This is a genomic window from Dactylosporangium aurantiacum (genome assembly GCF_000716715.1).
GTDB lineage: Bacteria > Actinomycetota > Actinomycetes > Mycobacteriales > Micromonosporaceae > Dactylosporangium > Dactylosporangium aurantiacum.
The window spans coordinates 1-56,190 of the sequence record NZ_JNYJ01000025.1 but is presented as its reverse complement, the minus strand read 5'-3'; the positions used below and the strand labels follow the sequence as shown (position 1 = coordinate 56,190).

The window sequence follows — 56,190 nt, the reverse complement described above, 5'->3', positions numbered from 1 at the left end:
GTCCAGCCGCTGGTGCGCCGGGTGCTCGAGCTGACCTCGGTGGACCGCCTCATCGACGTGCACGACACCGTCGCCGCGGCGCAGGCGAGCATGGCCGCCGACGAGACCCGCTGACCCGGCGCGGCCTGTCCCGGCCCCATCAGGAGGGCAGTGGCGCGCCGGCGTGCGCCGTCAGTCGGGCAGCGCCGCGCTGGCGCGGGCCGGGTCGGCGCCGCCGATGCTGCGCCTGGGCCGGCCGTGGCCGCCGTACCAGTCCACGATCAGCAGCGTCGCGTCGTCGGCCAGGGTCGGGCCGGCGACCCGCAGCACGGCGTCGGCCAGGGTGCGGGCCGCCTCCCGAGGGTGCAGCGCCGTGACCGCGCGAAGCTCCGCGTCGAGATCGAGCCGGGCCGCCCTACGCTCCCGCATGCCGTCGGTCAGGATCACCAGGCGGTCCCCGGGCACCAGCGTCACCGTCCCGGCGCTGAACGTCGCGCCGGCGACCATGCCGAGCGGGAAGTTGCGCGGCAACTGCACCGGGTGCACGGCGCCGTCGCGGACCAGTAGCGGCGGCAGGTGCCCGGCGTTGACCAGCTCGCAGGCCCCGGTGGGCAGGTCGAGCCGGCCGAGGACTGCGGTCACGAATGTGCTTTTGGTGCCGGCGTGCTCGGCCACCGCGGCGTTGGCGGCGTCGGCCTGCGCGATGAGGTCGTGCCCGCGGCGGCGGCTGTTGCGCAGGCTGCTCACCCCGAGCGTGGCGGTCAGTGCGCTCGCCACGCCGTGCCCCATCGCGTCGGTGACGCTGAAGTGCAGCAGGTGGCGGGCCAGGCTGTAGTCGAAGGTGTCACCGCCGATGCTCGCCGCGGGCTCCAGCCATCCCGACAGCGTGAACGCGCCGGCCTCGCAGGTGAACGCCGCCGGCAGCAGCCGGCGCTGGATCTCCGCGGACAGGTTGAACGGGGTGGTGCGCTGCCCCCACTCGAACAGGTCCGTGTGCCGCCGGTTGGCGATCACCACGAACCCCAGCACGTGCGCGATCCGGCTGATCTCCGCGAGATCCCGCCGGTCGGGCTCCTCCGGCAGGACCAGCTCCAGCAGCCCGACCGCCTCGCCGCGCTCCGTCACCGGCGCCCACACCGTCCACGTGCCGGCGTCCGCGCGCACCTTCACGGCCTGCATGCGCAGCGCCTGCTCCTGCGGGCCACCGTCGAACGGCACGAGCGTGGCCACATCGTCGCCGCGGCGCCGGCTCCCGGCACCGTCGTCGCCGTCGCGCGCCCCTCCGGCGCTGACGCCGGAGGGGTCGAACGGTATGTGCGCCAACCGGACGAGCGCGCGGCCGCCCAGGTCGGCGATGAGGAACGACACCGACCGCGCGTGCAGCGCCCGGCCGAGCTCCCTGGTGACCGCCTCCACCGCGTCGACCGGCGAGGCGTCCTCGGCCGCGGCGAGCATGGCCGTCAGTGTCGGCGCATCATTGTGACCCACGTCTGGAGCATACGAACCCGCCGTTGCCCGCACATACCGACCTCATCCACCCGGTGGGGTCAGCGCGGCCGCTCAGCCTCCGGTGCGCGGCGCAGGACCAGGCCCGGGGGAGCGGCGCGTCGCACCGGCCCGGCGCAGGGTCGCCCACACCACCTTGCCGTCGGCTACGACGACGCAGCCCCAGGCGGTCGCCACACCCTCCACGATGAGCAGCCCGCGACCGGACTCGAGGTCGACGTCGGCGGTCGTGCGCCGGGGCAGCAGGAAGCTGCCGTCACGCACCGAGATGTGCAGGTGGCGTTCCCGCAGCGACAGCGACAGCGACAGCGGGGTGCGGGCGTGCTGGATGCCGTTGGCGACCAGCTCGGTGACGACCAGCGCCGCGGTGTCCGCCAGCTCGGTGATCCGCCAGCGCCGGCACGCCTCGTCCACGAGCCGCCGCGCCTCGGCGGTGGCCGACGGGTGGGGCGGCAACGGCAGCGCGGCCCGCGACGGTCTGCGCAGGCGCTCGTACAGGGCCAGGGCCGAGGCCCGGGACGCGGCGACCGGCACAGACCGGGTGACGGCCATGGTCTGCAGCTGGTGCCGCAGGGTGGCGTCCGGGCCGGTGACGATCACCGCGATGCCGTCGGCGCCGGCGTGCCGGGCCAGCGCCGGCAGGGCCGTCAGCGCGAGGTCGTCCTCGGTCTCCAGACCCGCCACGTCGATCAGGATGAGGTCGGGTTGGTCGGTCAGCACCTTGTGCACCGCCCGGCGCAGCATCGGCGCCGAGGCGATGCTCAGCCTCCCGGTGGCGTGCACCACCGCGACCGGAAAGCCCCGCTCCAGGTCGCACAGCAGCGTACGGTCGGGATCGGGCACCAGATCAGGGGCCGTGGTCGGGTCGGCGGGCACCGCGATCACCCGCTGGTGCGGGTCGGTGGGCGGTGGCACGCGCCCGCCGCGGCGCTGACGATCCGCATGGCGTCACGCCGCCGAGCCGGGTTCGGCCATCTTGCGGTGCATCTCGGCCTTCGCCGTGTCCGGCACGACCTTGCCCGCGACCGCCTGGACCTTGTTCATGAGCGACCCCGCCACCACGTGGTCGTCGCCGCGCATCAGCGCCTTGAAGCCCTGCTCGGCGACCTCGGCCGGGTCGTCCTTCTTCCCGGCGCCGACCCTGGTGTCCTCCATGTCGGCGCGGCGGAAGAAGTCGGTGTCCGTCGGACCCGGCATCAGCGCCGTCACCGTGACGCCGGTGTCCTTGAGCTCGTTGCGCACGGCCTCGGAGAACGACTGCACGAACGCCTTCGACGCGTTGTACACCGCCTGGAACGAGCCTGGCATCGTCGAGGCGATCGAGGAGGTGAACAGCACCCGGCCGGCGCAGCGGCTGACCATGTCGGGCAGGACCCGCTTGGCGAGGTGCACCGTCGAGGTGACGTTCAGGTCAATGACGTTGAGCTCGTCGCGCAGGTCCGTACCCCGGGTGAAGTCGCCGCCGGCGCCGCGGCCGGCGTTGATCGCGACGGCGTCGACCGGCCGGCCGGTCGCGGCGATGTCCCGGCACAGCTGCTCGACGCCGTCGTAGGTGGCGAGGTCGACCTGCACGCCGGTCACGGTGGCGCCGGTCTCCTGGCGCAGCCGCGCCTCGGCCTGTGCGACGCCGGGGTCCTCGGCGGCGATGAGCAAGTCATAGCCGTGCCCGGCGAACTGCTTCGCCAGCTCGTAGCCGATGCCGCTGCTCGCGCCGGTGACGACGGCCAGGGGTCGTTCGGTGGTGGGTGCGCCCATGACGGTGAGGTCCTTTCTGGGGTCTCACCGCCCCCTACCCACCGCACCCACCGAAAAACGCCGATCCTTGGAGCACGCCGCCATGTGTCAGGACCGCCGCCCGGGGCAGGGTTCGGCGCGGCGCGCCTGGGGTACCCGTGCATCCGGCGCCGTTCATCTCCGGGACGCGGCACCGTGAGGAGCGCATGGTGACCGCAGCGGGTGTGCAGTGGCCGTGGCGGGACGCGCTGGCGGATCTGCTGCGGCGGTCCCGGCTGGCTCAGCCCGACGGCCTGGCCGCGGAGGTGAACGCGGCCCTGGCGCCGCTGGGGCTGGAGGCCCGCATCTACCTGGTCGACCAGGAGCAGCGCACCCTTCGCCCGGTGCCGCGCCCGGGTGGCCCGCCGCCGGGCGGGCTGGCCGTCGACTCGACCGTGCCCGGGCGGGTCTTCACGACCGTCGAGCCGGCGTCGCTGCCCGCGACGGACACGGACCCGGCCCGGCTGTGGCTGCCGTTGCTGGACGGCACCGAGCGGCTCGGGGTGCTGGAGGTGACCGTGCGCGGCGGCACCCCGCTGGACGACCCGGACCTGCTCGCCGGCTGTGACCTGTTCACGCAGCTCGTCGGGCACCTGATCGCCACGAAGCTGCCCTACGGTGACGCGCTGCTCAAGGTCCGCCGGACCCGGCGCATGTCGGAGGCGTCGGAGCTGCTGTGGCGGCTGCTGCCGCCGCTCACGTTCGCCTGCGACCGGGCGGTCGTCGCGGCGATCCTGGAGCCGTGCTACGAGGTGGGTGGCGACGGGTTCGACTACGCCGCCGACGGGTCCACCCTGTACTTCGCGATCTTCGACACGGCCGGGCACCACCTGCGGGCCGGGCTCGGCACCGCGGTGGTGATGTCGGCGATCCGCGCCGCCCGGCGCTCCGGCGACGGCCTCTACGCGATGGCCCGCGCCGCCGACCGGGCCCTGGAGGAGCACCTGCCGGAGCTGCGCTTCACCACCGCGGTCCTCGCGCAGCTCGACCTCCAGACCGGGCGGCTGCGGTACGTCAACGCCGGGCACCCGCGCCCGCTGCTGATCCGCGGTGGCAAGGTGGTGCGCAGCCTCGACGGCGGCCGGCGGATGCCGCTGGGCCTGGACGACCCGCGGACCGAGGTCGCCCACCTGACGCTGGAACGCGGCGACCGGCTGCTGCTGTTCAGCGACGGGATCACCGAGGCCCGGGACCGTGCCGGCGCGGCGTTCGGCATCGAACGGCTCACCGGCCTCGTCGAGCGCGGCACCGGCGACCTGCCGGCGCCCGAGGCGCTGCGCCGGCTGTGCCACGCCGCGCTGTCGCACTACGACGGGCCACCATCCGACGACGCCACGCTGGTTCTGGTGGAGTGGTCCGACGAGGCGGCCCGCGCGATGCTGCCGAGCAACGCGCAGACCTGACGGGTCACTGCTCCGTCAGGCGGCGGTGCAGGTAGTCCAGCGAGTGCCGCAGCAGCCGGGACACGTGCATCTGCGACAGCCCGACCTCCTGCGCGATCTCCGACTGGCTCCGGTTGCCGTAGAAGCGCAGCGACAGGATGCGCTGCTCCCGCTTCGGCAGGCGGGCGATGAGCGCCTGCAACGTCGTGCGGTCCTCGACCAGGTCCAGCTGCGGGTCCTCGGCACCGACGGTGTCGCCGAGCGTCGTCTCGTCCTCGGTGCCGGCGACCGGCAGGTCGAGCGAGAGCGGCCGCGACGTGCCGGTCGAGCCGATCATCTCGAGGATCTGCTCGGTGTCCACGTCCAGGTGGGCGGCGAGCTCCGGGGCCGTCGGGGTGTGCCCGAGCGTCTGGGTGAGGTCGTCGCGGGCCCGGTTCGCGGCCAGCCGCAGCTCCTGCAACCGGCGGGGAAGCCGGACACCGGCGTTGCGGTCACGGAAGTGGCGTTTGAGCTCCCCGGTGACGGTAGGCGTGGCGTAGGTGCCGAACTCGACGCCGCGGGTGGCGTCGAAGCCGTCGACGGCCTTGATGAGGCCCAGCGCGGCGACCTGCAGCAGGTCGTTGAGCGAGTCGGTGGTGCTGTGGAAGCGCCGGGCGAACCGGTAGGCGGCCGGCAGGCAGCGCTCGATGATGTCGTCGCGCAGCCGGGCGCGGTCAGGGTCGTCGGGGGCGAGCTGGTGCAGCCGGTTGAGCAGCTCGGTCGCCTCGACCGGCCACAGCCCGTGCGCGACCGGGGTGCCGTCCAGCCGTACGGCGCGCCGGTCGCGCTCGGCCACCGGCCAGTCCAGCTCGTCGTAGGCCCGCAGGGTCTTGGCGACCCCGGTGATCTCCAGGGCGGTCAGCACCGTGCCGGTCGCTCCCGCCGCGTGCAGCCCGCCGCCGAGCTGCTCGGCGCGGGTGTGCAGGTAGAGCAGTGCCCGGATGGCGCCCGCGTCGAGCAGGCTCAGCTGTGACACGTCGATGGTGACGTGGTGGTGGCCGTCGTCGAACAGCCCGAACACCACGTGGCGCAGATACGGCGCCGAGGCGAAGTCCAGCGCGCCGGTCAGCTCGACGAGGCCGGCGTCCTCGTGTGTCGACACCGTGACCGTGAGATCCATGCCTTGTCTCCTTCTGGCCTGGTCAGCGGCGGTGTACGGGATACATCACCCGGGCTTCACTCCACCGTGGTACCCCGCTGGGGCCCGGGTACTCGCCGCGTCGGCCCCGGACGTGACAGGCATGTCCGGAATGTCGGCTAACGTCGAGATGACCGGTTCGGCGGGCGGCGGTGCGGTCGGGTGCCGGTGCGGGTGCGGGACAGGTTCGTGCCTTTCGCGCGTCGTCCAATCGGCCGATGGCAGACCCGTGCGCCTTCTCGCTTCCCGAAACTACCGTTACTGGGCCGCCGCCGACCTGGTTTCCGTGACCGGCACCTGGATGCAGGTCCTGGGCGTGAACTGGTTCGTCCTGCGCGAGACCGGCTCGGCGACCCACATGGGGTTGACCGTCATGCTGCACGCGCTGCCGGTGCTGCTGCTCGGCCCCTACGGCGGTGCCCTCGCCGACCGGCTGCCCGTGCGACGGATGCTGCTGCTGACCCAGGCCGCGCACGCGGCGCTCGCCGTCGCGCTGACGGTCGTGGTGGCCACCGGCGCCCAGCTGGGCTGGATCTACGCCATCAGCGTGCTGGCCGGGGTGGTGTCCGCCGTCGACGGGCCCGCCCTGGGCCGCTTCGGCGGCATGGTGTCCGGCCCGCGGCTGCTCGGCAAGGCCCTCGCGAACGGCTCCCTGATCAGCTCCACCGGCCGCATCGCCGGCATGAGCGTCGGCGGCGTGGTCGTCGCCGCGGCCGGTCCCGCCGCGCTGTTCGCGGCGAACGCGGTCAGCTTCCTCGCCGTCATCGGCGCCCTGCTGGCCATCCGCGCCCGAGAGCTACACCCCCTCGCGGCCGCCCCGGCGGCGCCGGCCAAGGGCGCGGTGCGGGCCGGGTTCCGGTACCTGGCGACCCAGCCGGTCGTGCTCGTCACCCTCGCCGTCGCGTTCGTCCTCGGCAGCCTCGGCCGCAACTACCAGGTGACGATGGCCGCGATGAGCGACGGGCCCCTCGCCGCCGGCCCCGCCGGCTACGGCGCGCTGTCCACCGTCTTCGCCGCCGGCACCGTCGCCGGGGCCCTGCTCGCCGGCCGCCTCACCCTCGACCACCGGCTGCTCGTCGCCGCCGGCGTCACCGCCAGCGTGCTGCAGATGGTCGCCGGGGTCGCGCCGAGCCTGTGGACGTTCGCCGCCGCGCTCGTGCCGATCGCCGCCGCGGCCGTCATCGTCGACACCACCGTCTCGGCCCGCATCCAGCTCGACACCCGCGACGACATGCGCGGGCGGGCCCTGGCCGCGACCGCCGTCGTCGGTGCCCTCGCCGGGATCGCCGGCGCGCCGGTGCTCGGCTTGCTGTGCGAGACGATCGGCGCCCGCGGTGCGCTCCTGCTCGCCGGGGCGGTGGGCGTGCTCACCTGCACCGGCGCGGCCCTGTGGTTCAGGGCCACCGCTGAGGCCGCCGCACCGGCCGGCGCCGCCGCGTCCGCGGTCCCGGTGCCGGCCTGAGCGCGGTCACCAGCCGGTCGGCGGCGCCTCCAGGTGGACCACCTTCGTGGCGGTGAACTCGTCGAGCAGCTCCGGGCCGTAGCCGAAGCCCTGGCCGCTGCCCCGCCGCGGGTGCGCCGCGCCGCCCGGCGCGCCGCCGAACACCGCGTTGACCTTGACGGTGCCGACGCCCAGGGTCCGCCACGCGGCCTGGGCGTGGCTCATCGAGCCGGTCAGCACCGTCGCGGCCAGGCCGTAGCGGGAGCGGGCGGCCCGGTCGAGGGCCTCGTCGAACCCGTCGACGACCACGACCGGCGCGACCGGGCCGAACGTCTCCTCCGCCACGACGGCCATGTCGTCGGTGCAACCGGTCAGCACCGTCGGCGGGTACCAGGCGCCCGGGCCGGCCGGCACCTGCCCGCCGCAGCGGACCTCGGCACCGTCGCGCACGGCCGCGGTGACCTGCGCGTGGACCTGCTCCCGGTGGCGCACGTCGACCAGTGGCCCGAGCTGACCGGCCCACGTGCCGGCCTCGGCGACCAGCGCGTCCACGAACCGCTCCGCGACCGCCCGGTGCACGTACACGCGCTCGACCGCGACGCAGATCTGCCCTGAGTTCGCGAACGCGCCCAGCGCCGCCTGCTGCGCCGCCCAGACCGGGTCGACGTCGCCGTCGACGATGAGCGCGTCGCTGCCGCCGTTCTCCAGCAGCACCTTCGCGCCGGTCGCCGCGGCCGCGGCGGCGATGGACCGCCCGGCCGCGGTCGAGCCCACGTGCGCCACCACGTCAACGTCCGCGGCGGCGAGCGCGGCACCGGCCCGCCCGTCGCCGGTGACGAGCGACAGCACGGCATCCGGCAGCTGCGCGGTGAGGATGCGGGCCAGCTCCCAGCCGGTGGCCGGGGTGCGCTCGCTCGGCTTGTAGACCACGGTGTTGCCGGTGACCAGCGCGGCGCCCAGCAGACCACAGGACACGGCGACCGGGTCGTTCCACGGCGTGATCGCGGCGACGACGCCCCGCGGCTCGCACGCCATCAGGTCGATCGCACCGGGGTCCCCGGCGAGGGTACGGCCACCGTGCAGCTGCCCGAGCTCCGCGTACTGCCGCAGCGTGGCCACCCCGGCGCCGATCGAGTCGCGGGCACCGTCGACGGGCTTGCCCATCTCTGCGTGCATCACCCCGGCGAGCCGGTCGGCCGCGGCCTCCAGCGCGTCGGCCGCCGAGCGCAGCGCCGCGGCGCGCTCGGCGGGTGCGGTGCGGGCCCAGCCCGGCTGCGCGGCGCGGGCCGCCTTCACCGCCGCGGCCACGTCCTCCGGCGACGCCTGCGGCGCGGAACTGACCTCCGCGCCATTCGTTGGGTCGAATACGGTCAATGTGTCTGTACCGCTGCCCGCGGTCCACATACCGGCGATGCATTGCTCGATCCGCTGCACAGCACGCCGCTATACCCCGATCAGTGCAGGTCAAACGTTTCGTCTTCGCCGATGTTGTTGGTTCGAAGCGGTTCTGCGGGGTAGCGCAACGACACGTGAAGGTTCTCGGAATCAACGCGATATTCCACGACCCCGCCGCGGCGCTCATCGTCGACGGACAGGTGGTCGCCGCCGCTGAGGAGGAACGGTTCAGCCGCCGTAAGCACGGCAAGCGACCCGTGCCGTTCTCCGCATGGGAGCTGCCCGAGCTGTCGGCAGCCTGGTGCCTGCGCCACGCCGGGCTGCGCCCCGACGACCTGGACGCCGTGGCGTACTCGTTCGACCCGGCCCTGTGCGGCAACCTCGCCGACACCGGGCTGCGTGACCCGTCAGACCCGATGCGCGTCGACTACGCCAACCGGGCTCCGCAGTTCCTCGCCGAGGCGCTGCCGGGCCTCGACCCGCAGCAGGTCAGGTTCGTGCCGCACCACGTCGCGCACGCCGCGTCGGCCGCGCTCGCCGCGCCACCGGACGGAGGTGACACCGCCGTGCTGGTCCTCGACGGCCGCGGCGAGGCGGCCAGCCACCTCGCCGGCGTCTACCACGACGGCGAGCTGCGGCCCCTCGCCTCGCAGCGGCTGCCGCACTCGCTCGGCCTGCTGTACGAGGACCTGACCCGCCACCTGGGCTTCCTGCACTCCAGCGACGAGTACAAGGTGATGGCCCTGGCGTCCTACGGCCGGCCCAGGTTCCTGCCGCAGCTGCGCGAGCTGGTGCGGGCCACCGGCGACGGCGGGTTCCGGGTCGAACGCATCGACTGGACCGCCCTGACCAAGCCGCGCGCCGCGGACGCCGACATGACCGACGACCACGCCGACCTCGCGTCCAGCGTGCAGACCCGCCTCGAGGAGGTGTTGCTGGACCTGGCCCGGTGGACGTACGACGCCGCCGGCGGCCCGGCCACCCTCACCATGGCCGGCGGGGTGGCACTCAACTGCGTCGCCAACGCCCGCATCGCCGCCGAGGGCCCGTTCCAGCGGGTCTGGGTGCAGCCGGCCGCCGGTGACGCCGGCACCGCCCTCGGCGCCGCCCTGCACGTGGCCCGCGACGGCGGTCCGGTCACCGCGATGGCCGGCGCCGACCTCGGCCGCGGCTGGTCCGACGAGGAGCTGGAGGCCGAGCTGCGCCGCGCCGCGCTGCCCTACAGCCGGCCCGCGTCGATCGCCGCCGAGGCCGCCGAGGTGCTCGCCCGCAATGGGATCGTCGCCTGGTACCAGGGCCGCAGCGAATACGGCCCGCGCGCGCTCGGGCACCGCTCGCTGCTCGCGCACCCCGGCGACCGCGACACCACCGCCCGCATGAACGACGTGAAGGGCCGCGAGCAGTTCCGGCCGATCGCGCCGATGGTGCGCGCCGAGCGCTTCGCCGACGTGTTCGAGGGCGTCTACCCGAGCCCGTACATGCTGTTCGTGCACCGGGTCCGTCCGGAGTGGACGGAGCGCATCCCCGCGGTCGTGCACGTCGACGGCACGGCTCGCGTGCAGACCGTCCACCGCGAGCAGGAGCCGCTGGTGGCGCAGATGCTCGCCGAGTTCGAGCGGCGCACCGGCCTGCCCGTGGTGGTCAACACGTCACTGAACACGGCCGGCCGCCCGATGGTCGACACGCCCCGCGAGGCGATGGAGCTGTTCGGCTCCGCGCCGGTGGACCTGCTCGCCATGGGCCCGTTCGCGGTGCACCGCGCCGGCGCGTTCGCCTCCGGCGGTGCCGCGCACGGCGGCCCGGCCTCCGACGCCGCCGCCGGGGGCGGCCGGTGAGGCGCGCGCCGGCCGGGGTGAGCCTGGTCGTGCCGACGATCGGCCGGCCGAGCCTCGCCACGCTGGTGGCGTCGCTCGGTGACCTCGCCGCCGCCGGCGTCCCCGTCGAGCTGCTCACCGTGGACGGCCGCGGCCGCGGCCCGGCCGCCGCCCGCAACGCCGGGTGGCGCGCCGCCCGCCACGAGTGGGTCGCGTTCCTCGACGACGACGTCATCGCCGCGCCGGGCTGGCTGGACCGGCTCGTGGACGACCTCACCGTCGACGAGACGGTCGGCGGCGTGCAGGGCCGGGTCACCGTCCCGCTGCCCGCCGGGCGCCGCCCGACCGACTGGGAGCGGGTCACCGCCGGGCTCGCCGACGGCGCCTGGATCACCGCCGACATGGCGTACCGGCGCGCCGCCCTGCAGCAGGTCGGCGGCTTCGACGAGCGGTTCCCGCGGGCCTTCCGGGAGGACGCCGAGCTGGCGTTCCGGGTCCGCGAGGCCGGCTGGCGGCTGCTGCGCGGCGGCCGCACGATTGTGCACCCGGTCCGCCGCGAGGACCCCTGGGTCAGCGTCCGGACGCAGCGCGGCAACACCGACGACGCGCTGCTGCGGCACCTGTACGGCCCGCGCTGGCGCACCCTGCTGGACATCCCGCCGGGCCGGCGGCGCGCGCACGCGACGGTGACCGCGGCCGGGGTGGGCGCCCTGGCGCTGGCCGGCGCCGCCGCGGCGACCGGCCGCCGGGCCGTCGCCGCGGGCGCGCTCGCCGCCGGGCTCGGCTGGGCCGCCGGCACCGCACGGTTCGCCGCCGCCCGGATCCTGCCCGGCCCCCGCACCGCCCGGGAGGTGGCGGCGATGCTCGTGACGAGCGCGGCGATCCCGCCAGTGGCGGTCGCCGCATGGTGCCGAGGCTGGCTGCGCTGGCGCGGCGCCCGCCCGCTGACCGGATCACAGACCGGATCGCCGCCGGTGGGATCGCCGCCGCCCGCCGGGGGAGTGTCACAGTCCGATGTGGACACCGCGGCCAGGCACAGCGAGGTGCCGGCATGACCGTCCTCGCGCCCCGCCCCGCCGCCACGGTCCCCGACCGTGCCGGCACCGGGCTGTTCGACGCGGTCCTGTTCGACCGCGACGGCACGCTCGTGCACGACGTGCCGTACAACGGCGACCCGGCCCTCGTGCGCCCCGTCGACGGCGCCCGCGAGGCCCTGGACCGCCTGCGCGCCGCCGGCCTGCGCCTCGGCGTCGTGACCAACCAGTCGGGGCTGGCCCGCGGCCGGTTCACCGCCGAGGACCTCGCCGCCGTCCACGCCCGGATCGAGCAGCTGCTCGGCCCGTTCGACACCTGGCAGGTGTGCCCGCACGACGAGCAGGCCGGGTGCCGGTGCCGCAAGCCGGCGCCCGGGATGGTCCTGGACGCCGCCGCGGCCCTCGGCACGACCGCCGACCGGTGCGTGCTCATCGGCGACATCGGCCGCGACATCTGCGCCGCGGAGGCCGCCGGCGCGACGGCCGTCCTTGTGCCGACCGCCGAGACGCTACTCACCGAAGTCGCGTCAGCACCCAGCGTCGCGGATACGCTCAGCGGGGCGGTTGACCTCGTCCTGCACCGGCAGCGGTACCTGCTGCCGGCGGACGCGGCCACCGCCACCGCCGCGCCCCGCACCCGCCGGTGCGTGCTCGTGGTGCGGGCCGACTCGGCCGGCGACGTGCTGGTGACCGGTCCGGCCATCCGCGCCGTCGCGGCCGGCGCCGAACGGGTCGTCATGCTGTGCGGCCCGCGTGGCCGGTCCGCCGCGGAGCTGCTGCCCGGCGTCGACGAGCTGCTGCAGTGGCGGCTGCCGTGGATCGACCCGCGGCCCGACCCGGTCGAGCGGGCCGCCGTCGACGCGATGGTCGAGCGCATCGCCGCCACCGGCGCGGAGGAAGCGGTCATCTTCACCTCCTTCCACCAGTCGCCGCTGCCCACGGCGCTGCTGCTGCGGATGGCCGGCATCGGGCGGATCAGCGCGATCAGCGACGACTACCCCGGCGCACTGCTGGACGTCCGTCACCGGGTCCCGACCGGTGTCCCCGAGGCGGAACGGGCCCTGTCCCTCGCCGTCGCGGCCGGCTTCGCCCCACCCGCCGGCGACGACCTGCGGCTGCGGATCACCGCGCCGCGGCCCGAGCGGCGCGGCACGTACGTCGTGGTGCACCCCGGCGCGTCCGTCCCGGCCCGTGCCTGCCCGCCCGAGGTGTACGCGCGCGCCGTCGCGGGGCTCGCCGCCGCCGGGCACCGGGTCCTGGTCACCGGCGGCCCGGACGAGACCGCGCTGACCGCCGCCGTGGCCGCCGCCGGCGGCACCGACCTCGGCGGGCGCACCTCCATGCGGGAGCTGGCGACCCTCATCGCCGGTGCCGGCTGCCTGGTGGTGGGCAACACCGGCCCGGCCCACCTCGCCGCCGCCGTCGGCACGCCCGTCGTCAGCCTGTACGCGCCGACCGTCCCCTTCGGACAGTGGGCGCCGTTCCGGGTGCCGCTCGTGCGGCTCGGCGACGCCGCCGCGCCGTGCCGGGACAGCCGGGCGGCCGTCTGCCCGGTCCCCGGCCATCCCTGCCTGTCCAGCGTCGAGCCGCGCGCCGTGCTCGACGCCGTCCGGACCCTTGTCGAGGAGACCTCGTGAACATCTTGCTCTGGCACGTGCACGGGGCCTGGACGACCGCGTTCGTCCACGGCAAACACCGCTATCTGGTGCCGGTCGACGACGACCGCGGCCCCTATGGCCGTGGCCGCGCCCTGACCTACCCGTGGCCGGACACCGTCGAGGAGGTCACCGCGGACCAGCTGTCCATCGAGGACGTCGACGTGGTGGTCCTGCAGCGGCCCGAGGAGCTGCCGCTCGCCGAGCGGTGGCTCGGCCGCCGCCCCGGCACGCAGGTGCCCGCCGTGTATGTGGAGCACAACACCCCCAAGGGCGACGTGCCCGGGACCCGGCACCCGATGGCCGACCGCGACGACCTGCGCGTCGTGCACGTCACCCACTTCAACGACCTGTTCTGGGACTGCGGATCGACCCCGACCACCGTCGTGGAGCACGGCATCGTCGAGCCCGGCGCCCGCTACAGCGGCGAGCTGGCGCGGCTGGCCGTCGTCACCAACGAGCCGGTGCGCCGCGGCCGGGTGACCGGCACCGACCTCATGGCCCGCTTCGCCGCCGCCGCACCGCTGGACGTCTTCGGCATGGGCACCGCCGGACTGCCCGACGCGCTCGGACTCGGCGGCAACCGGCTGCAGGTGTACGACGACCCGCCGCAGGCCGACATGCACACCGCGCTCGCGCGGCGGCGGGTGTACCTGCATCTGTGCCGCTGGACGTCGCTCGGGCTGAGCCTGATCGAGGCGATGACGATCGGCATGCCGGTGCTCGCCCTGGCCACCACCGAGGCGGCCCGCGCCGTCCCGCCGGACGCCGGTGTGGTGTCCACCCGGGTCGAGGACCTGTTCGACGCCGCGCTGTGGCTCATCGAAGACCCCGACGAGGCCCGCCGCATGGGACAGCGGGCCCGCTCGGCCGCCCTGGCCCGGTACGGGCTCGATCGGTTCCTGGCCGACTGGGACCGCCTGCTGGAGGAGGAACTGTGCGCATCGCGATGATCTCAGAACACGCCAGTCCACTCGCCGCGCTCGGCGGCGCCGACGCCGGCGGGCAGAACACCCACGTCGCGGAGCTGTCCGCGGCCATGGCCGGGCTCGGCCACGACGTGCGGGTCTACACCCGCCGCGACGACACCGACCTGCCCGCCGAGGTCGGCACCGGCGACGGGGTGACCGTCGTGCACGTCCCCGCCGGCCCCGCCGAGGCGCTCACCAAGGACGAGCTGCTGCCGCACATGGGCGTCTTCGCCCGCTGGATGGCGGGGCAGTGGCTGGCCGGCGACTGGGCCCCGGACGTGGTGCACGCGCACTTCTGGATGAGCGGCCTCGCCGCCGTCGAGGCCGCCCGGCACGTCGACGCCCCGGTCGTGCAGACGTTCCACGCGCTCGGCAGCGTCAAGCGCCGCCACCAGGGCGCGCAGGACACCAGCCCGGCCGTGCGGGTCAGCGCCGAGCGCGCCATCTGCCGCTCCGTCGGCCGCGTCGTCGCCCAGTGCACCGACGAGGTCGCCGAGCTGGTCCGGCTGGGCGTGCGCCGCTCCAAGATCATCGTCGTGCCGTCCGGGGTGAACCAGCGCCGGTTCACCCCCGACGGCCCGGCCGTGGACCGTACCCCCGGCCTGCGCCGCCTGCTCACCGTCGGGCGGCTCGTACCCCGCAAGGGCTTCGAGGAGATCATCCACGCGCTGCGGTACGTCCCCGACGCCGAGTGCGTCATCGTCGGCGGCCCGCCGGCGGCCGAGCTCGCCGCGGACCCGTACGCGCGGCACCTCACCCGGCTGGCCGCCACCGCCGGCGTCGCCGACCGGGTCCGGCTCGCCGGCGCCGTGCCCGCCGCCGACATGGCCGCCTGGTACCGCTCCGCCGACGCGGTCGTCGCGGCGCCCTGGTACGAGCCGTTCGGCCTCACCCCCCTCGAGGCGATGGCGTGCGGGGTGCCGGTCGTCGCCACCGCCGTCGGCGGGCTCACCGACACCGTCGTGGACGGCGTCACCGGCGACCTCGTGCCGCCCCGCGACCCGCGCCGCCTCGGCGCCGCCATGCGCGGGCTGCTCGACGACGGGATGCGCCGCCTCGCCTACGGCGCCGCCGCGCTGGACCGCGCCCGGCAGTGCTACCACTGGTCGCGCACCGCGGCCCGGCTCGAGGCCGTCTACCGTGACCTGCGGCCGGCGACCCGCCCGAGCGAGGTGCTGGCCGGATGACCCGCGACGAACCGACGCTGCTGGACGCGCACCTCGACGGGCTGGCCGACGCGCTCGACCCGTTCCGCGCCGCCGCACCGCAACTGGAACGCTGGGGCAGCCGCCTCGCCGCCGTCCTCGGGCACGGCGGGCGGCTGCTGGTGGCCGGCAACGGCGGCAGCGCCGCCGAGGCCCAGCACCTCGCCGCCGAGCTGGTCGGCAAGCTGCGCGACGACCGCACGCCGCTGTCGGCGATCGCCCTGTGCGCCGACTCGTCCGCGGTGACCGCGATCAGCAACGACTACGGCTACGAGGAACTGTTCGCCCGCCAGGTGCGCGGCCACGGCCGGCCCGGCGACGTCCTCGTCGTGCTGTCCACCAGCGGCCGCAGCGCCAACCTCCTCGCCGCGGTCCACGCCGCCCGGGAGACCGGCATGCACACGTGGGCGTTCACCGGGCCGGCCCCGAACCCGCTCGCGGAGCTGTGCGACGAGGCGGTCACCTGCCCGTCGCCGGACAGCCAGGTCGTGCAGGAGCTGCACCTGGTGTCCGTGCACGTGCTGTGCGAGCACGTCGACCGGTGCCTGCCGGCGGTGCTGGAACGGCGCACCGCGCTGCGCGGCGCGCAGCGGCACCGCAGCCCGCTGCCGGACCTCGTGCTCGCGGCGATGCCCGCCGGCGCGGCGACCGGCAACGGGTATCACGGCAACGGCTACCACGGCAACGGACATGGGAGCGCGACATGAACGAACTGCTGGTCGTCGTCGGTGACACGCTGCTGGACCGCGACGTGGACGGCACCGTCGCCCGGGTGTGCCCGGACGCGCCCGCGCCGGTGCTCGACGAGCACACGGCGACCGAGCGGCCCGGCGGCGCGGGACTCGCCGCGCTGCTCGCCGCCCGGGCCGGCCACCGGGTCGCCCTGGTGACCGCGATCGCCGAGGACGCGGCCGGCGCCCGGCTCTGCGCGCTGCTCGCCGCCGCCGGCGTCACCGTGTACGCGATGGACCTGCCGGGCGCCACCCCGCAGAAGATGCGGCTGCGCGCGCACGGGCAGGTGCTGCTGCGGCTGGACCGCGGCGGGCCGCAGCAGGACCCGGGCGAGCCGCCGGCCGCCACCCTCGCCGTGCTCGCGGACGCGGCGGCGATCCTCGTCAGCGACTACGGCCGCGGCGTGACCCGGCAGCCGGCGGTCCGCGCCGCCCTGGCCGCCGCGGCCGCCCCGATCGTGTGGGACCCCCACCCCAACGGCGCCGCCCCCGTCCACGGCGCCCGCCTCACCACCCCGAACCTGGCCGAGGTCCGGGCGCTGTCCGGCGATGCCGGCAACGGCACCCGCCTGTCCACGGCGGTGCGCGGCGGCCGGGCGCTGCGCGACCGGTGGCGCAGCGCGGCGATCGCGGTGACGATGGGCGCCGACGGCGCGGTGCTGTGCCAGTCCGGCCCGACCCCGCTCGTGGTGCCGCCGCCGGCCGCGGCCGGCGGCGACACGTGCGGCGCCGGGGACCGCTTCGCCGCCACCGCCGCGCTCGCCCTGGCCCGCGGCGCCCTGGTGTCCGAGGCAGTGCAGGAGGCCGTCGCGGAGGCCACCGCCTACGTCGCGGCCGGCGGCGTGACCACCGCCCTCGCCGCACCCGCCGCCACCCCGGCGGGTGACCCCGCCGGGGTGGCGGCGCAGCCCTCGGCGTCGGCAGTGCCGGTCGGCCCGCGGGAGGCCGGCCGGATCATCGCCGACGTACGCGCCCGCGGCGGCACCGTCGTCGCCACCGGCGGCTGCTTCGACCTGCTGCACGCCGGGCACGTCGCCACCCTCGAGGCGGCCCGCCGGCTCGGCGACTGCCTCGTCGTGTGCCTCAACTCCGACGCCGGGGTCCGGGCGCTCAAAGGCCCCGACCGGCCGCTCAACCCGCAGGACGACCGGGCCAGGCTGCTGGCCGCGCTCGGCTGCGTCGACGCCGTCGTCGTGTTCGACGAGCCGACCCCGGCCACGCTGCTGACCTGGCTGCGCCCCGACATCTGGGTCAAGGGCGGCGACTACGCCGACGGCGGCCCGGACCTGCCCGAAAGCGAGGTTGTCCAGCGCTACGGCGGGCAGACGGTCATCGTGCCGTACCTCGCCGGGCGCTCCACCACCCGGCTCATCACCACCGCACAGACCCGACGTTCGAAGGAGCACGTATGACACAGGCAGGACCGGCCATCCTCGTCACCGGCGGCGCCAGCGGCCTCGGCGCCGCAGTCGTCACCGCGGTCACCAAGTCCGGCGGGCGGCCGTTCGTCGTCGACCGGCACGCGCCGGCCGACGGGGTGCCGTGGGTCGAGTGCGACCTCGCCGACACCCGCGCCGCCGAGGCCGCGACCCGGCAGGTCGTCGAGAACGCCGGCGGGCTGCACGGCGTCGTCACCGCGGCCGGCATGGACGTGCCGGGCCGCCTCGAGGACGTGCCCGGCGACGTGTGGGAGCGCATCGTCGCCGTCGACCTGTTCGCCACCGCCGCCGTCATCCGCGCCGCCGTGCCCGCGCTGCGCCAGACCCACGGCACCGTCGTCACCGTCGCCTCGACGCTCGGCGTCAAGGCCGTCAGCGACGCCACCGCCTACTGCGCGGCCAAGTTCGGCGTCGTCGGCTTCACCCGCGCGCTCGCCGCCGAGCTGGCCGGCGACGTCGGCGTCACCCTCGTCGTGCCCGGCGGCATGCGCACGAAGTTCTTCGACGACCGCGACGCGCAGTACAAGCCCGGACCCGACGCGGTGCTCAACGACCCGGCGAACGTCGCCGCCGCCATCATGTTCGCGCTCAGCCAGCCCGCCGGCTGCGCGGTGCGGGAGCTGGTGGTCTGCGCCGAGACGGAGACCTCCTACCCGTGAGCCGGTCACCCGGCCTGCTCGTGCTGCGCGCGCTCGGCATCGGCGACCTCGCCACGGCGGTGCCGGCGCTGCGCGGGCTGCGGGCGGCGTTCCCGCGCCACCGGCTCACCCTCGCCGCGCCGGCCTGGCTGGCACCGCTGGTCGACCTTGTCGAGGCCGTCGACGCGCAGCTGCCGGTCGAGGACCTCACGCCCCGCACCTGGGACGGGCCGCCGCCCGAGCTGGCGGTCAACCTGCACGGCCGCGGCCCGCAGTCACACCGGCTGCTGCGGGCCGCGGCCCCCGGGCGGCTGCTCGCCTTCGCCTGCCCACCCGCCGGGCACCACGACGGCCCGCACTGGTGCGACGACGAGCACGAGGTGGACCGCTGGTGCCGGCTGCTGCACTGGTACGGCATCCCCGCCGACCGCACCGACCTGGACCTGGCGCCCCCGGGGCACCCGGCACCCGTCGGGGTGAGCGTCGTGCACCCGGGCGCGAAGTCCGGCCGGCGCCGGTGGCCGGTCGACCGGTTCGCCGCCGTCGCCCGGCAGCTCGCCGCCGACGGCCACCAGGTCGTGCTCACCGGCGGCCCCGGCGAGGAGGCGGCCGCGCACGCCGTCGCCACGGCGGCCGGGCTCGACCGGTCGGCGGTCCTCGCCGGGCGTACCGGGCTCGGCGAGCTCGCCGCCGTCATCGCCCGTGCCCGGCTGCTCGTCAGCGGCGACACCGGGGTCGCGCACCTGGCGACCGCGTTCCGCACCCCGTCGGTGGTGCTGTTCGGTCCGATGTCCCCGCAGCGGTGGGGCCCGCCGGCCACCCGACCGTGGCACCGCGCCATCTGGCACGGCACCGTCGCCGAACCCGGCGACACCCCGGGCCGCGAGCCTCACCCGGCGTTGCTGCGGGTCACCCCGGGGGAGGTCCTGGCGGCGGTCTCGGCCGTGCTGTCCACCGCCACCGTCCACTGAGGACGCGATCCGGCGACGGACTCCGTCACCCCGCCGGCCCGCTGCGGCTGCGCCGGGCGGCCGTGCTGCGAGGCGCGGTACGCGACGCCCCGCAGGCGCTGCACCACGCCGGTGACCCGCAGGTCGTCGCGGCGGGACACGGTCGGGTCGAAGGCGATGCGGGTGTCGTCGGCCGGCGGCAGCGGCGGACCCAGGTGCAGGACCGCGAACGTCAGCCACGGCCCGCCCGGGGCCCGCGCCGACAGGTGGAACCGGAAGTCGCCGGCGTCGCCGTGCCCGACGGCGCCGAAGTACAGCCGCTGCCCGGCGCCGGCCCGGTACGCCAGCAGCGACCCGAACGGGGTGCCGTCGAACGTGAACGCCGGCACCGGCAGGTGCCGCAGCACCGGTAGCCGCGTGGTGCTGGACAGCAGCAGGTCCGCGTCGCCGTCGCGGTCGTCGTGCACCCGCACCGCCAGGCCCAGCACGTCCGGGACGCCGACCGGGGTGCCGCCGCCCTTCGACAGCCGCACCGTCGCCCGGAACCGGCACGGCCGCCGCCGATGCCCGTCCGGCAGCCCGTCCAGCAGCGGCGAGCCCCATGTGCGGCCGGCCGACCCGTACACCCGCAGCTGTGCGGTGAAGGTCCGGCCGCGGGGATGCAGGATCCGCCCGCCGCGCCACCGCGACACGGTCCCGCCGACCGATTCGACGACGTCCATCACCGCAGGCTTACCGGCATCGCCGGGGGTAAACATGCCGGTTTGGTTCAGGGCCGGTGAGGCCGGGTAGAGAGCGCCGGGACGACGCGTCCACCGCCGTAAATGCGGTGGGCCACCCCTCGGAACACGCCTCAGGAGCACCAGTGACATACATCGTCCGGCCCGGCAGCACGCTCGCCCTGACCGCCGCGGAGCTGCTGGACCGCCACGACGCCGACCCCATGGCCGGCGCCTGCGCGCGCTGCGGGCGGCCCGCGCCGTGCCCGACCGCCGCCTACGCCCGCCAGGTGCTGGCGGTGACACCGACGCCGGTGGACGTGCTCGCGACGACCGGCGCCTGACCGGACACCAGCGACATCTGGAGGTGCGATGAACCGCACACTGCTCGGGATCACCGCGGTCGCCGTCGGCGGCGCCGGGGTGGTGGCCGGCCGGCGGATGCTGCGCCGGCCGGCCACCACCGGCGACGACGGCCGCGCCCGCTGGCACAGCATCACCGTGAACTGCTCACCCGAGCGGCTCGGCGCGAAACCGCCACCGCTGGACGAGCTCGGCTTCCCCGTCGAGGTCCGGATCCGGCCCGCGCCCGGCGACCACGGCACCGAGCTTGCGGTCAGGATGACCGGGCCGGAGCCGGCCGGCCCGGCCAAGGCGCTCGGCAAGCTGCGCGACGACGACCCGGTGCGGGCGATCCGGCGGGCGCTGCGCGAGGCGCGGTCCCTCGCCGAGGTCGGCGAGGTGCTGCTGCCCGACGCGCCGCCGACGACCGACCGGACGCTGACGGGCGCGCCGCTGGCGTACGCGACCCGCCACGGCCGTGAGGAGGGCCGGCTGTGAAGGCACTGTGCTGGGAGGGCGTCAACAAGGTCGGCACCCGGGACGTCCCCGACCCGCGGATCCGCAACAGCGGCGACGTGATCGTCCGGGTCCGGCAGAGCGTCACCTGCGGCTCGGACCTGCACCTGCTCGGCGGGTACATCCCGTTCATGCGGCAGGGTGACGTGCTCGGCCACGAGTTCCTCGGTGACGTCGTCGAGGTCGGCGCCGGGGTGCGCCGGCACACCGTCGGCGACCGGGTCGTGGTGTCGTCGTTCATCGCCTGCGGGCGGTGCTGGTACTGCCAGCGCCAGGAGTTCTCGCTGTGCGACAACGGCAACACCAACCCGGCGATCACCGAGCGGCTGTGGGGCGCCGCGCCCGGCGGCTGCTTCGGCTACTCCCACGCGATGGGTGGCAACGCCGGCAGCCACGCCGAGTACGTGCGGGTGCCGTTCGCCGACGTCGGCGCGTTCACCGTCCCCGACGGCGTCAGCGACACGCGGGCGCTGTTCGCGTCGGACTCCGCCGCGACCGGCTGGATGGGCGCGGACCTCGGCGGGGTGCGGCCGGGCGACATCGTCGCCGTCTGGGGCGCCGGCGCCGTCGGCCAGATGGCGGCCCGCGCGGCGATCCTGCTGGGCGCCGAGCGGGTCATCTGCATCGACCGGTTCGACTACCGGCTGGCGATGACGGCCCGGTACGTCGGCGCCGAGACGCTCAACTACGAGCGCGACGACATCGGCGCGGAGCTGCTGGAGCGCACCGGCGGGCGGGGACCCGACGTGTGCATCGAGGCCGTCGGCATGGAAGCGCACGCCCCCGGGCCGCAGGGCGCCTACGACATGGTCAAGCAGCAGCTGCGGCTGCAGACCGACCGCACCGCCCCGCTGCGCGCCGCGATCTACCACTGCCGTAAGGGCGGCACCGTGTTCGTGCTCGGCGTGTTCGCCGGCGCCGTCGACAAGTTCCCGCTCGGCGCGGTGATGAACAAGGGCCTCACGGTCCGCGGCGCGCAGATGCACGGGCAGCGCTACATCCCGATGCTGCTGGAGCGCATGGCGCGCGGCGAGCTGGTGACCGAGCACCTGGCCACGCACATGATGCCGCTGGACGACGGCCAGCGCGGCTACGACATCTTCAAGGACAAGGCCGACGGCTGCGTCCGCACCGTCTTCACCCCATGAGCGCCGGGGCCGCAGGGGTGGACAGGGGGACCGGGGGGACCGGGGGAGCGGGGGAGGTTGGCCGGAACATCGTCTCGGGGGCGCTGCTCGGCGTAGGGGTCGCCGCGTTCGTCGACGAGACGGTGTTCCACCAGCTGCTGCACTGGCACCACTTCTACGACCGCGGCACCCCGGCGGCCGGCCTGGTCTCCGACGGGATCTTCCACGCGTTCGGCTGGTTCGCCACCGTCGCGGGGCTGTTCCTGTTCGCCGACCTGCGCCGCCGCCGGGCGGTCCGGCCGGCCCGCTGGTGCGCCGGGCTGCTGCTCGGCGCCGGCGGGTTCCAGCTGTACGACGGCACGGTCCAGCACAAGCTGCTGCGGCTGCACCAGATCCGGTACGTGCCCGACGTCGCGGTGTACGACTGGACCTGGAACGTGCTCGCCGCCGTCATGATCGTCGCCGGGCTGGGGCTGCTGCGGCGCCGGGTCCCGCGCGGTGCATGAGCACCACCATGTCGCCCTGCCCGCCCTGCTGCTGCTCGCCGGGGCGTGCGGGTACCCCGCGCTGGTGTGCCTGCCGCGGCGTCGCCGACCCTGGCCGTGGTGGCGCACGGCGACCTGGTTCGCGGGGCTCGGCGCGGCCGGCTGGGCGGTCCTCGGCCCGCCGGCCCGCGGCGGGTTCGTCGCGCACAGCGCCGGGCACCTGCTGCTGGGCATGCTGGCGCCGCTGCTGGTGTGCGCCGCGGCGCCGGTGACGCTGCTGCTGCGTGGCCTGCCGGCCGGCGGGGCCCGGCGCGTGTCGCGGCTGCTGCGCGGCGCACCGGCGACCGCCCTCACGCACCCGGTGACCGCCGTGCTGCTCAATGCCGGCGGGCTGTGGCTGCTGTACGCCACGCCGCTGTACCGGGTGGCCGTCACCGACCCGACGGTCGGGCTGCTCGCGCACGCGCACGTGTTCGCCGCCGGCTGCCTGCTCACGGCAGTGCTGGTCGGCCCCGACCCGATGCCGCACCGCGCCGCGCTGCCCGTGCGGGCGGCCGCCCTGGTCGCGTTCATGGCCGCGCACGGCATCCTCATGAAGGTCCTGTACGCCCACCCGACCGCGGGGGTCCCGGCGGGCGAGGCGCAGCGCGGGGCGGCGCTCATGTACTACGGCGGCGACGCGCTGGACCTGGTCCTGCTCGTGCTGCTGGGCCTGCGGTGGTACCGCGCCGCCGGCCGGACGCTCAGCCGGCCGCCAGCCGCCCCCACAGGTTCGCCAGCGTGGCCGCCCCGCTGAGCAGCACGTCGACGGAGGTCCGTTCGTCGCTGTCGTGCCAGCGGTCCTCGGGCAGCCCGGTACCGAAGAACACGACCGGCGCGCCGAGGGTGCTCGCCAGCAGGTGCGCGGGGCCGCCGCCGGCGTTGCCCATCCGCCCGGCCGGCGCGCCGAACTCCTCGCCCATCGCCGCGGCGAGGGCCGCGACCGCCGGCAGGTCGTCCGGGGTGCGGTACGGCTCCTGGGCGGTCGTCTCGGAGATCTCCAGCCGGTAGTCGAACCGGTCGTCGACGGTCTCGGCGACCCAGCGCCGCAGCTGCCCCGCGACGTCCATGATGCGCTGGTCGGGCACGGTGCGGATGCTCATCGACGCGGTGGCGACGGCGGGCACCGCACCCCGGGACGCGCCGACGGGGTCGCCGGCGAGCAGCGCGATGACCTCGGCCGCCGGGCGGGCCCACAGCCGCTCCAGGACCGGGTAGCCGGCCTCACCGCCGATGCTGCGGGTCTCGGTGCGCCGCAGCCAGTCCTCGTCGCTGAACGGCAGCGCCGCCAGCTCCGCCTGGACCCGCGGCGACGGCTCGGCGACGTCGTCGTAGAACCCGGGCAGCGTGACGCGGCCCTTGTCGTCGTGCAGCTTCGCCAGGACCCGGCCCAGCTCCAGCGCCGGGTTCGGGGCCGGCCCGGACACCGCGCCGCTGTGCACGTCCCGCAGCGGCCCGAGGATCTCCAGCTGGGCGTTGAGCGCGCCGCGCAGGCTCATGCACACCGCCGGGTGCTCGGCGCTCCACAGCAGGGTGTCGGAGTACACGACCAGGTCGGCGTCGAGGCGCTGCCGGTGCTCGTGCAGCAGGTCCGCCAGGTGCGCGGACCCGGTCTCCTCCTCGCCCTCGACGAGGAACCTGACGTTGATCGCGGGCGCGTCGCGGCCGGTGGTGGCCAGGTGCGCCCGCAGCGCCCACATGTGCGCGATGACCTGCCCTTTGGCGTCGGAGGCGCCGCGGCCGTACAGGTAGCCGTCGCGCAGCGTGGGTTCGAACGGCGGGGTCTCCTCCCATTGTTCGTCCTTGGCCGCACGTACGTCGTGGTGGCTGTAGATCAGCACCGTCGGCGCGCCGGGCGCCGCGCACCACTCGCCGTAGACGGCGGGCCCGCCCGGCGTGGACCACCCCTCGACGGTCGGCAGGCCGGTCGCCCGCAGCGCCCCGGCCAGCCAGTTCGCGGAGCGCTGCAGGTCGATCCGGTGCTCCGGGAGGCCGGCCACGGAGCGCAGCCGCAGCCAGCCGGTCAGCTCCTCGACGACGGTGTCCCGGTGCTCGTCCAGGTACGCCCGCAGCGGGGTACCCGTCACGACCGCACCACCCGGAACGTCCGCAGCGTCGGGTCCGACGCGTCGGGGGTGATCATCCCGGCGGCCAGGGCGGCGCGCAGGTAGTCCACGACCGCGGCGTTGAACCGCTCGCCGGGCAGCACCGCGGGCACGCCCGGCGGGTACGGGCTGACCATCTCCGCGCTGATCCGCCCGACCGGGTCCTCGACCTGCTCGGTGAAGGCGAAGTACGCGTCGCGGGGCAGCATCACCTGCTCCAGGTTGAGCTCGGTCAGCGGCGGCACCCGCGGCGCGGGCCGGTCCGGCGCCGGCGGGTCCTCGACCAGCCGCTCCAGCGCGGTCGTCAGCCGCCGCATCGGGGTGTCGTCGTCGGCGTAGGTCAGCGAACACACCACCCGGCGGGCGTCGCCGAGCTGGGTGGTGAGCTTGTGCTGCTCCTCCAACCACTGCCGGGCCTGGTAGCCGCAGATGCCGAGCGCGGACACGTCGACGCTGAGCTTGAGCGGGTCCCACTCGGCGACCCCGTCGTGGCCGACGATCGAGCCGTCCATGACCGCCAGCCCCGGCAGCTGCTGGAGCCGCTCGCGCAGCTCGGCGGCGCGCTGCAGGGCGTCGCTGAGCAGCTGCTTGCCCTCCAGCACCATCCGCCGGCGGAACCCGTCGATCGAGCCGTACAGCAGCGGCGACGGGCTGGTGGTGGTGATCAGGTCCAGCCGCAGCCGCAGGTCGGTCGGGTCGACCAGGTCGCCGCCGAGCAGGATGATCGAGGACTGGCACAGCCCGCCGTCGGCCTTGTGCAGGCTCTGCACGGTCAGGTCCGCGCCGGCCTGGATCGCGGCGGTCGGCAGCTCCGGGTGGAACGGGAAGTGCGCGCCCCACGCCTCGTCCACGACCAGCGGGATGCCGTAGCGGTGGCAGATCTCGGCGATGCCGGGCACGTCGGCGCCGGTGCCGTACTCGGTCGGCGTGATGATCAGCGCCGCGCCGATGTCGGGGTTGTCGCGGATCGCGGCGGCCACGTCGTCGGCGGTCGCCGGGTGCGCGACCTGGTGCTCGTGGTCCCAGCGCGGCCGCAGCCAGACCGGTTCCGCGCCGGCCAGGATCAGCGACGCCACCACCGACTTGTGCACGTTGCGGTCGATGAGGATCTTCCGGCCGGGGCCGGTCACCGTCAGCATCGCCGTGTGGATGGAGATGCTCGACCCGCACGTGGTGAAGACGGCCTTGCGGGCGCCGACGGCGTCGGCGAACAGCGCCTCCGCGTCCGGGACCGCCTGCTTCGCGGAGATCACGTCGGCCTGGAACGCGCCCGGCGACAGCACCGACAGGGTCCGCTCGTCGACACCCCGGCCGAGCCGGTGCCCCGGCAGGGCGAACGTGTAGCGCTCCTCTCGCCGGAACCGCTCGATCGCGTCCAGCACCGGTGTCCGTTCATGGTCCATGCCGGCGCACCTACCCGGCCCGTCCATGGTCGACCAGGCAGTTCGCCGCATGCCCGCCCCGGCCGGGTGGCCGGGCGCAAACGGCGGCGGTTTCACGTGTCACTCCGCGCGGGTGGGGTAGCCGAGAGGCATGCGCACTGACAACTTCCCGAACCCGGTGTCGGACCCCGAGAGCGCCGGCCTGCCCGGCACCGCCGACGACGACTCCACCGCGTGGGACGACGTCGACACCGGCCGGGAGGCCGACGGCCCGGACCCGGCGCAGCTGCCGCTGGACCGCGACGACCGGCCCCTGGCCGTCGACCGTTACGGCACCACGCCCGAGGAGGCCCGCGAGGGCGAGTCCCTGGACCTGAAGCTCGACCGTGAGGTGCCCGACCCGGCGCTGCAGGACCCCGGCGCCCGGGCCGACACGGTCGCCTCGCCGGTCGCGGCGGAGTCCTTCGACCCGGACGCGGTCGGCGAGCGGCTCGACACCGTCGACCGGGACACCGCGCTGGACGAGGCGCCGGTCGAGCCGAACCTCGACTCCCCGGTGTCGATGTACGACACCGGCATCGGCGGCCGCGACGGCACCGTCGGCCGCATCGTCGAGCCGGACCAGGGCTTCGGCGAGGACACCGAGAAGGACGCGATCGCCTACGACGCCGGTGCCGCCGGCGGCGGCGCGAGCGCCGAGGAGCTGGCGCTGCACGAGATCCCCGAGCGGTGAGCCGGCCATGGAGGCCTCGGCGACGTTCATCGGCAACGCGACGGTCCTGCTGCGGCTCGGCGCGTTCACGCTGCTGACCGACCCCAACTTCCTGCACCGCGGGCAGCGCGCCTACCTCGGCTACGGCATGTGGTCGCGGCGGCGCACCGAGCCCGCGCTGAGCGTCGAGCAGCTGCCGCCGCTGGACGGGGTCATCCTGTCGCACCTGCACGGCGACCACTTCGACCGGGTCGCCCGCCGCGGCCTGCCGCGCGACCTGCCGTTCGTGACGACCCGCCCGGCGCAGCGCAGCCTGCACAGGTGGCGGTTCACCGAGGCCGTCGGGCTCGACACGTGGCAGGACGTGACGTGGCGCCGGGCCGGCGACACGGTCCGCGTGACCGCCGTGCCGGCCCAGCACGGCCCGGCGATCGTGCACCGGGCGCTGCCGGAGACGATGGGCACCGTCGTGGACTGGGAGCGGGCCGGTCAGCGCCGGCTGCGGCTGTACATCACCGGCGACACCCTGTTCCGCCCGGAGGTGCTCCGCGAGATCCCGGAGCGGTTCGGCGACATCGACGTGGCGCTGGTCCACCTCGGCGGCACCCGGATCCTCGGCGTGCTGCTGACGATGGACGGCCGGGACGGGGTCGCGCTGTCGCGCCTGATCCGCCCCCGCGGCATCGTGCCGATCCACTACGAGGACTACCCGGTGCAGCGGGATCCCCTGTCGCGCTTCCTGCGCCGCGCCGAAGGGCTGCCGGTGCGCACCATGCAGCGGGGGCAGACCCTGGACCTGGTCGCCGCGGCCAGCGCGGTGTGACCGCAGCGCGGTAACGGCCGCCGGCGCGCTGCCGGCGGCCGTTTCACGACGGTCACGCGCGGTGCAGCGGACCCCAGTCCGTGGTGGCCTCCGCGTCGACGATGTCCTCGCACTCGCGCATCGCGGTGTCGGCGATCCACGCGACGGGCCGGCCGCACACGACGAGCGGCTCGTTGTCCGGCCCGCGGCCGCGCTCCTCGCCCGCCAGCACCCAGGGGCGCACGCCGGGGCCGCGCTGCTCGCGCAGGTGGCGGTAGTCGTACAGGCGGCGGGCCACCCACAGACGCACGGGCCGGTCACCCCACCAGGGCTCGATCCGCAGCGGGTTCGCCGACAGGCCCGGCAGGGGCAGCCCGGTCAGCCCGTCGACGCTGCGCTGGTCCCCGGAGGCCGACAGGTCGGCGTGCGGCCCCCGCGACCACCTGACGTACAGGTCGTCGGGGGACCGCTGCACGAGCGCCGCCAACTGGTCGAGGACCTCGATGGTGAACACGTGCCTGCCGGTTACTCGCCGTCGGTGTCGACCGGGTCGTGGTGGCCGCCGTCCGGGGTCTCCGCGCCGGGCATCGCACCCTTCGGGTCGATCATCCCGTCGTAGTTGAACACCGTGTACTGCGTGCCGTTCTGCTCCGTGTGCTGGTTCGTCAGCACGTACCGGTGGATGAATCCGTCGATCTCCAGCTCGACGACCGCGGACCCGACGGAGTTCATCAGCCCTCCGTCGCGCGGGCCGCCAACCAGGACGATGTCGTAGTTCGTGTCGGTGGTCATGCTCAGGACCTACCCGCCGCCGTTTCGGGAAAACACAAACCGGTGCCCGCGCGCTCACCCGGCCAGCGGCGCCGGCAGCGGCCTGCGGTGCAGCACGACCAGCTCGGCGACGGCCCGGGTCAGCGCCACGTAGAGCCGGCTCATGCCGCGCGGCTCGGCCGCGACGATCTCGGCGGGCTCGACCAGCACCACCCGGTCGAACTCCAGGCCCTTCACCTGGCTGACCGGCAGCGCGTCCAGGTGCGCGGCGAGGTGGTCGGGGGCGATGACCACCCAGCGTTCCTGCCCCCGCCGCCGCTCCTGCGCGACAGCCGCGGCCAGGTCGTCGACCTGCCGCACGCGCAGCGTGCCGCCGGGGCGGAACGAGCGGGTCGGCTCGATCCCCGGGGCGAGGGCCCGGGCCGCGAAGTCGGCGATGACCTGCGGCACCCGGTACCCCGTCGGCAGGTCCAGCGTCCGTGCCCCACGCTTGCCGAGCCGCTGCACCAGCTCCGGCCACGACGCGGCGGCCAGCGGGTGGGTGGCCTGCCCGAGGTCACCCACGATCGTCATCGAGGCGTGCGCCGCCCGGCGGGCGATCATCCGGCACTCCATCGGCGACAGGTCCTGCGCCTCGTCGAGGATGACGTGCAGGTACACGTCCTCCACCGGCGCCTCGGCCTCGGCGACCGGCAGCGGCTCGGCGAGCACCGGCACGTACCCTTCCTCGCCGTACGGGTCGAACCCGTCGCGCCAGCCGGTCACCTTGTGCCCCTCGCGCAGGATGATCGCGGCCGCCCAGCGCTGCGCGCCCCAGGAGTCGGCGCCGTCCAGCGCCTGGCCGGACGCCGCCATCGGGGTGCGCAGCCCGGGGGCGAACAGCTGCCAGCCGTCGTTGAGGCTCAGGCTCAGCACGAACGTCTCCGCCACCCGGGTGCCGCTGCGCAGCTCGCGCAGCTGCCACTGCGGCGCCGGCGCCGTGCGGGCCGGCACCGGGCCGAGGATCTCGGCGAGCTCGTCGAGCAGCGGCACGTCGTCGACCGTCCACTCGCCGTGCTGGGCCGGCAGCACGTCCTGCGGGGTGAGCGGCGGCCACCACGCGTCGAGGAACGCGTCGGGGATCTCGGCGCCGTCGAGCCGCTCCGACAGCACCCGCGCCGCGACGGCCCGGCCGGCGTTGGGTTTCACGCCGCGCGCCTCGCACCGCCGCCGGACCTCCAGCCGGGCCTCGGCCAGGTCGTCGGGCTTGAGGGTGCGCAGCCGGTCCGGCGCGCCCGGCGGGGTGTCCCAGGCCAGATCGGTCAGCACCCGCACCATGCGCAGGTCGCCCTTGGTGCGGGCGACGTCGTGCGGGTCGCGGCGGGTCGCGGTGACCCCGTCGAACAGCTCACCGATCGCCCGCAGGTGCACGCTGTCCTCGCCGAGCCCGGGCAGCACCCGGCCGATGTACTCGGTGAACACCGTCGACGGGCCGACGACCAGCACCCGCCCGTCGGCGAACCGGCCCCGGTCGGTGTACAGCAGGTACGCCGCCCGGTGCAGCGCCACCTGCGTCTTGCCGGTCCCCGGGCCACCGGTGATCAGGGTGACGCCGTGGGCGGGCGCGCGGATCGCCTCGTCCTGCTCGCGCTGGATGGTGGTGACGATGTCGCGCATGTGCTCGCCGCGCTCCCGGGTCAGCGACCGCAGCAGCGCACCCTCGCCGACGACACCGTCGATCTCCTTCGCCGACAGCACCTCGTCGTCCAGCGCCACCACCTTCGGACCCGCGCAGACGATGACCCGCCGCCGGTCCACGCCGAGCGGCTCGCCCGGCGTCGCCCGGTAGAACGGCGCGGCCGCCGGTGCCCGCCAGTCGACGACCAGCGGCTCCCGGTCCTCGTCGCGCACGCCGACCCGGCCGATGCGGTACGTGTACCCGTCGTCGAAGTCCAGCCGGCCGAAGACGATGCCCTCCTCCTGGCTGTCCAGCTCGGCGATCTTCGCGGCGGCGCGCAGCACCATCGCGTCGCGCTCCACCAGCCCCGTCACCGGGCCGGAGGCGGCCCGGCCGTGCCCCTCGTCGCGCAGCCCGCGCGCCTCGTCCCGCATGACCTCCAGCCGCCGCAGCACCCGGTCGACGACCCGCTGCTCGATGGCGATCTGCGTTTCCGTCTGCTCTTCCGCTGCCGTCACGAGACTCCTTCCGGCGTACCGACACTTCGCGAGCTTGTCGAGGATATGTGCCGGTCACCGCCACAAAATCGGCATCCGGACCGATTCGTGCGACTTGACGGGCGCATATGATGAAAGTGGCGGGAAATCCGGTGACGTCGCCCGCGGCCCGTCATGACAATGACCGGCGTGGATGAGGTCAAGGTCGTCATCGCCCACCGTGAGTGCGCCACGCTGCGCGTCGGCGACACGTTCCTGAAGATCGACGCGGACCAGCAGCGCACCGCGGTCGAGGTCGAGGCGATGGCGCTGGCGCCGGTCCCGACGCCCCGGGTGCTGTGGCACCGGCCGCCCGTGCTCGCGCTCGCCGCCGTGCCCGGCGCCCCGCTCGGCCGCCTCGGCGGACCGTCCGCCGCGTCGCCGGCGGCGTGGGCCGCGGCCGGCGCCGCCGTGCGGCGGTTGCACGACGCGCCGCTGCCGCCGTGGCACGGCCCCAGCGCCGAGGACGGCGCGGCGCGGCTCGAGGCCGAGTGCGCCTGGCTGGTCGACAACGATGTGCTGCCCGCCGACCTGGTCGCCCGCAACCACGGGATCGCGCTCGGTGCGCTGCGTCCGTGGCGGCCGGTGTTCGTCCACGGCGACCTGCACGTCAGCCACGTCTTCGTCACCGGCGACGAGGTCAGCGGGGTCATCGACTGGTCCGAGGCGGCCCAGGGCGACGCCATGTTCGACCTGGCCGTGCTGACCCTCGGCCACGAACGGCACCTCGTCGACGTCCTCGCCGGCTACGGTACCGGCGCCGACGTCGACGCGATCCGTGCCTGGTGGTCGTATCGCAGCCTGGTGGCGGTGCGCTGGCTGATCGAGCATGGCTTCGACCCGGCCAGGCCCGGCTGCGAGATCGACGTCCTGCGCGCCCGGATGTGACGCCACCGGCCGCGGCCGGCTTCGTGGCCTGCCGTCCTGCGGGCGGGCCGAGGGCGTGGTCGAGAGGTGAGTCGACGGAACGCACGCCGGCGCAGCGGGCCGTGCATCTGGTCGATGCGTTCGCGCGCCTGTTCAGGCGGCTGGGCTGTCCGCGGCGGAGGTCGGCGCCGTGGCCGACCGGATCGGGTTGCCGTTTCCCGACGATGTCCGCGTGCCGCTGACCGTCACCGAGGTGCCGGCGAATCCGGAAGGCACATCGAATCCTAGCATCCTAGGACGCGTAAGGGGAAGTGCCTGACGGCACACACCCTTGACCCCTGTCTACGACAGGGGAGCAGCATGGCCACGCGGGCGGTTGCGGACAATCGGCAGCGACAGGCAACGCCACCCGCACCTCGAGGAGCCGCCGTGCCCGTGCCCGATGTCCGATCGTGGCGTCACGACCTGCACCAGATCCCCGAGCTCAGCTTCCAGGAGCACCGCACCGCCGAGTACGTGGCGACGGCGCTGACCTCGATGGGGCTGGCCGTGACCCGGGGTGTCGGGGGCACCGGCGTGGTCGCGACGCTGCGCCGCGGGACCGGCGGCGCGGTCGGGCTGCGCGCCGACATGGACGGGCTGCCGCTGACCGAGCGCGGCGAGCGGCCGTACCGGTCCCGGCACGACGGCGTCATGCACGCCTGCGGGCACGACGGGCACATGGCGATGGTCCTCGGCGCCGCCCACGTGCTGGCGGCCGAGGGCGGGTTCGCCGGGACCGTGCACCTGGTCTTCCAGCCGGCCGAGGAGCACGGGCTCGGCGCCAAGGCGATGATCGCCGACGGGCTGTTCGAGCGCTTCCCGGTCGACGCCATGTACGGCCTGCACGGCATGCCGGGGCATCCGGCGGGCAGGATCAGCACCCGCGCCGGGGCGCTCATGGCCAGCGAGGACAACTTCGAGATCCGGGTCACCGGGCGGGGCGGGCACGCCGCCCGGCCGCAGATGGTGGTCGACCCGATCGTGGTCGCGGCCGAGATCGTGCTGGCGTTGCAGACGGTCGTCGCCCGCAACGTCGACCCCACCGACCCGGCCGTCGTGTCGTGCACCGAGATCACCACCGACGGGGCCCGCAACGCCATCCCCGGGCAGGTGGTGATCCGCGGCGACACCCGCAGCTTCTCCCCGGCGGTGCAGGCGCTGCTGGAGCGGCGGATCCGGCAGCTGGCCGGCGGCATCTGCGCGGCGCACGACGCGACCTGCGAGGTGACCTACACGCACGAGTTCGAGCCGACGGTCAACGACCCGGCCGCCGTCGCCACCGCCGTGGCCGCCGCCCGCCTGACCGTCGGCGACGGGCACGTCGACCCGGACACCGCGCCGTGGACGGCCAGCGAGGACTTCGGCGCGTTCCTGCGGCACGTGCCGGGCTGCTTCGCGCTGCTGGGCACCGGCGAGGCACCGGCCGCCGGCGGCACCGCGCTGCACAGCCCCGACTTCGACTTCAACGACGACGTGCTGGCCATCGGCATGCGCTACTACGTGCACCTCGTGCGCGCCGCCCTGCCCGCCGGGGACGGCTCGTGATCGTCAACGCGGGACGGGATCCGGCCTGGGTGTGCGCCCCCGCCGGGACCGGTGCGGTGCGCGACTTCCACCGTTCCCTGCCCGGGTACGCGCCGACCCGGCTGGTCGAGCTGCCGGACCTCGCGCGGCTGTACGGCGTCACGCGGCTGTTCGCCAAGGACGAGTCGAACCGGTTCGGGCTGCCCGCGTTCAAGGCGCTCGGCGCGTCGTGGGCCGTCCACCGGGCCCTGCGTGACCGGGCGCCCGGGCCGGTCACCGTGCTCACCGCGACCGACGGCAACCACGGCCGGGCCGTCGCCCGGTTCGCCCGGCGGTTCGGGCACCGCGCCGGCATCTTCCTGCCCGACGGCGTGCACCCGGCCGCGGTCCGCGCGATCCGCGCCGAGGGCGCCGACGTCACCCACGTCGCCGGCGACTACGACACCGCCGTACGGGCCGCCGCCCGCGCCGCGCGGGACGGCACGGCGATCCTGGTGCAGGACACGGCGTGGGACGGCTACGAACAGGTCCCCGGCTGGATCGTCGACGGGTACGGCACCCTCTTCGCCGAGCTGGACGAGCAGCTGCGCGGGCACGACCTCACCCGCCCCGACCTGGTGGTCGTGCCGGCCGGCGTCGGGTCGCTGCTGCAGGCCGCGCTCACCCACTACCGCGGTCCCGGTGTCCCGGCGGGCACGGCCGTGCTCAGCGTGGAGCCGCGTCCGGCGGCGTGCGTCCTGGCCAGCGTCGCCGCCGGGCGCCCGGTGACCGTCGCCACCGGTGTGACCAGCATGGCCGGGCTGAACTGCGGCACCGTGTCGTCGCTGGCGTGGCCGTACATCAGCCGCGGCCTCGACGCCTGCGTCGCCGTCGACGACGCCGAGGTCGCCGGTGCCGCCCGCCGCCTCGCCGGGCTCGGGGTGGACGCGGGGCCGTGCGGTGCCGCACCCCTGGCCGGGCTCGCCGCGGCGCACGCCGCCGGGCCGCTGCGGGCCGCGCTCGGGCTCACCCCGGCGAGCACCGTGGTGCTGCTCGTCACCGAGGGCGCCGCCGCGAACCCCGCCGCATCCTGACCGGGTTCGCGCTCAGGACCGGCGGCGGCGGGTCGATAGTGCGGCCATGAGTGACGCGAAACCTACCGTCGCCCCGCTGCGGGTCACCGGCCCCTGGGCGGTGGTCGCGGGCCTGGTGGTGCTGGCGGCGCTCTGGTTCGGCATCGGGCTGCTGTACCCCACGCCGGCGCTGGTGGGCTGGTCGACGCTGCCCGTCTGCATCCCGGTCGCGGTGGTCAGCTCGTGGCGGGCCGCCGGCCCGCGCGGCGGGCCCGTGCCGCGGACGTTCTGGCGGTACGTGAGCGTCGGACTGGTGCTGGTCGGGTGTGGCGCGGTGAGCAACGCCCGCGACAGCCTCGTCGGCACCGACCGTAACCAGCACGTCACCGGGCTCACCTCGGCCGTCTACCTCAGCGGGCTGCTGGTCATGATGATCGGCCTGCTGCGCATCCCCGGGATCCGGCGCACCGGCGCCGCCTGGACCCGGTTCGGGCTGGACATCGCCACCGTCATCGTCACCACGCTCACGTTCGCCTGGCACCTGGTGTACCCGCGATGGGAGACCTGGTTCGCCGGCAGCGCCGGAGGCACCTGGTCCGCGCTGGCCGTCGTGGCCGGCGGCTTCATCTGCGTCTTCGCCTTCATCAAGGTCGCCTTCACCGGCACCGGGCCGATCGACCGGCGGGCGCTGCACCTGCTCGCGCTCACCGGCGCCGTCGGCGCGGGCGGCGGCTCCCTCGCGCCGCTGCTGGCGTCCCGGCCGCACCTCAACGCCGGCCACCTGATCCTGCCGGCGACCTGCCTGGTGCTGTGCCTGGCCGCCGACCGGCAGCTGCGGGCCGCCGGTGTCCCGCCCGCCCCGGTCCCGCTGCCCGGCCGGCGGTTGAGCGTGATGCCGTACGCCGCGGTCGTGGCCACCGGCGGGCTGCTGCTGGTGTCGGCGGTGCAGGGCACCCCGGACCACGTCGTCGTCGCGGCCGGCGCGGTCACCGTCACGGTGCTCGTCGCGGCCCGGCAGATCATCGCGCTGCGCGACAACGCCGCGCTGCTGCAGCAGCTCGACGCCCGGCTGCACGACAACGCCCGGCTGGTGCGGCAGCTGGACTCCCGGCTCCGGGACCTGCACACGTACCAGCGCAAACTCGCGCACCAGGCGAGCCACGACGCGCTGACGGGCCTGGCGAACCGCACCGTCTTCGGGTCGGCCACGACCGACGCGCTGGCCCGCATGGCGGACGGGACCGCCGCCAGTGTCGCCGTCATCGACCTGGACAACTTCAAAGGCATCAACGACGAGCTCGGCCATGCCGTCGGCGACGCCCTGCTGCGGGCCGCCGCCGAGGTCCTCACCGGCTGCGTCCCGCCGGGCAGCACCGTGGCCAGGCTCGGTGGCGACGAGTACGCGCTGCTGCTGCGCGGCACCGACCACGAACGCACGCTGCACACCATCACCACCGCGCTGCGCCGGCCGCTGCACTGCGCCGGGCACGACCTGGTCGTGGAGGCCAGCATCGGGCTGGCCCCGGCCCGCCCCGGCGACACCGCCGCCGAGCTGCTGCGCCGCGCCGACGTCGCCATGTACGAGGCGAAGCACCAGGGCAAGGGGCGCTTCCGGGTCTACACGTGCGCGATGGACCAGCGCGGCGCCGAGCAGGCCAGGGTCGCCGCGGACCTGCGCACCGCCCTGGACACCGGCCAGCTGCACCTGGTGTACCAGCCGATCGTCGACATCACCGACGGCAGCCTGCACGGCGTGGAGGCCCTCGTGCGCTGGGACCACCCCGAGCGCGGGCCGGTCCCGCCGGCGGAGTTCATCCCGGCCGCCGAACGCACCGGCCTCATCGTGCCGCTCGGCGGCTGGATCCTCGCCGAGGCGTGCGCCCAGGCGGTGCGGTGGCAGCGGCGGCTCGGCGCGGCGGCGCCGGAGACGGTGAGCGTCAACGTGTCGGCCCGGCAGCTGCGCGAGGCCGGCTTCGCCGACGACGTCGCCGCCGTGCTGCACCGCACCGGCCTGCCGGCCCGTCACCTGACGGTGGAGGTCACCGAGACCGCGGTCTTCGACGGCGGCGCCGCCGTCGACGCGCTGCGCGCCCTGAAGGACCTGGGGGTCGCCGTCGCCCTGGACGACTTCGGCACCGGCCACTCCTCGCTCGGCCTGCTGCGCACCTGCCCCGTGGACCTGCTGAAGGTCGACAAGTCGTTCGTCGACACCGTCACCCACGGCGGCGAGCACGCCGTCATCGCCGCCGCCCTCATCGACATCAGCAACGGCCTGCACCTGCGCGCCGTCGCCGAGGGTGTCGAGACCGCCGAGCAGGCCGCGGAGCTGCGCCGGCTCGGCTACCGCTACGCCCAGGGCTACCACTACGCCCGGCCGCTGCCGCCGGACGCGGTCACCGCCCTGCAGACCCCGGCACCGGCCGCGGCGTGACCGCCACCGGGCCTTCGTGACGGCGCCGCCGGACGGCCGGCGGCGTCACTTCCGGCCGGCGGTCCACCGCAGCCCTCACCGGATCAGGGCCGTGGGTGCGGTGCTCGTACATTGGGCGCTGTGAAGGCGCGACGAGCGATCGCGGCCGCGGCCGTGCTGCTGGCCGGTTGTGACGCGGGCATCCCGGCGGCGCATCCGGCCCCGCCGCCGTCCGTCACCGCGGCGGCCTCGGCTTCGGCGCCGGTGTCGGCGTCGCCGTCGGCCGATGTGGCGTTGACCCTCGCGTTCGGCGGCGACGTGCACTTCACCGAGCGCACCGCGGCGCTGCTGCGGCAGCCGGCGACCGCGTTCGGGCCGATGGCGGCCGACCTCGCCGGCGCGGACCTCGCCGTGGTCAACCTGGAGACGGCGGTCACCAGCCGGGGCACGCCCGAGCCGAAGGAGTTCCACTTCCGGGCGCCGCCGGTCGCGTTCGAGGCGGTGAAGGCCGCCGGCGTCGACGCGGTGTCGATCGCCAACAACCACGCCCTCGACTACGGCCGGGTCGGGTTCGCCGACACCCTCGACGGCGCGGCCGCCGCGGGGGTGCCGGTGTTCGGCGGCGGTCGCACGATCGACGAGGCGTACGCGCCGCTGGTCCTCACCGTGCGGGGCGTGCGGGTCGCGATCGTCGGGTTCAGCCAGATCCACACCCTCGCCGAGAGCTGGAAGGCGGGGCCGGCCACCCCGGGCATCGCGCTCGCGTGGGACGTGCCGCGCGCCGTCGAAGCGGTCAGGGCCGCCCGCGACCGCGCCGACCTGGTCGTGGTGTTCAACCATTGGGGCACCGAGCGCGAGTCGTGCCCGAACGCCAACCAGAAGACGTTCGCGAAGGCCCTCGCCGATGCCGGCGCCGACATGATCATCGGGGCGCACGCGCACGTGCTGCAGGGCGACGGGTGGCTCGGGCGCACGTACGTCGCCTATGGTCTCGGCAACTTCGTCTGGTACGTCGGATCCGCCGACACGGGCGTGCTCAAGGTCCACGTACGCGGCCGCTCGGTGACCGGTGCCGAGCTGGTCCCCGCCGTCATCTCCGGCACCGGCCAGCCCAGCGCGCTGACCGGTGCGGCCGCGGCCGCCGCGAAGCAACGCTTCACCGACCTGCGCGGCTGCACCGGCCTGGCGGCCGCCCCGCCGGCGGCGTGACGCGTCAGGCGGCGGCCTTCACCGCGTCGAGCGTCACCGCCGTGCCCGCCGTGGACACGAACGGCGCCGGGCCCGCGAAGGCCAGCTGACCGCGTGGGTCGACGGTGGCGATGCCGCCGACGTACAGCCCAGCCGCCCGCACCGGCACGGACGAGGCTTCGTACGCGGTCGCCACCACCGCGTCGCTCCCGGTCCTGGTGCCCGTACATCCGGCGAGCAGCACGGCGGCCACCATGGCGACCCAGGTGCGTGCCACGGACCCGACCGGCACCGGTTGATCTGCGTGAAGCTGCGACATGCACCATCCGACGCCGGCGGCGGCTCACCGGTTCCCGGCGACGACGCCCACCCGGCGGGTCGTCTCGCGCAGCTCGCCGAGGAAGTCCGCGCGGCGCCGCGCCAGGTCCGGCGTGCCCGGGTCGAGCAGGCCGCGGTGCCGGGCCAGCTGCAGCGCCGGTTTGAACAGTTCGAGGGAGACCGACTCCTCGCTGGCCAGCCGCCCCTGCAACGCCCACTGCCGGCCGACGCGCAGGCACTCGTCCAGCAGCGGGGCCTCCTCGACCGGCCCGCCGCCGGCGGCGGCCAGCCGGTCGGCCACCAGGTGGTACGCGTCGAGGAACGGCCGCAGCACCAGCGGGGCGACCAGCGGCTCGGCGTGCCGCAGCCAGTGCCGCGCGTCGTCGGGGGTGAACGCGCGCAGCCCGACGCCGTCGCCGGGCTCGATGATGGCCAGCTCCAGCGCCATCTGCTCGGCGAAGTCCCGGCGGCGGGCGAAGAAGAAGTCGAACTTCAGCAGGTCCCGCAGCCGCAGCGCCTCCCCGGTCGCGGTCGCCAGGCCGTCCGGGCCGCCTTCGGCGGCGGCGACCAGGGCCAGCTCCCCGATGGCCCGGTCGACCAGCAGATGGATCGCCGTGTTGCGGTAGAACGCGGCGACCAGGTGCTGGCCCGGGCCGATGACCCACACCGTCTCGGTGCCGCCGTCGTAGCTCGTCAGTACGCCCGAGGCGACCAGCTCGTGCAGCGTGCGGCGGACGGTGTCGCGGTCGGTGAGGTCGGCGGCGCCGGCCACCGGCCAGCGCCGGGACGCGATGTAGGCCGCCATCGGCGCGATGGTCCGCTGCACCCCGTCGAGGGTGAGCGCCCGGTCGGCGGCGAGCAACGCGAGGCACACGACGGCCGTGACGGTGACCGGGGTCGCCCGGTTGATGCGGTGCGACACGTCCAGCGCGATCCGCTCGACGACGTGCCGGTCCGGCTGGTCCCGCCGGTCTTGCCGGCTTTGTCGATCGCCGTCGCGCAGCTCGGCCATCCGTTCGCGCAGCGGGACGGGCTCGCCGAAGTCCAGGTACGCGCGGCCGAGCCGGTTGGCCTGCAGCCTGGCGAACCTGACCAGCCAGCGGACGTCCTCGGGCCGTTTGCGTGCCCCGCGGGCCTCGGCGGTCATCGCGCCGACCTCGTGCAACTGCTCGTACACGATCGACACGGGCACGACGAGCGCCTCGGCGTCCGGGTCGGCGTCGAGCGCGTCCACCACGTACCGCAGGATCCCGTACGTCGGCGGCCGCAGCTTGCCGGTGCGGGTCCGGCCGCCCTCGATGGACCAGCTGAGGTTCTTCCTGTTGCGGATCAGCCGGCCGATGTAGGCGCGCAGCGTCAACCGGTACACCGGCTGGTGCTGCGTCGACCGGCGGATGTAGACGATCCCGGACCGGCGCGCCAGCCGGTTCACGGGGAAGAAGCTCAGGTTCGCCCCGCCCAGCGTGTAGGCAGGGCTGAGACCGTGCCGGTCCAGCGCGACGGGGACCGCGGCGCCGTCCAGGTACGACCGGTGCGAGAACAGGAACAGCAGCGAATACCTGCGGTCCAGCTCCTGCAGCCGCCGCGCGGCGTCGGCGTCCATGACGAGGTCGTGCGCGCGGAACATCCACGTGGTGAACCGCGACCACGCGCGCATCGCCCGAGGGCTGTGCATCGCGCCCATCTCGCGCAGATGACCCGCCGCCTCGGCCGTCACCTCCCCGGGGTCGCGGCCGAGCGAACCGGCCAGCCCGGCCAGCCGCCCGGCGAAGCCGTCGTCGGCCAGCAGCTGGTCGACCTCAGGGGTGTCCGAGGACATCAATCACCTCGCAGCAGGGCGGTGCGCCGGTGGCAAGTCTGGAAGCAGCGACCGGCTCCCGTCAACGCCGCCGCCTCACCGCAGCAGCGACAGCAGCCAGAGCACCAGGCTGCTGATGGCGAGGGTGGTGGTCACCGGGCGGCGGTAGAACTGGACCTCGCTCGACGTCGCCGGGACCGGCTCGTCCGCGCGGCGCATCCGCACCGACTGGTGGCCGGAAGCGCTGTACAGCACGGTGACCCCGCGTTCGCGCATCCGGCGGACCGGGCCGCCGACGAGCGCCGACGTGACGTACTGCAGCGGCGCGATGACCACGAACCAGACCGCGAACGCGGCGATGACGAGACCGACGACGAGCGTGGCCAGCGGCGCCCGCAGCGGCCCCGACCACCAGCCGGCCGGCAGCGCGCCCTCGGCGACGAGCTGATAGTGGCGGGCCTCGCGGGTCTGCGTCCGGATGACGGTGCCGTCCGCCGCGGTGATCACCGTCCGTGCGGTGACGCCGGGCGGCAGCGCGGCCAGAAACCCGGGGTCGCCGGGCAGCAGCACCCGGGCCGAGGACGGCAGGAACGCGGGCGCCCACGCCAGGCGCGGCAGCGTCAGCACGAGACGGCAGGCGCGCACGTACCGGCGCGGCGACGGCGAGATGAGGGTGGGGATCCGGTCGAGGTCGATGGTGAGCGACACGAGACCGGTGATGAGGGCGACGAGCGGTCCGTTCGCCAGATACCACGCCAGGTAGTTCGCGCCGGCCAGGTGGAAGCCGACCGCGCTGGCCGTCACGCAGCCGAGCATCAGCGCGACGCTGCCCGCCGTCAGCCAGCGGTGCCGCCGCCGGGCCTTCGCCGCACCGGCCACGGCCGGCTCGTGTCCCGCGGCGGCCGCCAGCTCGTACCAGCGCCGCGCCTCGGCCGGGTCCTCGTCGCGCAGGGAGCGCGCGAGATTGTCCATGGCGGGGGCGTCGCCGGCCTCCGCGGCCTGCCGGAACCACCGCTGCGCCTCGATCGGGTCGCCGGCCTCCAGCAGCACGCCCAGGCTGTTCATCGCGCCGGTGTGCCCGGCCTCGGCGGCGCGGCGGCACCAGCGCTGCGCGGCCTGCGGGTCGTCCGGGTCGAACAGCCGGCGCAGCGGCGCGAACCTGGGCGTGTGCATCAGGTCGATGCCGGCGAACGTCCTCACCTCGTACGCCTGGTCCGCCTCGTCCAGCAGCAGGGCCAGCAGGTGCATCGCGTCGAGGTCGCCGGCTTCGGCGGCGCGTTCGAACCACGCCTTCGCCGTCGCCGGGTCGTCGTGCGCCGCCCGGCCCAGGCGCACCATGGCCGCAGTCGAGCCGCCGTACGCGGCCCGCTGCGTCCACACCCGCCCCGCGGCGACGTCGACCTCCTCCAGCAGCCGCCCGACGTGGTCCATCGCCTCGGCACCGCCGGCCTCAGCCGCCCGTTCGGCCCAGCCGGCGGCGTCCACCGGGTCGGCCTCGTGCCGCAGCGCCGCGAGGATCGCCATCGCCCGGGCGTCGCCCATGCCGGCCGCCGCGACCAGCCACCGGTCGCCGTCGCCCAGAACGCCCGCCATCCGCATCGCGTCGACGTCGCCCGCCTCCGCCGCCCTGACGTACCAGGCGAGCGCCGCCGTCTCGTCGACGGGCCGCAGCGACTCGGCCAGCCGGACCATGGCGTCCGGGTCGCCGGCCTCGGCGGCCCGCTCGAACCAGGTCCGGGCGGCCGGCGGATCGGTGTCGCTCAGCAGGGTCGCCAGCGCGGACATCGCCGGCGCACTGCCCGCCTCAGCGACCCGCCGCCACAGGGCCCGGGCCCGCTCGGGGTCCCGCGTCGACAGCCACGCGGCGTACCGTTGGCAGGCCTCGATCTCGTTGCTGTCCGCGGCGGCCGACAGCAGCCGCTCGACGTCCGGGTCGTCCTCGTCGAGGTGCCCGGCGAGCCGCAGCATCGCCGGCACGTGCCCGCGGTCGGCGGCGGCGGTCCAGTGCGCCGTCGCCGCCGCAAGGTCACCGCCGTCGGCCGCCAGCTCGCCGAGGTTCGTCACCGCCGGCAGGTGGTCCAGGGCGGCGGCCCGTTCCCACCAGGTCCGGGCGGCCGGCGGGTCCTCGCGCGCCAGCAGCACCCCGAGGCTGTTCATCGCGTCCGGGTCGCCGGCCGCGGCGGCCCGTTCGAGCCACCCGCGCCCCTCCTCCCGCCGGTCGGGCCACAGCAGGTTGCCGAGCAGGTCCATGGCCTGCGGGTGCCCGGCCAGCGCGGCGCGGCGCAGCCAGTCCTCGGCCGCCGCGGCGTCACCGGTCGACGTCGCCACCCACCCCAGGACGGTCATCGCCGCCGGGTCGCCGGCCTCGGCCCGCGGCGTGACGACCCCCAGCGCCAGCTCCAGCCGTCGCTCCGCCCGGGCGGTGCGCAGGATCGCCATCAACGCCTCGCTGCGGTGCTCGTCCCGCACCACGGCCACCCACATCGCGTCCGGCACCGGCACCGTCGTCGACAGCAGCGGGTGGGCGCTGAGCCGCCCGTCGTCGTCCCGGGTGACCAGCGGTGGCCCGGCGGGCACCGGCCCCAGCACCCAGGCGAGCGCGTCCGCGAAGTCGTCCGGCCCGAGCCCGGCCAGCTCGGCCGCCGTCGCCTCCGGCACCCCCCGCGCGGCACCCGCGTCCCTCCAGTTGATCACCGTGGTGAGCAACCCGATCCGGCCGCCGTCGGGTTCCTCGGCCGCGATCCGGGTCGCGAACGCGGCGTGCGCGTACTCCGCCCCTGGCATGACCGTCATGGTCCCACGACCGCGGAGCACCCTGCGGTGATCATGCGCGCCGGAGTGCCCGGACGGGGCCGGTGCGGGCCGGGCGGCTCAGCCCGCGCCGGGGGCGGCGCGCACCGGGGACGGGGTGGCCGCGCGTGGCCGGACGAGCCGCACGCCGGCGACGATCCGGACGGCGGCCTCCACGAGCAGCACCCAGGTGCCGATGGTGAAGTGGATGGACGCGTCCGTGGCCGCCAGGGAGCCGTGCACCACGGCCAGGAACGCGTGCAGGGCCGTCATCACGACGAACACCCAGACCAGCCACCGCGGGGCGCGCGAGCCGCGGGCGACGGTGGACAGCAGCAGCGCCACCATCACCGCGATGTCGAAGCCGATGAGGAAGATGGTGTTGTCGTCGGCGAAGGAGACGTAGTCGACGTAGTCGACGCGCACGTCGGTACCCGGTGGGAAGGTGACCTCGTCGCGGGCGGTGATCGGCACCATGAGGCTGAACAGGCCCAGGGCGGCGGCTGCGGTCAGTTGTGCCGGTACCGCCCGGGGCGCCACGGTGGAGTGCTGCGTCATGCCGCCGGTTGTACCGGGGCCGCACCGGCCCCCGCGCCGCCCGGACCCGGCGGCGGGCGCCGGCGGCCTGGTCACGGCCCGTGCCCCGGATTCCCGGACCGGGCCGGTGCGGGGCAGGTGCGGGCCCGGCGACGTCGTCCAGGTGGACCTCGTCCCGCGCGCCGGCCGGAGACCGTCGACCCGGTGGCGCGGGTCGCGGCGAACCCGCCGCGGTGGGTCTGATCGTCCACCGGGAGGGTACCTGGACCTGGTGACTGGCAAGGTGATGGTGTTCGCCCCCGCGCCGGTGCTGACCGTGACCGTCGAGCAGACCGCCGAGGTGCCCGACCTGCACGTCCACCCCGGCGGGCAGGGGGTGTGGCAGGCCCGGATGGCGGCCATTCTCGGCAGCGACGTCACCCTGTGCGTCAGTGTCGGCGGGGAGACCGGAGGGCTCGTCGACACGCTCCTCGCCGGGCTGGAGGTCACCGTCAGGTCGGTGCGGCGCCCGGCCGGCAGCGGCTGGTACGTCCACGACCGCCGCGCAGGCGCCCGCCGGGAGATCGCCGCGTGGCCCGGGGCGCCGCTGCAACGGCACGACCTGGACGACCTGTACACGATCGCCCTCGCCGAAGGGCTGCGCAGCGACGTGACGGTGCTGAGCGGCCCGGCCGACCCGCGCGTCGTGCATCCCGACGTGTACCGGCGGCTCAGCACCGACCTGACCGCGAACGGGGCCCGGGTCGTCGCCGACCTCTCCGGCGAGCACCTCGCCGCGGTCCTGCGCGGCAAGGCGTCGTTCGTGAAGGTGAGCCACGAGGAGCTGCTGCGCGACGGCCGTGCCGCGACCGACGCCGAGGAGACACTGGTCGCCGCCGGCCGGACCCTGCTGCGGGACGGTGCCGGCGCGGCCCTGGTCAGCCGCGCCGGCGACCCGGCGCTGGCGTTCATCGACGGTACGGTCCAGCGCGTGCACGTGCCGCCGCTGCAGATCAAGGAGCACCGCGGCGCCGGCGACTCGATGTCGGCGGCGGTCGCCGCGGTCCTCTCCCACGGCGGTGACCTCAGCGAGGCGATCCGGACCGGCGCGGCGGCCGGCGCGCTCAACGTCACCCGGCACGGCCTCGGCACCGGCCGCGCCGACGCCATCCACGAGCTGCTCGCCCGGGTCCGGCTCGAACCGCTCGAACCGCCGGACGAACGCCCGCGGCCGACCGGCGCCGCGGCCGGGTGAGCGGCCGCGTTTCGATCGGCGGGGTGGCGGGAACGCCGCCGTCATGGGCCTCCTCCGTCGCCGCGCGCCGCACCCGCTGCTGTTCGCCGCCCTCGGTGTCGTCGTCGGGCTGGTGTTCGCCACGATCGCGTACCGGACCTGGAGCCGCGACCGGGACCTGCGGGAGCACGGCGCGCAGACCGGCGCCCGCGTCGTCGAGGTCACCGGCAGCGGCAAGGGCCGGCGGGTGTACGTCGAGTTCACCGCCGGCGGCCGGCAGGTCCGTGCCGAGGTCGAGGGCCGCAGCGACACCGCCGGTGCCAGGGTCGGCGACGAGCTGCCGGTCCGCTACGACACCCGCGACCCGGCGCGCGACGTGTACGACGCCCGCCGCTCCGACCAGTACAAGCTGGCGTACCTGACGGGGGCGTGCGCGCTCGTCGGGCTGGTCGGCGCCCCGGCGATCGCCTGGTTCGCGCTGCGCCGCCGGCAGCCCGCCGCCGCGTGAGGCTGCGACGATCGACGAGCACCTCGGCAACGTCGCGGCCGGGCGGCTCGACCTCGCCACCTCGCCGATGATCTCCGCCTGGGGACGCAAACCCTGACGGCTTTTCGCACATTCGGCACGGTTCAGGGGGATCCCGGATGTGCCGGACCGCCAGGTGCGAGCATCATCGATGCCTGTCGAACACGGGGAGGTACCACATGCACCAGTCGCTCCGACTCGCCGCCGCGCTCACGGCGGCCGTCCTGGTCGCGTCCTGCGGCACGGGCGCCGGCCCGGTGAAGGACCCGCAACCGGCCGCCACGACGTCCGCCGGGTCGCACGCCGGGCACTTCTCGGCGCCACCGGCACAGCCGCTGCGGGCCGGCGAACGCTTCCAGGAGCTGGCCATGCCGGCCCAGTACACGCCGAAGGCGCCCAACGGCGGCACCGACGAGTACCGCTGCTTCCTCGTCGACCCGAAGCTCACCAAGGAGGCGTACCTGACCGGCAGCCAGTTCCTGCCGCAGAACGCCGACATCGTGCACCACGCGATCTTCTTCCGCATCGGCCCCGGCGCCGCCGACGAGGCCCGCCGGCTCGACGACGGCACCCCCGGCGACGGCTGGACCTGCTTCGGCGACTCCGGCGTGGCCGGCGACACGTGGGTCGCGTCGTGGGCGCCCGGCGCCAACGAGACGCTGCTGGCGCCGAACCTCGGCTACCCGATGCCGCCCGGCAGCCTCATGGTCATGCAGATCCACTACAACCTGCTGGCCACCGGCGGCAAGGCCGGCGGCGCCGACCGCTCCAGCATCCGGCTGCGGCTCAACGACACCACCGCCGTGATGACCCCGCTGCAGACGTCGCTGCTGCCCGCCCCCATCGAACTGCCGTGCACGCCGGGGGAGTCTGGCCCGCTGTGCGACCGCGCCGCCGCCGTCGCCGACGTCACCCAGCGCTTCGGCGCCGAGGTCGGCGGCCAGGCCGAGCAGCTCGTCAAGCTCTGCAACCGGGGCCGGCCGGTGACCGCCGGACCGACCCAGCACTGCGACCGCCCCATCTCCCGCGCCGGCACCGTCCACGCCGTCGCCGGCCACATGCACCTGCTCGGCCGCGCCATCACGATCGAGCTGAACCCGGGCACACCCGGCGCGCGGACCCTGCTGGACGTGCCCCGGTACAACTTCGACGACCAGGCGATCCACCCGCTCGGCGAGCCCGTCGCGGTCAAGCCCGGCGACACGCTGCGGGTCACCTGCACCCACGACGCCGGGCTGCGCGCGCAGCTGCCGCAGCTGCGCGGCACCGCACCCCGCTACGTCGTGTGGGGCGACGGCACCAGCGACGAGATGTGCCTCGGCCTGGTCATCATGACCGGCGGATCGTGAACGCCGTGGACGCCGCCACCCGCCGCGCGCTGGCCGGGCAGACACTCGGCGGGTACGCGCACGGCCCCGACGCGCCGCTGCGGGCCACGGCGCGGGCGCTGGCGAAGGTCGGCGCCGCCGCGGCGTTGATCCTCGTGGAGGGCGTCAGCGACCAGGTCGCGGTGGAGACCGCCGCCGCGGCCCGGGGCCGGGACCTCGACGCCGACGGGGTCGTGGTCGTGCCGATCGGCGGCGCCCACGCGATCGGCCGCTTCCTCGGCACGCTCGGCCCGGCGGGCACCGCGCTGCGGCTCGCCGGGCTGTGCGACCTGCGGGAGGCGGAGCTGTTCCGGCGCGGCCTGGCCGGCGCCCATCGGGCCACGGTGCACGTCTGCGTCGAGGACCTGGAGGACGAGCTGATCCGGGCCCTGGGCGTCGCCGCCGTCGAGGCGCTGTGCGACACCCAGGGCGACCTGACGTCGCTGCGCTCCCTGCAGCGCCAGCCCGCCTGGCGCGACCAGCCGCCCGACGCGCAGCTGCGCCGGTTCCTGGGCAGCGGCGCGCGGCGCAAGCAGCGCTACGCCAGGCTGCTGGTCGACGCGGCGGCCGTCCACGGCACGGTGCCGGCGCCGCTGGACGCGCTGCTCACCGCCGTCTGAACGCCGGCGCGTCCCCGGTGCCGGTGCCGTTCGGGCGCCGCCAGGTGGTCATCGCGCCGCTGGTCTCCCTATAGTCGCCCGGTGAACGTGGATCACGTCCGGGACGCGTACGCCTCCGTCGCAGACCTGTACATCAGCCTGTTCGGCACCAGCGAGCAGGTGCACGCCGACGACCTCGCCTTCATCGGACGCCACCTGGCGGCGGTGCCCGGCCCGGTGCTCGACGTCGGCTGCGGCCCCGGCCACATCACCGCCTACCTGCGCTCCCTGGGCGCCGACGCCGGCGGGATCGACCTGGTGCCGGAGTTCATCGCGTACGCCGAGGCGACCCACCCCGGCGTGCCCTACCGGCTCGGCTCGATGCAGCGCCTCGACGTCGAGGACGCGTCCCTCGGCGGCGTCCTCGCCTGGGGCTCGCTGATCCACTACCCGCCGGCCGAGCTCGACGGCGTCCTCGCCCAGCTGCGGCGGGTCACCGCCCCGGGCGGCACCCTCGTCGTCGGCTTCTTCGACGGTACCGACGTCGCCGCCTTCGACCACAAGGTCACGACCGCCTACCGGTGGCCCGCCGACGAGCTCTCCACGCGGCTCGCCCGCGCCGGCTTCACAGAGATCGACCGCGACCACCGGCCGGGCGACGAGACCCGCCGCTCGCACGCCGCCATCGCCGCCACGGCGGCCCGCTGATGGGCGCGAAGACCGCGGTCGTGGCCTACCCGAGCACCGGGCACAGCGTCGTGGACTGGCTGGCGTTCGCCGTGTGGGACGACGGCCGGCTGGTCCGGTCCCTGAGCCTCGCCCCGGACCACGGCGTCATCGAGGACCTCGGCGACCCGCTGCCGTACTGGCGCGGCGAGCACCCCGTCGACCCGCACCCGGACCCGTACCCGCTGCCATTCCACCCGCTCGACCTCGGCGAACGGGCGCTGGTGGAGCTGTTCGGCTTCTACGCCGAGGGCCTGCTGAGCGGCGACGCGCCGGAGCCGCCGGTGGACGCCTGGGAGGTCGAGCTGCCCGGGTTCCGCTGGCGCGACGGCGAGGACGGCTGAGGTGCCGGAGCTGATCGCGCCGACGAGCCGGCTGCACGCCGCGTGGCTGGAGGCGCGCGACGAGTGGGGCCTCGGCGCCCACCAACCCGGCTCGGGGCTGCCGTCCGCCGACGACGTGGACTCCGCCGAGGGGTTCGCCGCGTGGGCACGCTGGCTGCGCCAGCAGGCCGACGAGTCGGCGCCGGTGGCCGAGGGCCGGGTGCACGCCACGTACTGGTGGATCGTGCAGGACGACCGGTACCTCGGCGCGATCACGTTGCGGCACCGGCTCAACGACTTCCTGCTGCGCGCCGGTGGTCACATCGGCTACGGGCTGCGCCCCTCGGCGCGCCGGCGCGGCGTGGCGACGTGGGCGCTGGGCGCGGTGCTGGCGGCGGCGGCCGGGCGCGGGATGGACCGGGTGCTCGTCACCTGCGCCGACGACAACGTCGCCTCGGCGCGCACGATCGAGGGCAACGGCGGCGTGCTGGAGGACGTGCGCGACACGGAGCTCGGCCGGACCCGCCGGTACTGGATCGACCTGACGGCCGCGGTGCCGCACAGCGCCTCCGGCCGCCGGCACCGCGGCTGAGCGGTCAGCGGGTGTCGCCCCGGACGTCGCCGGTCGTGTGGCTCGGCGCTGGGCCCGGACGATGACGGCGGCGGGGGCGGTCACCCGGTGCGGATGACGCAGGGGCAGGCCGGGCAGCGGCATCGTTGGCTCATGCGGGATCTCGATACGATGGGGCCGGTCGACTACCTGGTGGTGGAGTTTCCGGAGGGCCGGCTCACCGGCGAAGGGTTCCCGCTGCTCGTCGACCTGGTCGATCGCGGCATCATCAGGATCCTCGATCTCGTCTTCGTCGGCAAGCGCGCCGACGGCACGGTCGAAGGGCTCGAGCTGACCGATCTCGACCAGGACGGCACGCTGGACCTGCTGATGTTCGAGGGGGTCAGCACCGGGCTGGTCGACGCGGACGACCTCGCGGAGGCGGCCGACGTCCTCAGCCCGGGCAGCATCGCGGCGATCCTCGTGTACGAGAACCGCTGGGCCGCCCCGCTGGCCTCGGCGCTGCGCCGGGGCGGCGGCCAGCTCGTCGCGGGCGGACGGATCCCGGTACAGGCGCTGCTCGCGGCCGTCGAGCGCATCGACGCCGAAGCCAGCCGATAGGAGGACACCGCACCATGCCAGGGCTTCTTCGCGGCATCGCCCGCACCACCGTGGTGGCCGGCACCGCGACCGCCGTGTCGAACCGGGTCTCCCGGCGGCAGGCCGGCCGGTGGGCGGCGCAGGACCAGCAGGCCGCGTACAACCAGCCGCAGGGCGCGTACAACCAGCCGCAGGGCGCGTACGCCGCCGGGAGCGACACGTCGGACCGGCTCGCGCAGCTGCAGCAGCTCGGCGCGCTCAAGGCGCAAGGAGTGCTCACCGAGGCCGAGTTCGAACAGCAAAAGGCCCGGATCCTCAACAGCTGAGCCGTATGTACGTCCCGCGACCGGGGCCCGCGCCGGTGCCCGGGCGGGCCCCGGATTGGATCACGCCCCGTTCACCTGCAGGCCGGAGAACGGTGCCATCGCCTTGCGGATCGAGGTGAACGAGACACCCCGCGAGCAGCTGACGGTGCTGGGCTGCGCGCCGTAGTGGCCGTACAGCGGGTTGGCGCACTGCCCCGTCTGGCCGTAGGAGCCGTGGATGATTCCGGCGGCGTAGACGTTGGTGTTGTTGTCGGCGTTGACGAACACCGGGCCGCCGCTGTCACCGGCCATGGTGATCCATTCGTCGGCGCGCGACAGGGCCGAGATGGTGTTGAAGCAGACCGTGGTGCCGTCGGCTATGCCCGGCACGTTGCTGTACACGCACTCCGAGTCGTTGTCCTTGACGATCTGGATGCTGCACCGCACCCCGGTCACCGCCGGGGACATGCAGACCCAGCTGTTGGTGCTGGACTCGTGGGTGCCGCGCACCAGCTTCTGGAACTGGTTCGCCTGGAACACCCCCGGACCGTCGAACATCCTGCTGTCGGAGCCGCCGCTGCCGGTGGTGACGACGAACAGCGCGTCGTACCCGCGCCACTTGCCGTCCGACTGCCGGGTGATGGACTCGCCGGCGCCCCAGCCGAGGTAGTGGCCGTCGCCGCTGTACCAGTTCGACCCGAGGGCGCCGCAGTGCCGGGCGGTGGCGGTGAACTGCTCGTTGTTCGGGAAGCGCACCGACCAGCCCGCGGTGCACGCCGGTCCGCCGACGCCGTCGCGCATGATCAGGCCGCCGGCGTAGAACGGTGCGCTGTCCGCCTCGCGGGTGTACATCTGCGCCGGCTCGGCGGTGACCACGGTGACCCCGCCGGCGCGGACGGCCGCCCGCAGGTTCGGCGCGTCGGCGCCCGGCGTCACGCCGGCCCCGAACGCCGTCACCCCGGCCGCCGGCCGGACGCTGACCGTGATGCCGCTGCCGTCCGTCGCCGGGCTGACGCGCGCGATCCTGGCGGCCTGCGCGTCGCGGAGGATGAGCTCGCGCTTCGCCTCCACCTCGGTGGCGGAGTAGCGGGCCGGGTGCACGACCACCTTGATGCCGCGGGCCTTGGCGGCATCGAGGACACCGGCCTCCGGACCGCTCGGCGTGCCTTTCCAGTACAGCGTCAGGGTCCTGGTGACCACGTCGATGCTGTGGTTGCTGTACCCGGAGGCGGGGTTCGTCGCCGCCGCGTCGCGGATCGCCAGGCCGGCGGTGTTGAGCGGCTCCTGTGCCGCCATCACCTGCGCCCAGGAGGTGTACCCGGCCGGCAGGCCGGCCGTCGGCGGGGCCGCCTGAGCGGCCTGTGGCAGCGCGACCAGGCTGCCGCCCAGCAGGAGGAGGAGGGGTAGGACTCTGCTGCGTCTCATGGTGCTCCCCGTGGACATGGGGCAGCCTGGGCGCGGCGTCGGGCCTCGCGTCCGCCGCCCCGTTCGGCGAATGCTGGGCCGGACGCTACGAGACGGCGGCGAGACGTGTCAATGGTTCGATGCGTGGCCCGCGTCGGTGCCGGGCCGGGCGGTGCCGGCGGACAGCTCGATGAGCAGCTGCTCGACGCGGGCCCTGATGGCGTCGCGGATCGGGCGGACGGCGGCGAGGTCCCGGCCGGCGGGGTCGTCGAGCTGCCAGTCGAGGTAGCGCTTGCCCGGGAAGACGGGGCAGGCGTCGCCGCAGCCCATGGTGACGAGCACGTCGGAGGCCTCGGCGGTGGCGTGGTCGAGCCGGCGCGGGGTGCTGGCGGTGATGTCGATGCCGACCTCCCGCATCGCCTCGACCACGACCGGGTTGAGCCGGTCGGCGGGGGCCGAGCCGGCGGAGCGGACCTCGACGGTGCCGCCCGCCAGGTGCCGCAGCCAGCCGGCGGCCATCTGGGAACGGCCGGCGTTGTGCACGCAGACGAACAGGACGCTGGGCTTGGCACTCATGACGGCTCCACGGGCGACGCGACAGGGGACAGGGCGGGGGCCGGGGCGACCGCGGCGACCGGGTACAGCGCCAGCAGCAGCCCGACACCCACGATGAGGCCGGCGAGCTGGGCGGCGACGAAGGCCGGCACCGACGCCGGGGCGATCCCGGCGAACGTGTCGGTGAACGCCCGGCCGACGGTGACGGCGGGGTTGGCGAAGCTGGTGGAGGACGTGAACCAGTAGGCGCCGCCGATGTACGCGCCGACCGCGGCGGGCGCGACCGGCAGCCGGCCGGCGCGGGCGAGGGCGAAGACCAGCAGGATCAGCCCGGCGGTCGCGACCACCTCGCCGAGCCACAGGTGCCCCGCCGCCCGGTGCGTGCCGGAGGCGGTGACCGCCGGCAGGCCGAACATCAGGTTCGCCAGGACCGCGCCGCCGATCGCGCCGGTGGTCTGGGCCGCCACGTACCCGGCGAGATCCCGGGCGGGCAGGCCGGCGCCGGTACGGCGGCCGAGGTACCAGTCGGCGGCGGACACCACAGGGTTGAGGTGGGCGCCGGACACGGGGCCGACCATGAGGATCAGCGAGGCGAGCGCGAACGCGGTCGCGACCGAGCTCTCCAGCAGCCGCAGCCCGGCGTCGCCGGGGGAGAGGGTGGCGGCCATGATGCCGGAGCCGACGACGGCGGTGACGAGCAGCAGCGTCCCGGCGAATTCGGCCAGCAGCCGGCGCCACAGTGCGGGGCGGGTCACCGGGCGGGCACCACGGCGGGCGCGAGGCGCTCGATGCGGCCGGCCAGCTCGGCGAACGTCGCCTCGAACGCGGCGTCGGTGTCGGCGGGCGCGGGAACGGACCAGTGCAGCCGCGGCCGGACGCCCCGGGTGAGGCCCTCGTGGGCGTTGTCGCAGACGGCGACGACGAGGTCGGTGTCATGCACGACGTCGGTGATGTGCGCGGTGCCGGTCGCGTCGAGGTGCAGCCCGTGCCGGCGGGCGACGGCCACGGCGCGCGGGTGGACCCTGGCCGCGGGGTGCGTCCCGGCGGACGCGGCGGGGATCTCGGGCTGCAGCCGCTGGAGCACCCGGCCGGTCCAGATCGCGGCGGCCAGCTGCGAGCGGGCCGAGTTGTGCGTGCACACGAACACGACGCGCGGCACCGGTGCCAGCACTGGCGCGGCGAGGCGGGCCAGGGTGTCCGGCTCGAGGCGCAGGTAGGTGCGGCGGCGGTCGCCCTCGGAGCGGACCCGGGTGAGCAGGCCCGCGTCGTGCAGCACGTTGACGTGGTGGGCGACGAGGTTGGTCGGCAGGTCCAGCGCGCGGGCGATCTCGCCGGGGGAGGCGTCGCCGAGGGTGAGCGTGTCGACGACGGCCAGCCGGGCCGGGTCGCCGAGCGCGGCGTGCACCCGTGCCCGTCGCTCCACCGAAGAAAGGTCAACGTTCATTGACTCAATGTTCGCTGATCGGTCTGGACGGTGTCAAGGCGAGGATGCCGGCGGCGGCGACCAGACCGGCCGCGCCGATCGTGAGCAGCACCGGGGTGGAGCTGCCCGTCATCGTGTACAGGGCGGCGGCGCCGAGCGGTGCGCCGGCCTTGGCGAGGGTGACCGGGGCGGCGAGGGTGCCCGCGATGCTGGCGTAGGCGGCGGTGCCGTACCGCTCGGCGAGCAGCGCGGGCGTGGCGAGGCTGGCGATGCCGAACCCGAGGCCGAACCCGGTGACCGCCACGACCGCCCCGGCCCGGCTGGCGCCGGCGAACGGCAGGCCGGCCGCGGCGACGGCCTGCACGGTGAACACGGCCGCGACGACCCGGTGCAGCGGCAGGCGGCGCTGGGCGCCGGTGAGGGCGAGCCGGCCGGTGACGGACAGCACGCCGAGCAGGCCGGCGACCGTGGCGGCGAACGTGGCGGGGTGGCCCGCGGCGACGAGGAACCCGACGAGGTGCACGGTCATCGCGCTCATCGCCGCGCCGTGGGCGACGAACGCGACCGCCAGGCACCAGAACCGCCCGTCACGCAGTGCCGCCCGCACCGCGGCGCCGCGGTCCACCGTGGACGGTCCGGCGCCGGTCCCGCCGGAACCCGCCGGGGCCGGCGGCCGGCGCACGACCAGGCCGTGCAACGGCACGGCCACGGCGGCGTACCCGGCGGCGAGGACGAGCAGGGTGGCGCGCCAGCCGTACCGGTGCTCCAGGACCCCGGTGAGCGGCATGAAGACGGTGCTGGCGAACCCGGCCACGACGATCATGCCGAGCAGCGCGCGGGGCCGGCGGGCCGGGTCGAACCACGACACGATGACGGCCGTGGCGGGCTCGTACAGTGCCAGCGCCATGGCGGCGCCGAGGCCGAGGAACACCGCGTACAGCTGCCACACGGCACGCACCTGGGAGCAGGCGGCGAGCAGGGTGGCGCCGGCGAGCGAGCCGGTCGTCATGAGCGCCCGGCCGCCGTGGCGGTCCAGCCACCGGCCGGCGGGGACCGCGGTGGCGGCGGAGGCGAGCAGCGCGGTGGTGACGGCGCCGGTGACGGCGGTCGTCGAGGTGTGCAGGCCGGCGGCGATCGGGTGCAGCAGGACCGCGAACGCGTAGTAGAGGCAGCCGTAGCCGGCGGTCTGGGTCACCGCGAACGCCGCCACGATCCGCCAGCCGTGCCACGCCGCCGGACGCCGGCCCCCGGCCGTCACGCCGGGGGCCGGCGGGGTCGTGGCCGTCACCCGCAGCAGCCGCCCGCCTGCGCCGCGCCGGTGGCCGCCGGCACCGCCGTCAGGGGCAGCGGGGCGGACAGCAGCCCACCGGCGAGGCCCGTCGCCAGGCCGCGGCTGCCCGAGGTGTCGGCGGTGGCGTCGGCGGTACCGCAGCAGCCGCCGGACGCCTCCGCGGGAGCGCTGGAGCACACGCCGGTCGCCGGCAGGTCGAGCTGGACGTCGCGGGCCGCGGCCCAGTCCCCGGCGAGCGCGGCGGCGACCGAGCGGGCCTGCTCGTAACCGGTCGCGAGGAGGAACGTCGGGGCGCGGCCGTAGCTCTTCACGCCGATGGCGTAGAAGCCGGGCTCGGGGTGGGCGAGCTCGTCGACGCCGTGCGGCGGGACGGTGCCGCACGAGTGCTCGTTGGGGTCGATGAGCGGGGCGAGGGCGCGGGTGGAGCCGAGGACCGGGTCCAGGTCCAGCCGCAGCTCGGCGACGAACCGGTGATCGGGGCGGAACCCGGTCGCCGACACGATGCGGTCCGCGACGACGGTGCGGGCACCGTCGGACACCTCGACCGCGCCGTCGGGCAGGACGGTGAGGGTCTGCACGGAGAATCCGGTGACGAGCTGGACGCGGCCGGCGTCGACGTGCTCGCGCAGCCGGGTGCCGATCGCGCCGCGGGCCGGCAGGGCGTCGGCGGTCCCGCCGCCGTAGGTGCGCGCCGGGGTCGCCGCGCGGATCGCCCAGGTGATCGCGGTGCCGGGGACCTGCGCGGCGAGGTCGGCCAGGGCGAGCAGGGTGTTGGCGGCGGAGTGCCCGGCGCCGACGACCAGGGTGCGCCTGCCGGCGAACCGGTCCCGGTCGGCACCGAGGACGTCGGGCAACGCGTGCTCGACGTACGGGGCGGCCCCGGCCTCGCCGTGCGCGGGGATGCCGGACGCGCCGAGGACGTTGGGCGTGGCCCAGGTGCCCGAGGCGTCGATGACGGCCCGGGCGTGCAGGTCGGTGCCGTCGGCGAGCCGGACCAGGAACGGCGTGCGGTCCCGGCCGGCGGTGCGCAGCCGGTCCAGGCCGAGCCGGGTCACGGCCACGACCCGCGCGCCGTACCGGATGTGCGGCTTGAGCTCGGGCAGGCCGGCGAGGGGGCGCAGGTAGTCGGCGGCGAGCTGCCCGCCGGTCGGCAGGTCCTCCGGGGAGGGCTCGACCCAGCCCGCGGCGGTGAGCAGCCGGCGGGCGGCGGCGTCGACGTCGAACCGCCACGGCGAGAACAGCCGCACGTGCCCCCACTGGCGCACCGCGGCGGCCGGGCCGTCACCGGCCTCGAGCACGACGAACGGCAGGCCGCGCTCGTGCAGGCGCACCGCGGCGGCGAGCCCGACGGGGCCGGCACCGATGACGGCGACGGGGAGAACGCTCATGATGGTAGCTCCTGTATCTAGATGAAATTCGAAATACGAGCGTGCAAGGCGCTCGGGCCGGACGCGGCGAGGGTCAGATGCGGGGGCTGCGGCGCTCGACGAAGATGACGTCGCGCCACGCGTTGCCGTGCGCGGGGTGCCGGCCGATCCGCTCGCGGACGCCGACCTCGCGGAAGCCGGCGGCGCGGTGCAGGGCCCGGCTGGCGGCGTTGTCGGGGAAGACGCCGGACTGGATGGTCCAGATCCCGGCGGCCTCGGTGGAGTCGATGAGCGCGTCGAGCAGGGCCCGTCCCGCGCCGCGGCCGCGGGCCGCCTCGGCGACGTACACGGAGTGTTCGACCACGCCGGCGTACACCTGCCGGGCCGACACCGCCGACACGGCGACCCAGCCCAGGACCGCGCCGGTAGGGCCGGTCGCGACGAGACGGTGCGCCGGCAGCCGGGTCGCGTCGAACGTCTCCCACGACGGCGCGGTCACCTCGAAGCTGGCGTTGCCGGCGTCCAGGCCCGCCTGGTAGATCGCCAGCACCGCGCCGGCGTCGGCGGCGGTCATCGGGCGGATGGTCAGGTCGCTCATCGGCACTCTCCGGTGGCGCTCGGTGCGGGCCTGCCCATCACGACGTCGGCGGCGGAGGGGAAGCAGGCGACGCAGGCGGTGTTGATCCGGTAGTGCCGGGCCGTGCCGACCGCCTCGACCAGCACGAACCGCACGTCGGTGAGGATCTTCAGGTGCTGCGAGACGGTCGACTGGGCGAGCCCGACCGCGGCGACGAGCTCGCCGACGCTCAACGGGCGGCCCTGGCGCGCCAGGTACTCGACGATCTGGACCCGGGACGGGTCGGCGAGGGCGCGGAACCAGGAGGCGTACTCCTCCGCGACCGCGCGGTCCAACAGTCCGTCCACCACGTCCCCGGTTCATCGTCCATCGCCGATCAACGATCGAAGCATACCCCATCGCACCCTTCCGTCAGATGTCTTGACGTCCGTCGAATCAACGGTTGCACGCTGATTTGAGATCTGTCAACCTAGAGGCATGTCGAAACAGGCGCTGACGCTCACGGACCTCACCGCGGACGCGGCGTGCTGCCCGCCGATCGCGCGGCACCGGCTG

The 56,190-nt window shown here is 75.5% G+C and carries 56 protein-coding genes (1 of these 56 only partly in view); 33 read left to right on the top strand and 23 right to left on the bottom strand.

Annotated features, from left to right (window positions below; all coding sequences use genetic code 11):
* Nucleotides 1–114 carry the 3' portion of an STAS domain-containing protein gene (locus OP18_RS27310; RefSeq protein ID WP_052387417.1) on the top strand. Its footprint begins 243 nt before the window's first position, so only the last 114 of its 357 coding nucleotides appear in the window; its start codon lies beyond the left edge, outside the window; the stop codon is at nt 112–114.
* Nucleotides 115–171: 57 nt separating this feature from the next.
* Here OP18_RS27310 and OP18_RS27305 read toward each other — a convergent pair whose 3' ends face one another.
* The 3 genes from OP18_RS27305 to OP18_RS27295 form a co-directional block, all read right to left on the bottom strand.
* Nucleotides 172–1,467, bottom strand: a complete 1,296-nt coding sequence (locus OP18_RS27305; RefSeq protein WP_245635536.1) for a PP2C family protein-serine/threonine phosphatase — start codon at nt 1,465–1,467, stop codon at nt 172–174.
* A gap of 72 nt (nt 1,468–1,539) precedes the next feature.
* Nucleotides 1,540–2,400, bottom strand: a complete 861-nt coding sequence (locus OP18_RS27300) for an ATP-binding protein (RefSeq protein WP_052387416.1) — start codon at nt 2,398–2,400, stop codon at nt 1,540–1,542.
* 33 nt (nt 2,401–2,433) lie between these two features.
* The gene (locus tag OP18_RS27295; RefSeq protein WP_033361910.1) at nt 2,434–3,240 is read right to left on the bottom strand and encodes an SDR family NAD(P)-dependent oxidoreductase; all 807 of its coding nucleotides are present in this window, start codon (nt 3,238–3,240) and stop codon (nt 2,434–2,436) included.
* A gap of 188 nt (nt 3,241–3,428) precedes the next feature.
* On the opposite strand from OP18_RS27295, the gene OP18_RS27290 reads away from it, so the two are divergent.
* Nucleotides 3,429–4,661, top strand: coding sequence for a PP2C family protein-serine/threonine phosphatase (locus tag OP18_RS27290; protein ID WP_156089816.1), 1,233 nt, complete (start codon nt 3,429–3,431; stop codon nt 4,659–4,661).
* Nucleotides 4,662–4,665: 4 nt separating this feature from the next.
* On the opposite strand, the gene OP18_RS27285 is transcribed toward OP18_RS27290, so the two are convergent.
* Nucleotides 4,666–5,799: a SigB/SigF/SigG family RNA polymerase sigma factor gene (locus tag OP18_RS27285; protein WP_081971168.1), complete on the bottom strand. Its 1,134-nt coding sequence runs from the start codon at nt 5,797–5,799 to the stop codon at nt 4,666–4,668.
* A gap of 247 nt (nt 5,800–6,046) precedes the next feature.
* Here OP18_RS27285 and OP18_RS27280 point away from each other — a divergent pair, with 247 nt between their 5' ends.
* On the top strand, nt 6,047–7,279 hold the full coding sequence (locus tag OP18_RS27280; protein WP_033361909.1) for an MFS transporter: 1,233 nt from the start codon (nt 6,047–6,049) through the stop codon (nt 7,277–7,279).
* A gap of 6 nt (nt 7,280–7,285) precedes the next feature.
* Here OP18_RS27280 and OP18_RS27275 read toward each other — a convergent pair whose 3' ends face one another.
* Entirely contained in the window at nt 7,286–8,692 is a 1,407-nt protein-coding gene (locus OP18_RS27275; protein ID WP_389252385.1) for an aldehyde dehydrogenase family protein, read from the bottom strand.
* Between the two features lie 95 nt (nt 8,693–8,787).
* On the opposite strand from OP18_RS27275, the gene OP18_RS27270 reads away from it, so the two are divergent.
* Genes OP18_RS27270 through OP18_RS27230 form a run of 9 tightly spaced genes read left to right on the top strand, consistent with a single transcriptional unit; the run spans nt 8,788 to nt 19,111 of the window.
* Nucleotides 8,788–10,488 (top strand): carbamoyltransferase family protein, encoded by a 1,701-nt coding sequence (locus OP18_RS27270; RefSeq protein ID WP_052387414.1) that lies wholly within the window; start codon nt 8,788–8,790, stop codon nt 10,486–10,488.
* Complete coding sequence (locus tag OP18_RS61955) at nt 10,485–11,522, top strand: glycosyltransferase family 2 protein (protein ID WP_081971166.1); 1,038 nt, start codon at nt 10,485–10,487, stop codon at nt 11,520–11,522. Before OP18_RS27270 ends, OP18_RS61955 begins: the two co-directional genes overlap by 4 nt.
* On the top strand, nt 11,519–13,138 hold the full coding sequence (locus OP18_RS27260) for an HAD-IIIA family hydrolase (protein ID WP_052387413.1): 1,620 nt from the start codon (nt 11,519–11,521) through the stop codon (nt 13,136–13,138). Before OP18_RS61955 ends, OP18_RS27260 begins: the two co-directional genes overlap by 4 nt.
* A complete protein-coding gene (locus OP18_RS27255; RefSeq protein WP_033361908.1) occupies nt 13,135–14,109 on the top strand; it encodes a glycosyltransferase in 975 nt (324 codons plus the stop codon). The genes OP18_RS27260 and OP18_RS27255 overlap by 4 nt, the downstream gene beginning before the upstream one ends.
* Nucleotides 14,094–15,314, top strand: a complete 1,221-nt coding sequence (locus tag OP18_RS27250) for a glycosyltransferase (RefSeq protein WP_033361907.1) — start codon at nt 14,094–14,096, stop codon at nt 15,312–15,314. Before OP18_RS27255 ends, OP18_RS27250 begins: the two co-directional genes overlap by 16 nt.
* On the top strand, nt 15,311–16,039 hold the full coding sequence (locus OP18_RS27245) for a D-sedoheptulose-7-phosphate isomerase (protein WP_081971165.1): 729 nt from the start codon (nt 15,311–15,313) through the stop codon (nt 16,037–16,039). The genes OP18_RS27250 and OP18_RS27245 overlap by 4 nt, the downstream gene beginning before the upstream one ends.
* Complete coding sequence (rfaE2, locus tag OP18_RS27240; RefSeq protein WP_033361906.1) at nt 16,036–17,475, top strand: D-glycero-beta-D-manno-heptose 1-phosphate adenylyltransferase; 1,440 nt, start codon at nt 16,036–16,038, stop codon at nt 17,473–17,475. The genes OP18_RS27245 and rfaE2 overlap by 4 nt, the downstream gene beginning before the upstream one ends.
* Nucleotides 17,472–18,161: an SDR family oxidoreductase gene (locus tag OP18_RS27235; RefSeq protein WP_033361905.1), complete on the top strand. Its 690-nt coding sequence runs from the start codon at nt 17,472–17,474 to the stop codon at nt 18,159–18,161. Before rfaE2 ends, OP18_RS27235 begins: the two co-directional genes overlap by 4 nt.
* A complete protein-coding gene (locus OP18_RS27230; protein WP_245635534.1) occupies nt 18,158–19,111 on the top strand; it encodes a glycosyltransferase family 9 protein in 954 nt (317 codons plus the stop codon). The genes OP18_RS27235 and OP18_RS27230 overlap by 4 nt, the downstream gene beginning before the upstream one ends.
* Here the strand turns inward: OP18_RS27230 and OP18_RS27225 are convergent.
* The gene (locus OP18_RS27225; protein ID WP_052387412.1) at nt 19,030–19,812 is read right to left on the bottom strand and encodes a hypothetical protein; all 783 of its coding nucleotides are present in this window, start codon (nt 19,810–19,812) and stop codon (nt 19,030–19,032) included. The genes OP18_RS27230 and OP18_RS27225 overlap by 82 nt on opposite strands.
* Nucleotides 19,813–19,955: 143 nt before the next feature.
* Between OP18_RS27225 and OP18_RS27220 the strand changes: the two genes are divergently transcribed.
* From OP18_RS27220 to OP18_RS27200, 5 genes are read left to right on the top strand one after another with little or no spacing between them, the layout of a single operon-like run.
* A complete protein-coding gene (locus tag OP18_RS27220) occupies nt 19,956–20,153 on the top strand; it encodes a hypothetical protein (RefSeq protein WP_033361904.1) in 198 nt (65 codons plus the stop codon).
* A gap of 28 nt (nt 20,154–20,181) precedes the next feature.
* Nucleotides 20,182–20,649, top strand: a complete 468-nt coding sequence (locus OP18_RS27215; RefSeq protein WP_033361903.1) for a hypothetical protein — start codon at nt 20,182–20,184, stop codon at nt 20,647–20,649.
* Nucleotides 20,646–21,815, top strand: a complete 1,170-nt coding sequence (locus OP18_RS27210) for a zinc-dependent alcohol dehydrogenase (protein ID WP_033361902.1) — start codon at nt 20,646–20,648, stop codon at nt 21,813–21,815. The genes OP18_RS27215 and OP18_RS27210 overlap by 4 nt, the downstream gene beginning before the upstream one ends.
* On the top strand, nt 21,812–22,300 hold the full coding sequence (locus tag OP18_RS27205; protein WP_081971164.1) for a DUF2243 domain-containing protein: 489 nt from the start codon (nt 21,812–21,814) through the stop codon (nt 22,298–22,300). The genes OP18_RS27210 and OP18_RS27205 overlap by 4 nt, the downstream gene beginning before the upstream one ends.
* Entirely contained in the window at nt 22,293–23,075 is a 783-nt protein-coding gene (locus OP18_RS27200; RefSeq protein ID WP_033361901.1) for a cytochrome c oxidase assembly protein, read from the top strand. Before OP18_RS27205 ends, OP18_RS27200 begins: the two co-directional genes overlap by 8 nt.
* Here OP18_RS27200 and OP18_RS27195 read toward each other — a convergent pair.
* Together OP18_RS27195 and OP18_RS27190 are read right to left on the bottom strand one after the other, a co-directional pair.
* Nucleotides 23,023–24,405: a M20/M25/M40 family metallo-hydrolase gene (locus OP18_RS27195; RefSeq protein WP_245635533.1), complete on the bottom strand. Its 1,383-nt coding sequence runs from the start codon at nt 24,403–24,405 to the stop codon at nt 23,023–23,025. The two genes, OP18_RS27200 and OP18_RS27195, sit on opposite strands and share 53 nt — an antisense overlap.
* Complete coding sequence (locus OP18_RS27190) at nt 24,402–25,826, bottom strand: aminotransferase class I/II-fold pyridoxal phosphate-dependent enzyme (RefSeq protein WP_033361900.1); 1,425 nt, start codon at nt 25,824–25,826, stop codon at nt 24,402–24,404. Before OP18_RS27190 ends, OP18_RS27195 begins: the two co-directional genes overlap by 4 nt.
* A 130-nt stretch (nt 25,827–25,956) precedes the next feature.
* Between OP18_RS27190 and OP18_RS27185 the strand changes: the two genes are divergently transcribed.
* Both OP18_RS27185 and OP18_RS27180 read left to right on the top strand, forming a co-directional pair.
* Nucleotides 25,957–26,538 (top strand): DUF5709 domain-containing protein, encoded by a 582-nt coding sequence (locus OP18_RS27185; protein ID WP_033361899.1) that lies wholly within the window; start codon nt 25,957–25,959, stop codon nt 26,536–26,538.
* A gap of 7 nt (nt 26,539–26,545) precedes the next feature.
* Nucleotides 26,546–27,340 carry an MBL fold metallo-hydrolase gene (locus tag OP18_RS27180; RefSeq protein ID WP_033361898.1) on the top strand — a complete coding sequence of 265 codons (795 nt, stop codon included), beginning with the start codon at nt 26,546–26,548 and terminating at the stop codon, nt 27,338–27,340.
* A gap of 52 nt (nt 27,341–27,392) precedes the next feature.
* On the opposite strand, the gene OP18_RS27175 is transcribed toward OP18_RS27180, so the two are convergent.
* Genes OP18_RS27175 through OP18_RS27165 form a run of 3 tightly spaced genes read right to left on the bottom strand, consistent with a single transcriptional unit; the run spans nt 27,393 to nt 30,265 of the window.
* The gene (locus tag OP18_RS27175) at nt 27,393–27,833 is read right to left on the bottom strand and encodes a DUF6098 family protein (protein ID WP_033361897.1); all 441 of its coding nucleotides are present in this window, start codon (nt 27,831–27,833) and stop codon (nt 27,393–27,395) included.
* An 11-nt stretch (nt 27,834–27,844) separates the two neighbouring features.
* Nucleotides 27,845–28,111: a hypothetical protein gene (locus OP18_RS27170; protein WP_033361896.1), complete on the bottom strand. Its 267-nt coding sequence runs from the start codon at nt 28,109–28,111 to the stop codon at nt 27,845–27,847.
* Nucleotides 28,112–28,165: 54 nt separating this feature from the next.
* Nucleotides 28,166–30,265 carry a HelD family protein gene (locus OP18_RS27165; protein ID WP_033361895.1) on the bottom strand — a complete coding sequence of 700 codons (2,100 nt, stop codon included), beginning with the start codon at nt 30,263–30,265 and terminating at the stop codon, nt 28,166–28,168.
* Between the two features lie 159 nt (nt 30,266–30,424).
* On the opposite strand from OP18_RS27165, the gene OP18_RS27160 reads away from it, so the two are divergent.
* The 5 genes from OP18_RS27160 (at nt 30,425) to OP18_RS27140 (ending at nt 37,387) form a co-directional block, all read left to right on the top strand.
* Entirely contained in the window at nt 30,425–31,171 is a 747-nt protein-coding gene (locus OP18_RS27160) for a phosphotransferase family protein (protein WP_211273690.1), read from the top strand.
* Between the two features lie 414 nt (nt 31,172–31,585).
* Complete coding sequence (locus OP18_RS27155; RefSeq protein ID WP_245635532.1) at nt 31,586–32,737, top strand: M20 aminoacylase family protein; 1,152 nt, start codon at nt 31,586–31,588, stop codon at nt 32,735–32,737.
* The gene (locus tag OP18_RS27150) at nt 32,734–33,789 is read left to right on the top strand and encodes a pyridoxal-phosphate dependent enzyme (protein WP_033361893.1); all 1,056 of its coding nucleotides are present in this window, start codon (nt 32,734–32,736) and stop codon (nt 33,787–33,789) included. Before OP18_RS27155 ends, OP18_RS27150 begins: the two co-directional genes overlap by 4 nt.
* A 46-nt stretch (nt 33,790–33,835) precedes the next feature.
* Nucleotides 33,836–36,199 carry a putative bifunctional diguanylate cyclase/phosphodiesterase gene (locus OP18_RS27145; RefSeq protein WP_052387410.1) on the top strand — a complete coding sequence of 788 codons (2,364 nt, stop codon included), beginning with the start codon at nt 33,836–33,838 and terminating at the stop codon, nt 36,197–36,199.
* Between the two features lie 120 nt (nt 36,200–36,319).
* Nucleotides 36,320–37,387 carry a CapA family protein gene (locus OP18_RS27140; protein WP_033361892.1) on the top strand — a complete coding sequence of 356 codons (1,068 nt, stop codon included), beginning with the start codon at nt 36,320–36,322 and terminating at the stop codon, nt 37,385–37,387.
* A 4-nt stretch (nt 37,388–37,391) separates the two neighbouring features.
* Here the strand turns inward: OP18_RS27140 and OP18_RS27135 are convergent, their stop codons facing one another.
* The 4 genes from OP18_RS27135 to OP18_RS27120 form a co-directional block, all read right to left on the bottom strand.
* Nucleotides 37,392–37,643, bottom strand: a complete 252-nt coding sequence (locus OP18_RS27135; RefSeq protein ID WP_156089815.1) for a hypothetical protein — start codon at nt 37,641–37,643, stop codon at nt 37,392–37,394.
* Between the two features lie 66 nt (nt 37,644–37,709).
* The gene (locus OP18_RS27130) at nt 37,710–39,503 is read right to left on the bottom strand and encodes a lysophospholipid acyltransferase (RefSeq protein ID WP_033361890.1); all 1,794 of its coding nucleotides are present in this window, start codon (nt 39,501–39,503) and stop codon (nt 37,710–37,712) included.
* Nucleotides 39,504–39,578: 75 nt separating this feature from the next.
* Nucleotides 39,579–42,266: a tetratricopeptide repeat protein gene (locus tag OP18_RS59835; RefSeq protein ID WP_211273689.1), complete on the bottom strand. Its 2,688-nt coding sequence runs from the start codon at nt 42,264–42,266 to the stop codon at nt 39,579–39,581.
* An 87-nt stretch (nt 42,267–42,353) separates the two neighbouring features.
* The gene (locus OP18_RS27120; protein WP_033361888.1) at nt 42,354–42,830 is read right to left on the bottom strand and encodes a hypothetical protein; all 477 of its coding nucleotides are present in this window, start codon (nt 42,828–42,830) and stop codon (nt 42,354–42,356) included.
* Between the two features lie 265 nt (nt 42,831–43,095).
* Here OP18_RS27120 and OP18_RS27115 point away from each other — a divergent pair, with 265 nt between their 5' ends.
* The 9 genes from OP18_RS27115 to OP18_RS27075 all read left to right on the top strand — a co-directional run bounded on the left by OP18_RS27115 (nt 43,096) and on the right by OP18_RS27075 (nt 49,039).
* Complete coding sequence (locus tag OP18_RS27115; protein WP_033361887.1) at nt 43,096–44,043, top strand: 1-phosphofructokinase family hexose kinase; 948 nt, start codon at nt 43,096–43,098, stop codon at nt 44,041–44,043.
* Between the two features lie 43 nt (nt 44,044–44,086).
* Complete coding sequence (locus tag OP18_RS27110; protein ID WP_033361886.1) at nt 44,087–44,530, top strand: DUF3592 domain-containing protein; 444 nt, start codon at nt 44,087–44,089, stop codon at nt 44,528–44,530.
* A gap of 197 nt (nt 44,531–44,727) precedes the next feature.
* Nucleotides 44,728–45,897 carry a monooxygenase gene (locus OP18_RS27105; RefSeq protein WP_033361885.1) on the top strand — a complete coding sequence of 390 codons (1,170 nt, stop codon included), beginning with the start codon at nt 44,728–44,730 and terminating at the stop codon, nt 45,895–45,897.
* 5 nt (nt 45,898–45,902) lie between these two features.
* Nucleotides 45,903–46,535: a TOPRIM nucleotidyl transferase/hydrolase domain-containing protein gene (locus OP18_RS27100; RefSeq protein WP_063745605.1), complete on the top strand. Its 633-nt coding sequence runs from the start codon at nt 45,903–45,905 to the stop codon at nt 46,533–46,535.
* 81 nt (nt 46,536–46,616) lie between these two features.
* Nucleotides 46,617–47,222, top strand: a complete 606-nt coding sequence (locus tag OP18_RS27095; protein WP_033361884.1) for a class I SAM-dependent methyltransferase — start codon at nt 46,617–46,619, stop codon at nt 47,220–47,222.
* Nucleotides 47,222–47,584, top strand: coding sequence for a DUF6928 family protein (locus OP18_RS59830; protein WP_052387409.1), 363 nt, complete (start codon nt 47,222–47,224; stop codon nt 47,582–47,584). Before OP18_RS27095 ends, OP18_RS59830 begins: the two co-directional genes overlap by 1 nt.
* Nucleotide 47,585: 1 nt before the next feature.
* Nucleotides 47,586–48,155 (top strand): GNAT family N-acetyltransferase, encoded by a 570-nt coding sequence (locus tag OP18_RS27085; protein ID WP_033361883.1) that lies wholly within the window; start codon nt 47,586–47,588, stop codon nt 48,153–48,155.
* A gap of 132 nt (nt 48,156–48,287) precedes the next feature.
* Nucleotides 48,288–48,734 (top strand): DUF6325 family protein, encoded by a 447-nt coding sequence (locus OP18_RS27080; RefSeq protein ID WP_211273688.1) that lies wholly within the window; start codon nt 48,288–48,290, stop codon nt 48,732–48,734.
* 14 nt (nt 48,735–48,748) lie between these two features.
* A complete protein-coding gene (locus OP18_RS27075) occupies nt 48,749–49,039 on the top strand; it encodes an SHOCT domain-containing protein (protein ID WP_033361881.1) in 291 nt (96 codons plus the stop codon).
* 60 nt (nt 49,040–49,099) lie between these two features.
* Here the strand turns inward: OP18_RS27075 and OP18_RS27070 are convergent, their stop codons facing one another.
* The 8 genes from OP18_RS27070 to OP18_RS27035 form a co-directional block, all read right to left on the bottom strand.
* The gene (locus tag OP18_RS27070; protein WP_033361880.1) at nt 49,100–50,443 is read right to left on the bottom strand and encodes a chymotrypsin family serine protease; all 1,344 of its coding nucleotides are present in this window, start codon (nt 50,441–50,443) and stop codon (nt 49,100–49,102) included.
* A 108-nt stretch (nt 50,444–50,551) separates the two neighbouring features.
* Nucleotides 50,552–50,998: an arsenate reductase ArsC gene (locus OP18_RS27065; RefSeq protein WP_052387408.1), complete on the bottom strand. Its 447-nt coding sequence runs from the start codon at nt 50,996–50,998 to the stop codon at nt 50,552–50,554.
* Nucleotides 50,995–51,732: an aquaporin gene (locus OP18_RS27060; RefSeq protein WP_052387407.1), complete on the bottom strand. Its 738-nt coding sequence runs from the start codon at nt 51,730–51,732 to the stop codon at nt 50,995–50,997. The genes OP18_RS27065 and OP18_RS27060 overlap by 4 nt, the downstream gene beginning before the upstream one ends.
* Nucleotides 51,729–52,400, bottom strand: coding sequence for an arsenate reductase/protein-tyrosine-phosphatase family protein (locus OP18_RS27055; protein ID WP_245635531.1), 672 nt, complete (start codon nt 52,398–52,400; stop codon nt 51,729–51,731). The genes OP18_RS27060 and OP18_RS27055 overlap by 4 nt, the downstream gene beginning before the upstream one ends.
* Nucleotides 52,401–52,425: 25 nt before the next feature.
* Nucleotides 52,426–53,688 (bottom strand): MFS transporter, encoded by a 1,263-nt coding sequence (locus OP18_RS27050; protein WP_033361878.1) that lies wholly within the window; start codon nt 53,686–53,688, stop codon nt 52,426–52,428.
* Nucleotides 53,685–55,079 (bottom strand): NAD(P)-binding domain-containing protein, encoded by a 1,395-nt coding sequence (locus tag OP18_RS27045; RefSeq protein ID WP_033361877.1) that lies wholly within the window; start codon nt 55,077–55,079, stop codon nt 53,685–53,687. Before OP18_RS27045 ends, OP18_RS27050 begins: the two co-directional genes overlap by 4 nt.
* Before the next feature lie 73 nt (nt 55,080–55,152).
* On the bottom strand, nt 55,153–55,656 hold the full coding sequence (locus tag OP18_RS27040; RefSeq protein WP_033361964.1) for a GNAT family N-acetyltransferase: 504 nt from the start codon (nt 55,654–55,656) through the stop codon (nt 55,153–55,155).
* Entirely contained in the window at nt 55,653–55,982 is a 330-nt protein-coding gene (locus OP18_RS27035) for an ArsR/SmtB family transcription factor (protein ID WP_033361963.1), read from the bottom strand. The genes OP18_RS27040 and OP18_RS27035 overlap by 4 nt, the downstream gene beginning before the upstream one ends.
* Nucleotides 55,983–56,190: the final 208 nt, after the last annotated feature.

Excerpts from the sequence above, each read along its gene's own strand:
- OP18_RS27225 (WP_052387412.1), bottom strand. The coding sequence starts at position 19,812 with ATGGACGTCGTCGAATCGGTCGGCGGGACCGTGTCGCGGTGGCGCGGC.
- OP18_RS27110 (WP_033361886.1), top strand. The coding sequence starts at position 44,087 with ATGGGCCTCCTCCGTCGCCGCGCGCCGCACCCGCTGCTGTTCGCCGCC.
- OP18_RS27205 (WP_081971164.1), top strand. The coding sequence starts at position 21,812 with ATGAGCGCCGGGGCCGCAGGGGTGGACAGGGGGACCGGGGGGACCGGG.
- OP18_RS27260 (WP_052387413.1), top strand. The coding sequence starts at position 11,519 with ATGACCGTCCTCGCGCCCCGCCCCGCCGCCACGGTCCCCGACCGTGCC.
- OP18_RS27105 (WP_033361885.1), top strand. The coding sequence starts at position 44,728 with ATGCACCAGTCGCTCCGACTCGCCGCCGCGCTCACGGCGGCCGTCCTG.
- OP18_RS27215 (WP_033361903.1), top strand. The coding sequence starts at position 20,182 with ATGAACCGCACACTGCTCGGGATCACCGCGGTCGCCGTCGGCGGCGCC.
- OP18_RS27185 (WP_033361899.1), top strand. The coding sequence starts at position 25,957 with ATGCGCACTGACAACTTCCCGAACCCGGTGTCGGACCCCGAGAGCGCC.
- OP18_RS27245 (WP_081971165.1), top strand. The coding sequence starts at position 15,311 with ATGACCCGCGACGAACCGACGCTGCTGGACGCGCACCTCGACGGGCTG.
- OP18_RS27285 (WP_081971168.1), bottom strand. The coding sequence starts at position 5,799 with ATGGATCTCACGGTCACGGTGTCGACACACGAGGACGCCGGCCTCGTC.
- OP18_RS27075 (WP_033361881.1), top strand. The coding sequence starts at position 48,749 with ATGCCAGGGCTTCTTCGCGGCATCGCCCGCACCACCGTGGTGGCCGGC.
- rfaE2 (WP_033361906.1), top strand. The coding sequence starts at position 16,036 with ATGAACGAACTGCTGGTCGTCGTCGGTGACACGCTGCTGGACCGCGAC.
- OP18_RS59835 (WP_211273689.1), bottom strand. The coding sequence starts at position 42,266 with ATGCCAGGGGCGGAGTACGCGCACGCCGCGTTCGCGACCCGGATCGCG.
- OP18_RS27115 (WP_033361887.1), top strand. The coding sequence starts at position 43,096 with ATGGTGTTCGCCCCCGCGCCGGTGCTGACCGTGACCGTCGAGCAGACC.
- OP18_RS27235 (WP_033361905.1), top strand. The coding sequence starts at position 17,472 with ATGACACAGGCAGGACCGGCCATCCTCGTCACCGGCGGCGCCAGCGGC.
- OP18_RS27120 (WP_033361888.1), bottom strand. The coding sequence starts at position 42,830 with ATGACGCAGCACTCCACCGTGGCGCCCCGGGCGGTACCGGCACAACTG.
- OP18_RS27170 (WP_033361896.1), bottom strand. The coding sequence starts at position 28,111 with ATGACCACCGACACGAACTACGACATCGTCCTGGTTGGCGGCCCGCGC.
- OP18_RS27065 (WP_052387408.1), bottom strand. The coding sequence starts at position 50,998 with ATGAGTGCCAAGCCCAGCGTCCTGTTCGTCTGCGTGCACAACGCCGGC.
- OP18_RS27145 (WP_052387410.1), top strand. The coding sequence starts at position 33,836 with ATGAGTGACGCGAAACCTACCGTCGCCCCGCTGCGGGTCACCGGCCCC.
- OP18_RS27130 (WP_033361890.1), bottom strand. The coding sequence starts at position 39,503 with ATGTCCTCGGACACCCCTGAGGTCGACCAGCTGCTGGCCGACGACGGC.
- OP18_RS59830 (WP_052387409.1), top strand. The coding sequence starts at position 47,222 with ATGGGCGCGAAGACCGCGGTCGTGGCCTACCCGAGCACCGGGCACAGC.
- OP18_RS27040 (WP_033361964.1), bottom strand. The coding sequence starts at position 55,656 with ATGAGCGACCTGACCATCCGCCCGATGACCGCCGCCGACGCCGGCGCG.
- OP18_RS27190 (WP_033361900.1), bottom strand. The coding sequence starts at position 25,826 with ATGGACCATGAACGGACACCGGTGCTGGACGCGATCGAGCGGTTCCGG.
- OP18_RS27295 (WP_033361910.1), bottom strand. The coding sequence starts at position 3,240 with ATGGGCGCACCCACCACCGAACGACCCCTGGCCGTCGTCACCGGCGCG.
- OP18_RS27045 (WP_033361877.1), bottom strand. The coding sequence starts at position 55,079 with ATGAGCGTTCTCCCCGTCGCCGTCATCGGTGCCGGCCCCGTCGGGCTC.
- OP18_RS27070 (WP_033361880.1), bottom strand. The coding sequence starts at position 50,443 with ATGAGACGCAGCAGAGTCCTACCCCTCCTCCTCCTGCTGGGCGGCAGC.
- OP18_RS27180 (WP_033361898.1), top strand. The coding sequence starts at position 26,546 with ATGGAGGCCTCGGCGACGTTCATCGGCAACGCGACGGTCCTGCTGCGG.
- OP18_RS27160 (WP_211273690.1), top strand. The coding sequence starts at position 30,425 with ATGACCGGCGTGGATGAGGTCAAGGTCGTCATCGCCCACCGTGAGTGC.
- OP18_RS27080 (WP_211273688.1), top strand. The coding sequence starts at position 48,288 with ATGCGGGATCTCGATACGATGGGGCCGGTCGACTACCTGGTGGTGGAG.